Annotated in this window: 54 protein-coding genes and 6 tRNA genes; 19 read left to right on the top strand and 41 right to left on the bottom strand. The window is 57.3% G+C overall.

Going from position 1 to position 56,388, the window contains the following annotated elements; translation table 11 throughout:
- Positions 1-45: 45 nt before the first annotated feature.
- Genes AB5Z20_RS06615 through AB5Z20_RS06605 form a run of 3 tightly spaced genes read right to left on the bottom strand, consistent with a single transcriptional unit; the run spans position 46 to position 3,782 of the window.
- Positions 46-2,331 carry a radical SAM protein gene (locus AB5Z20_RS06615; protein ID WP_368156717.1) on the bottom strand — a complete coding sequence of 762 codons (2,286 nt, stop codon included), beginning with the start codon at positions 2,329-2,331 and terminating at the stop codon, positions 46-48.
- A 7-nt stretch (positions 2,332-2,338) separates the two neighbouring features.
- Positions 2,339-3,523, bottom strand: coding sequence for an MFS transporter (locus AB5Z20_RS06610; protein ID WP_215673814.1), 1,185 nt, complete (start codon positions 3,521-3,523; stop codon positions 2,339-2,341).
- Entirely contained in the window at positions 3,501-3,782 is a 282-nt protein-coding gene (locus AB5Z20_RS06605) for a DUF2087 domain-containing protein (protein ID WP_196022588.1), read from the bottom strand. Before AB5Z20_RS06605 ends, AB5Z20_RS06610 begins: the two co-directional genes overlap by 23 nt.
- A 493-nt stretch (positions 3,783-4,275) precedes the next feature.
- Between AB5Z20_RS06605 and AB5Z20_RS06600 the strand changes: the two genes are divergently transcribed.
- Both AB5Z20_RS06600 and AB5Z20_RS06595 read left to right on the top strand, forming a co-directional pair.
- Complete coding sequence (locus AB5Z20_RS06600) at positions 4,276-5,229, top strand: hypothetical protein (RefSeq protein ID WP_368156716.1); 954 nt, start codon at positions 4,276-4,278, stop codon at positions 5,227-5,229.
- 138 nt (positions 5,230-5,367) lie between these two features.
- Positions 5,368-6,675 (top strand): hypothetical protein, encoded by a 1,308-nt coding sequence (locus AB5Z20_RS06595; RefSeq protein ID WP_368156715.1) that lies wholly within the window; start codon positions 5,368-5,370, stop codon positions 6,673-6,675.
- 46 nt (positions 6,676-6,721) lie between these two features.
- Here the strand turns inward: AB5Z20_RS06595 and AB5Z20_RS06590 are convergent, their stop codons facing one another.
- The 5 genes from AB5Z20_RS06590 to AB5Z20_RS06570 all read right to left on the bottom strand — a co-directional run bounded on the left by AB5Z20_RS06590 (position 6,722) and on the right by AB5Z20_RS06570 (position 11,348).
- The gene (locus AB5Z20_RS06590; RefSeq protein WP_250787632.1) at positions 6,722-7,069 is read right to left on the bottom strand and encodes a hypothetical protein; all 348 of its coding nucleotides are present in this window, start codon (positions 7,067-7,069) and stop codon (positions 6,722-6,724) included.
- 31 nt (positions 7,070-7,100) lie between these two features.
- The gene (locus tag AB5Z20_RS06585) at positions 7,101-8,228 is read right to left on the bottom strand and encodes a hypothetical protein (RefSeq protein WP_368156714.1); all 1,128 of its coding nucleotides are present in this window, start codon (positions 8,226-8,228) and stop codon (positions 7,101-7,103) included.
- A gap of 280 nt (positions 8,229-8,508) precedes the next feature.
- Positions 8,509-10,188 (bottom strand): energy-dependent translational throttle protein EttA, encoded by a 1,680-nt coding sequence (gene ettA / locus AB5Z20_RS06580; RefSeq protein ID WP_055251458.1) that lies wholly within the window; start codon positions 10,186-10,188, stop codon positions 8,509-8,511.
- A 184-nt stretch (positions 10,189-10,372) separates the two neighbouring features.
- Positions 10,373-11,077 (bottom strand): SdpI family protein, encoded by a 705-nt coding sequence (locus tag AB5Z20_RS06575; RefSeq protein WP_368156713.1) that lies wholly within the window; start codon positions 11,075-11,077, stop codon positions 10,373-10,375.
- The gene (locus tag AB5Z20_RS06570; RefSeq protein ID WP_022094448.1) at positions 11,070-11,348 is read right to left on the bottom strand and encodes an autorepressor SdpR family transcription factor; all 279 of its coding nucleotides are present in this window, start codon (positions 11,346-11,348) and stop codon (positions 11,070-11,072) included. The genes AB5Z20_RS06575 and AB5Z20_RS06570 overlap by 8 nt, the downstream gene beginning before the upstream one ends.
- 299 nt (positions 11,349-11,647) lie before the next feature.
- Here AB5Z20_RS06570 and AB5Z20_RS06565 point away from each other — a divergent pair, with 299 nt between their 5' ends.
- Together AB5Z20_RS06565 and AB5Z20_RS06560 are read left to right on the top strand one after the other, a co-directional pair.
- Positions 11,648-12,445 carry a tRNA threonylcarbamoyladenosine dehydratase gene (locus AB5Z20_RS06565; RefSeq protein ID WP_368156712.1) on the top strand — a complete coding sequence of 266 codons (798 nt, stop codon included), beginning with the start codon at positions 11,648-11,650 and terminating at the stop codon, positions 12,443-12,445.
- A gap of 14 nt (positions 12,446-12,459) precedes the next feature.
- Positions 12,460-13,242, top strand: coding sequence for a TatD family hydrolase (locus AB5Z20_RS06560; RefSeq protein WP_368156711.1), 783 nt, complete (start codon positions 12,460-12,462; stop codon positions 13,240-13,242).
- A gap of 278 nt (positions 13,243-13,520) precedes the next feature.
- Here the strand turns inward: AB5Z20_RS06560 and AB5Z20_RS06555 are convergent, their stop codons facing one another.
- From AB5Z20_RS06555 to AB5Z20_RS06545, 3 genes are all read right to left on the bottom strand, one after another.
- Complete coding sequence (locus AB5Z20_RS06555) at positions 13,521-14,384, bottom strand: PfkB family carbohydrate kinase (RefSeq protein ID WP_368156710.1); 864 nt, start codon at positions 14,382-14,384, stop codon at positions 13,521-13,523.
- A gap of 15 nt (positions 14,385-14,399) precedes the next feature.
- Positions 14,400-15,104 carry an HAD family hydrolase gene (locus AB5Z20_RS06550; RefSeq protein WP_368156709.1) on the bottom strand — a complete coding sequence of 235 codons (705 nt, stop codon included), beginning with the start codon at positions 15,102-15,104 and terminating at the stop codon, positions 14,400-14,402.
- 63 nt (positions 15,105-15,167) lie between these two features.
- The gene (locus AB5Z20_RS06545; protein ID WP_271760152.1) at positions 15,168-16,010 is read right to left on the bottom strand and encodes a Cof-type HAD-IIB family hydrolase; all 843 of its coding nucleotides are present in this window, start codon (positions 16,008-16,010) and stop codon (positions 15,168-15,170) included.
- 451 nt (positions 16,011-16,461) lie between these two features.
- Between AB5Z20_RS06545 and AB5Z20_RS06540 the strand changes: the two genes are divergently transcribed.
- The 3 genes from AB5Z20_RS06540 (at position 16,462) to AB5Z20_RS06530 (ending at position 19,486) form a co-directional block, all read left to right on the top strand.
- Entirely contained in the window at positions 16,462-17,508 is a 1,047-nt protein-coding gene (locus AB5Z20_RS06540; RefSeq protein ID WP_368156708.1) for a hypothetical protein, read from the top strand.
- A gap of 63 nt (positions 17,509-17,571) precedes the next feature.
- Positions 17,572-18,189 carry an ATP-dependent Clp protease proteolytic subunit gene (locus AB5Z20_RS06535; RefSeq protein ID WP_238022799.1) on the top strand — a complete coding sequence of 206 codons (618 nt, stop codon included), beginning with the start codon at positions 17,572-17,574 and terminating at the stop codon, positions 18,187-18,189.
- Positions 18,182-19,486 carry a VirD4-like conjugal transfer protein, CD1115 family gene (locus AB5Z20_RS06530; RefSeq protein ID WP_138112109.1) on the top strand — a complete coding sequence of 435 codons (1,305 nt, stop codon included), beginning with the start codon at positions 18,182-18,184 and terminating at the stop codon, positions 19,484-19,486. Before AB5Z20_RS06535 ends, AB5Z20_RS06530 begins: the two co-directional genes overlap by 8 nt.
- Before the next feature lie 141 nt (positions 19,487-19,627).
- Here AB5Z20_RS06530 and pgi read toward each other — a convergent pair whose 3' ends face one another.
- Both pgi and AB5Z20_RS06520 read right to left on the bottom strand, forming a co-directional pair.
- Positions 19,628-21,322, bottom strand: a complete 1,695-nt coding sequence (gene pgi, locus AB5Z20_RS06525; RefSeq protein WP_138112106.1) for a glucose-6-phosphate isomerase — start codon at positions 21,320-21,322, stop codon at positions 19,628-19,630.
- Between the two features lie 199 nt (positions 21,323-21,521).
- On the bottom strand, positions 21,522-22,046 hold the full coding sequence (locus AB5Z20_RS06520; protein WP_229066775.1) for an iron-containing alcohol dehydrogenase: 525 nt from the start codon (positions 22,044-22,046) through the stop codon (positions 21,522-21,524).
- A gap of 236 nt (positions 22,047-22,282) precedes the next feature.
- On the opposite strand from AB5Z20_RS06520, the gene AB5Z20_RS06515 reads away from it, so the two are divergent.
- Complete coding sequence (locus tag AB5Z20_RS06515) at positions 22,283-23,788, top strand: DinB/UmuC family translesion DNA polymerase (protein WP_128620111.1); 1,506 nt, start codon at positions 22,283-22,285, stop codon at positions 23,786-23,788.
- Complete coding sequence (locus AB5Z20_RS06510; RefSeq protein ID WP_233540402.1) at positions 23,781-24,206, top strand: hypothetical protein; 426 nt, start codon at positions 23,781-23,783, stop codon at positions 24,204-24,206. Before AB5Z20_RS06515 ends, AB5Z20_RS06510 begins: the two co-directional genes overlap by 8 nt.
- Positions 24,207-24,232: 26 nt before the next feature.
- On the opposite strand, the gene AB5Z20_RS06505 is transcribed toward AB5Z20_RS06510, so the two are convergent.
- Positions 24,233-24,616 carry a heavy-metal-associated domain-containing protein gene (locus AB5Z20_RS06505; RefSeq protein ID WP_138112100.1) on the bottom strand — a complete coding sequence of 128 codons (384 nt, stop codon included), beginning with the start codon at positions 24,614-24,616 and terminating at the stop codon, positions 24,233-24,235.
- 174 nt (positions 24,617-24,790) lie between these two features.
- Between AB5Z20_RS06505 and AB5Z20_RS06500 the strand changes: the two genes are divergently transcribed.
- Together AB5Z20_RS06500 and AB5Z20_RS06495 are read left to right on the top strand one after the other, a co-directional pair.
- A complete protein-coding gene (locus AB5Z20_RS06500; protein WP_175406011.1) occupies positions 24,791-25,495 on the top strand; it encodes a DUF3793 family protein in 705 nt (234 codons plus the stop codon).
- A 46-nt stretch (positions 25,496-25,541) separates the two neighbouring features.
- Complete coding sequence (locus tag AB5Z20_RS06495; protein ID WP_006234379.1) at positions 25,542-25,961, top strand: flavodoxin; 420 nt, start codon at positions 25,542-25,544, stop codon at positions 25,959-25,961.
- Positions 25,962-26,078: 117 nt separating this feature from the next.
- Here the strand turns inward: AB5Z20_RS06495 and AB5Z20_RS06490 are convergent, their stop codons facing one another.
- The 6 genes from AB5Z20_RS06490 to AB5Z20_RS06465 all read right to left on the bottom strand — a co-directional run bounded on the left by AB5Z20_RS06490 (position 26,079) and on the right by AB5Z20_RS06465 (position 32,666).
- A complete protein-coding gene (locus tag AB5Z20_RS06490) occupies positions 26,079-26,831 on the bottom strand; it encodes an amino acid ABC transporter ATP-binding protein (protein WP_006234381.1) in 753 nt (250 codons plus the stop codon).
- Positions 26,832-26,843: 12 nt separating this feature from the next.
- Entirely contained in the window at positions 26,844-28,205 is a 1,362-nt protein-coding gene (locus AB5Z20_RS06485) for an ABC transporter permease subunit (RefSeq protein WP_238057569.1), read from the bottom strand.
- A 118-nt stretch (positions 28,206-28,323) separates the two neighbouring features.
- The gene (locus AB5Z20_RS06480; protein WP_138112094.1) at positions 28,324-29,184 is read right to left on the bottom strand and encodes an ABC transporter substrate-binding protein; all 861 of its coding nucleotides are present in this window, start codon (positions 29,182-29,184) and stop codon (positions 28,324-28,326) included.
- A gap of 147 nt (positions 29,185-29,331) precedes the next feature.
- Positions 29,332-30,198 carry a deoxyribonuclease IV gene (locus tag AB5Z20_RS06475; protein WP_195568309.1) on the bottom strand — a complete coding sequence of 289 codons (867 nt, stop codon included), beginning with the start codon at positions 30,196-30,198 and terminating at the stop codon, positions 29,332-29,334.
- Positions 30,199-30,364: 166 nt separating this feature from the next.
- On the bottom strand, positions 30,365-31,384 hold the full coding sequence (locus AB5Z20_RS06470) for a Gfo/Idh/MocA family protein (protein WP_238057570.1): 1,020 nt from the start codon (positions 31,382-31,384) through the stop codon (positions 30,365-30,367).
- A 91-nt stretch (positions 31,385-31,475) separates the two neighbouring features.
- A complete protein-coding gene (locus AB5Z20_RS06465; RefSeq protein WP_138112086.1) occupies positions 31,476-32,666 on the bottom strand; it encodes an aldo/keto reductase in 1,191 nt (396 codons plus the stop codon).
- 326 nt (positions 32,667-32,992) lie between these two features.
- On the opposite strand from AB5Z20_RS06465, the gene AB5Z20_RS06460 reads away from it, so the two are divergent.
- Entirely contained in the window at positions 32,993-33,907 is a 915-nt protein-coding gene (locus tag AB5Z20_RS06460) for a ketopantoate reductase family protein (RefSeq protein WP_238057572.1), read from the top strand.
- Positions 33,908-34,016: 109 nt separating this feature from the next.
- On the opposite strand, the gene AB5Z20_RS06455 is transcribed toward AB5Z20_RS06460, so the two are convergent.
- The 3 genes from AB5Z20_RS06455 to AB5Z20_RS06445 all read right to left on the bottom strand — a co-directional run bounded on the left by AB5Z20_RS06455 (position 34,017) and on the right by AB5Z20_RS06445 (position 36,798).
- Positions 34,017-34,223: a hypothetical protein gene (locus AB5Z20_RS06455; RefSeq protein ID WP_138112080.1), complete on the bottom strand. Its 207-nt coding sequence runs from the start codon at positions 34,221-34,223 to the stop codon at positions 34,017-34,019.
- Positions 34,224-34,409: 186 nt separating this feature from the next.
- Entirely contained in the window at positions 34,410-35,174 is a 765-nt protein-coding gene (locus AB5Z20_RS06450) for a hypothetical protein (protein ID WP_195568303.1), read from the bottom strand.
- 313 nt (positions 35,175-35,487) lie between these two features.
- Positions 35,488-36,798, bottom strand: coding sequence for an O-acetylhomoserine aminocarboxypropyltransferase/cysteine synthase family protein (locus AB5Z20_RS06445; protein ID WP_117716543.1), 1,311 nt, complete (start codon positions 36,796-36,798; stop codon positions 35,488-35,490).
- A gap of 273 nt (positions 36,799-37,071) precedes the next feature.
- Between AB5Z20_RS06445 and AB5Z20_RS06440 the strand changes: the two genes are divergently transcribed.
- The 5 genes from AB5Z20_RS06440 to AB5Z20_RS06420 all read left to right on the top strand — a co-directional run bounded on the left by AB5Z20_RS06440 (position 37,072) and on the right by AB5Z20_RS06420 (position 40,594).
- The gene (locus AB5Z20_RS06440) at positions 37,072-37,974 is read left to right on the top strand and encodes a LysR family transcriptional regulator (protein WP_138112074.1); all 903 of its coding nucleotides are present in this window, start codon (positions 37,072-37,074) and stop codon (positions 37,972-37,974) included.
- A gap of 48 nt (positions 37,975-38,022) precedes the next feature.
- Positions 38,023-38,559 carry a ribonuclease HI gene (gene rnhA, locus AB5Z20_RS06435; protein WP_117776457.1) on the top strand — a complete coding sequence of 179 codons (537 nt, stop codon included), beginning with the start codon at positions 38,023-38,025 and terminating at the stop codon, positions 38,557-38,559.
- Positions 38,560-38,632: 73 nt separating this feature from the next.
- The gene (locus AB5Z20_RS06430) at positions 38,633-39,739 is read left to right on the top strand and encodes a Gfo/Idh/MocA family protein (protein WP_368156707.1); all 1,107 of its coding nucleotides are present in this window, start codon (positions 38,633-38,635) and stop codon (positions 39,737-39,739) included.
- Between the two features lie 2 nt (positions 39,740-39,741).
- Entirely contained in the window at positions 39,742-40,152 is a 411-nt protein-coding gene (locus AB5Z20_RS06425) for an acylphosphatase (protein ID WP_138112068.1), read from the top strand.
- Positions 40,153-40,213: 61 nt separating this feature from the next.
- The gene (locus AB5Z20_RS06420) at positions 40,214-40,594 is read left to right on the top strand and encodes a Fur family transcriptional regulator (RefSeq protein ID WP_175406010.1); all 381 of its coding nucleotides are present in this window, start codon (positions 40,214-40,216) and stop codon (positions 40,592-40,594) included.
- A 77-nt stretch (positions 40,595-40,671) separates the two neighbouring features.
- Here AB5Z20_RS06420 and AB5Z20_RS06415 read toward each other — a convergent pair whose 3' ends face one another.
- From AB5Z20_RS06415 to AB5Z20_RS06405, 3 genes are all read right to left on the bottom strand, one after another.
- Entirely contained in the window at positions 40,672-41,469 is a 798-nt protein-coding gene (locus AB5Z20_RS06415; protein WP_138112065.1) for an HAD-IIB family hydrolase, read from the bottom strand.
- A gap of 84 nt (positions 41,470-41,553) precedes the next feature.
- Positions 41,554-42,132, bottom strand: a complete 579-nt coding sequence (locus AB5Z20_RS06410; RefSeq protein ID WP_138112062.1) for an urease accessory protein UreE — start codon at positions 42,130-42,132, stop codon at positions 41,554-41,556.
- Positions 42,133-42,135: 3 nt separating this feature from the next.
- Positions 42,136-42,564: an FKBP-type peptidyl-prolyl cis-trans isomerase gene (locus AB5Z20_RS06405; protein WP_055286916.1), complete on the bottom strand. Its 429-nt coding sequence runs from the start codon at positions 42,562-42,564 to the stop codon at positions 42,136-42,138.
- Positions 42,565-42,684: 120 nt separating this feature from the next.
- Here AB5Z20_RS06405 and AB5Z20_RS06400 point away from each other — a divergent pair, with 120 nt between their 5' ends.
- Together AB5Z20_RS06400 and AB5Z20_RS06395 are read left to right on the top strand one after the other, a co-directional pair.
- Complete coding sequence (locus AB5Z20_RS06400) at positions 42,685-43,698, top strand: dipeptidase (RefSeq protein WP_138112059.1); 1,014 nt, start codon at positions 42,685-42,687, stop codon at positions 43,696-43,698.
- A gap of 74 nt (positions 43,699-43,772) precedes the next feature.
- Positions 43,773-44,549 (top strand): M48 family metallopeptidase, encoded by a 777-nt coding sequence (locus AB5Z20_RS06395; RefSeq protein WP_195568298.1) that lies wholly within the window; start codon positions 43,773-43,775, stop codon positions 44,547-44,549.
- A gap of 6 nt (positions 44,550-44,555) precedes the next feature.
- On the opposite strand, the gene folB is transcribed toward AB5Z20_RS06395, so the two are convergent.
- The 15 genes from folB to AB5Z20_RS06320 form a co-directional block, all read right to left on the bottom strand.
- The gene (gene folB, locus AB5Z20_RS06390; RefSeq protein ID WP_138112053.1) at positions 44,556-45,041 is read right to left on the bottom strand and encodes a dihydroneopterin aldolase; all 486 of its coding nucleotides are present in this window, start codon (positions 45,039-45,041) and stop codon (positions 44,556-44,558) included.
- A 43-nt stretch (positions 45,042-45,084) separates the two neighbouring features.
- Complete coding sequence (locus AB5Z20_RS06385) at positions 45,085-45,666, bottom strand: HD domain-containing protein (RefSeq protein WP_175406008.1); 582 nt, start codon at positions 45,664-45,666, stop codon at positions 45,085-45,087.
- A gap of 1 nt (position 45,667) precedes the next feature.
- Positions 45,668-46,225, bottom strand: a complete 558-nt coding sequence (folE, locus tag AB5Z20_RS06380; RefSeq protein WP_117766073.1) for a GTP cyclohydrolase I FolE — start codon at positions 46,223-46,225, stop codon at positions 45,668-45,670.
- A 67-nt stretch (positions 46,226-46,292) separates the two neighbouring features.
- Positions 46,293-46,874, bottom strand: coding sequence for an anaerobic ribonucleoside-triphosphate reductase activating protein (gene nrdG / locus AB5Z20_RS06375; RefSeq protein ID WP_138112050.1), 582 nt, complete (start codon positions 46,872-46,874; stop codon positions 46,293-46,295).
- A 426-nt stretch (positions 46,875-47,300) separates the two neighbouring features.
- Positions 47,301-49,523, bottom strand: coding sequence for an anaerobic ribonucleoside-triphosphate reductase (gene nrdD / locus AB5Z20_RS06370; RefSeq protein ID WP_195568296.1), 2,223 nt, complete (start codon positions 49,521-49,523; stop codon positions 47,301-47,303).
- A 612-nt stretch (positions 49,524-50,135) separates the two neighbouring features.
- Positions 50,136-50,210: transfer RNA gene (locus AB5Z20_RS06365), tRNA-Val, on the bottom strand.
- A gap of 3 nt (positions 50,211-50,213) precedes the next feature.
- A tRNA-Gly gene (locus AB5Z20_RS06360) sits at positions 50,214-50,289 on the bottom strand.
- A gap of 141 nt (positions 50,290-50,430) precedes the next feature.
- Entirely contained in the window at positions 50,431-52,164 is a 1,734-nt protein-coding gene (locus AB5Z20_RS06355; protein ID WP_368156706.1) for a glycoside hydrolase family 13 protein, read from the bottom strand.
- A gap of 180 nt (positions 52,165-52,344) precedes the next feature.
- Positions 52,345-52,420: transfer RNA gene (locus AB5Z20_RS06350), tRNA-Gly, on the bottom strand.
- A gap of 42 nt (positions 52,421-52,462) precedes the next feature.
- Positions 52,463-52,536: transfer RNA gene (locus tag AB5Z20_RS06345), tRNA-Cys, on the bottom strand.
- A gap of 34 nt (positions 52,537-52,570) precedes the next feature.
- Positions 52,571-52,646, bottom strand: a tRNA-Gly gene (locus tag AB5Z20_RS06340).
- A 105-nt stretch (positions 52,647-52,751) separates the two neighbouring features.
- Positions 52,752-53,498: an anti-sigma factor antagonist gene (locus AB5Z20_RS06335; protein ID WP_055286928.1), complete on the bottom strand. Its 747-nt coding sequence runs from the start codon at positions 53,496-53,498 to the stop codon at positions 52,752-52,754.
- A gap of 78 nt (positions 53,499-53,576) precedes the next feature.
- Positions 53,577-55,922, bottom strand: coding sequence for a SpoIIE family protein phosphatase (locus AB5Z20_RS06330; protein WP_320677800.1), 2,346 nt, complete (start codon positions 55,920-55,922; stop codon positions 53,577-53,579).
- A gap of 59 nt (positions 55,923-55,981) precedes the next feature.
- Positions 55,982-56,071: transfer RNA gene (locus AB5Z20_RS06325), tRNA-Leu, on the bottom strand.
- 96 nt (positions 56,072-56,167) lie between these two features.
- Positions 56,168-56,388 (bottom strand): hypothetical protein (locus AB5Z20_RS06320; protein ID WP_368156705.1); only part of this gene is annotated, 221 nt, incomplete at its 5' end.

Genomic DNA, 56,388 nt, shown 5'->3' with positions numbered 1-56,388 from the left:
GGGGCCGCGGGGGCGTTCGGCTAACTGCGGGAACGGCCTATTCGCTCAATATGTTCGGTTGAGATCGGAAATCAACCTTGCCGATAGTCCCTCTTTTTTCAAAATGTCGCGCACCTCGTTCTTAGTAATCGGCTTTTCAAACAACGAAAGCAAAGCGAACGAAAAATCATTAACCGCACACATTCTATGGGTGGCACAACTCAGCAGTACTCTTAACCCCTCTTTTGAGCGTCCGACTTCTTTCACAAACGAACTTTTAACCAATTGAAAACCATTATCGTGCATTACATAATCGGCATCGATATTTGTATTCAGCAATCCATAATGCAACAGTTCTTCTATCGCCCTTGTCAGCTCGAGGTCGCCCTGATCAAGGATAAGAGAAATGCTACAATCGGCCTCCAATAAACGGGCCAACTTAAGGTATACCAACTGGGAAACAGCATAGACATGATGGTATTCAGAATTATAGAAGTAGGCAAATGGCTCAACGAGCACGACAGAGGTCTTGGAATCCAGCCAGATTCGATCAGCTGGATTTAGACTAGTTAGCCGTCGCTTTACTTTGGTCAAATGTCCCTTATACCTGACAGCGTGAATAGAATCTAGGATCCAGGTCACCTCTGAAATATGAAGCCGCTGGGGCAAGTCAATTGTGTCGCTACCGTTTATGACCTCTTGCATATAAAAATCAATATGATGCTCATCAGATAAGGATTTTGCTTCATTTAAAGTTAAACCAGTGCCTGAAACATAATCCACTTCGAGGCGCAAATCCTCATATTGGGACTTCGGCATTACAGAGACACCATACTTATCGGGATGATTCCAAACATCCGACCCCATAACGAGACCAAAATTCGTAAATCCTCTCGTGGAATATGGAACACCACATACCTGTTTTGAATAATTCAAAACATTCTCTGTATAAGCTAAGGTGTTCAGAGCCTCTTCTTTAGTTTCGGTCGGAAAGCCAATCATAAAGAATAGATGAACAGGAATACCCGCATTGAGACAATCATGGATATTGCGATCAATCCAATCAACTCTCGTGTTCTTCTTCATTAGATCAAGAACTCTTTGGTTGTATGACTCGAGGCCAAACTGAATCTGCCTACATCCACTTTGGTATATCTTGTTGAAAACGTCTGTACTTAGGGTTGGAGAGAACCTCGTTTCTCCATGCCAGAAAAACGTTTTTCCCGATGCGTTTATTTCATCCGCGAGTTGCTCCATTCTTTTGCCTTCGAATGTTTCATCCACAAAAGAGAAAACTCTCGTGCCGTATTTTTCATTTAACCGACACATTATTTCAAATACTCTCGATATAGGCATCTTTCGGTAACAACCACCGGTAGCACCGGGAATGGTGCAGAAGGCGCAATGATTAAAACACTGCCTAGAGGAATAAACCGGCAATATTAACTCAGGCATGAAGTATTTAGAAAGGGCGAAGCCATCGAAATCGGGAACTGTATCGTTGATAAATGTTTGCTCAATCCGATGGTTTTTATATATCTTTCCACCTTTAGCATGGCAAAGGTTTGGAACACAGTCGAGATTGTCATCACCAGAGTCAAGAGCCTCAAGAAGACGTGCAAGCGGCTCTTCGCCGTCATACATCATTATCGAATCAATGTATTCAAAAAAGGGATGCCATTCTTTCATGCAGTCATCTGCTAAACGAGTAATGTAATTGCCGCCCAATGAGACGTGTTTAACAGATGGACATTCTTCTTTAATCAGTTTCGCTAACGTAACTGCAGAAATCAATTGGAAACAGCCGCTCACCGAAATCCCAATAAACTCGATTTTTTCCCTCTGAATACGCTTAAGAAAGGCAGTTTCATAGAAGGAAATAAACGGATTATGCAAGGTATCCGCAAGCGATTTCATTATTTCTGGTGTCGAATAATAATCATAGGGCAGATCTATGGAGTTGAACGTGTATTTAACTCCATATGAGACGTGATTTATGATATAGAGTGCATTTCTAAAAATGTTTTCAGCATATTGTCTTTCTTTTAGATTAAAGTATCTCTTCGATCTGAAAATATCTTTTGCCTCGTCAACATTAAGTGCTGACTTTTGTATCAACTCGATTGTTAATTGAACATTCGAACTAAACGAATCCTTTGATTCCCGATACCTTTTACAGCACTCTTCGACATGTCTAAAAGATAGGAGGTCATCGTAAAATTCCACGTTTAAGTCAACAATGTCAACTTTGTATTGTTCAACCTCTTGAAGATATGACTTCAAAACAGGCAAGGCAAGATACGGCCCCACTGGACTCCATCCTGGGGGAAATACTAAAAGCGTTTTAGGCATATCAACGTCACATCTTTCGCAAATAATTCAATTGAAACACAACTACCATCATAATTGAAAATACACCAAGTCCTGTAACGAGAATTGAGAACATCGCGATGCTCGTGAACAGCGAAACAAGGAGTGTTGAAATAACAACAGCAACCGATTGCAAAGACTCCCTAATTGAAAACAGGCTCATCGATTCAGATCCGTCTCTCGCCAAATCCTGCAGCGATGTTATGAGAAGCACATCTTGAATGGCGTTTCCGGCACCGACGATAAAAAGGAAAATAAACGATATCCCAGACGCATAGCGATAGCCAAACGCCAGATACGCACCGAGCGCAAGATACGTCACAAAACAATATGATTTAACGCAATCGGAACCACTGATTAAACGACCGTATATTGTATTTCCGAACAACAGTCCGATTGTAAGACTACTCTGAAGGAATCCGTATTGTATCGATGACGAGTCAAATTGCAATTGCGCTATAGCTGGCAAAAGAGAATTCAGAGATCCGAATGCCACGCCACTAGAAATATCGATTAATAGGAAACCAATTGCCAAGTGCTTCGCGTTAAGATCACTAAATGCAGTCCAGTTTTTTTCATTTTTGCTTATCCCCTCTTTATCATTAACCTCGATAACCGACGGAACATCTCGCAGCAACCAGAACGACGCGGCAAAAGAAAGCGCGTCTAATGCAAGAACAGCCTCCGCCCCAAATTGAGCGACAACAAAACCGCCGGCAACTGGCCCCAGAACCATCATCAAATTCTGCAGAAACCCAAACGAATTATTAATTACGTCGCGATTGATACTATTCGTATTGGCTCTTAACAACGAGTAAAAGCAGGGCATTTCAACCGTTCGGCAAAGCGATACCGCGCACGTAATAGCAAACATACTCCATTTACTATCAACAAAAATATAGCAAACGAATAATCCCGCGCGAATTAAGTCTGCCAATCTCATGGCCTGCAGTGTCCCGATACCCATCTTCTGAGGCAGCTGCGCGAGCGCAACTGAAAACAGAGCGGGGGCAAATCTGCAGCAGACCATCAAAGCAGTTGCAGAAACATCGTGAGTTACCTCGTAAATCAGCATTGGCAAAGCAATATTCGCACACCAATTGCCTATTTCGCTTATCCCTCTAGCAATATATAGGACCCGAACCGGACGGCTAGCTCTCAATACCGTGAACATCAGGATTAACCTCGTATTTCAGGCCTCGCTCATCCCTTAATAGGAATCCATAATCAACCAAGTACCGCCTCAACACGGCATAATCAGGATAGAGCTGTGACAGCACACGATTAACCTGAAGCTCCGTATAACTTGTATTTAATTCAAAGAAAGAGACGGCCCATAGCAGCATGATTCTTTTATAGCTTTCCTTTTTTGGAATTGAAACCAGCTCGCCATTCTTGAGAAATCGTTTTTTAAAGTCTATTAGCTCATCCATTCACATCCTCCATTTCATACGCATCTAATACTAAAAATGCATACGCTTTAGGTCATCGTATTCGGCTTCTTTATTCGAACTAAACTCGAACTAATCTAAATTATTTGCTCAAACACTCTTCGAAAGCTCGTTTTTCACTCTGAGTAAAATGCCCTTCCCAGTCAGTCCACGAACAGGAAGGCAACTCACAGCGAGCGGAGTCGAAGCCCTCTACCGTCGGTCGTTCAAAATGCACGATAACCTTTTCGATATCCCCATCTGTTATCAGGTCAGAATGAACGACCTCGGTACCGTCTTCGAATGTCATATACGGGTACATCACGTAAACCACCTCGCAATCGTTAATCCAGTTTAGCATCAAGCTATTGCACCAAAGACAGCAAGCCCCCTTGATGAGTTGATGGTATCTGTTAAATGTCACGTACGATTCACATCTGGTGGGTACCCTGATGGCTACACGAAACGAAGCAGATTTATACCGGGAGGACCCCGTATGACAACCAAGTACACCGACGCGCCGCGCACACGTGTCATGACGCCGGCATCGCTCAACAACGGCGTTCACGAAAACCATTCCATCGGCCAGACCATGGCCATCGCGCCCAAAAAGGGCCTGTTTGACGACATTTCCATTCCCCAGATCATCGCCGGCGCCGCAGCTGCCGCTACAAGCGTCGCGCTTGCCTCCAAGATCGGTATCGCCGGATCGGTGATCGGTGCCGCTGTGAGCTCGGTCATCACCGTTGTGTCCTCGCAGGTCTACCGCCACTTTATCTCTGCCAGCGCCGAAGCCCTCAAAGGTACGCACGCCACCGTCGACTACCCCGCCGGCGCCTATGAACCCGTTGAATTAAATGCCGAGGAGCACTTAGGCGGCGCCGCGACTACCCAGGAGATGCGCCAGATTGCAGGGCGCGCGACCACGGCGCGCGTCGCCCCCGACAGCCTGCGCGCCAAGGCGGCGGCAAAGCGCAGCCAGACGCAAAAGAAGGTCATCATCTTCTCGATCGCCATCGCCATCGTCGCGGTTATCGCCTGCACCGCTGCCATCCTTATCACCACCGCCGGTGAGGGTCTGGGCGAGCGTCCCGAGCCGATTCTGTCGTCACGCACGACCGAGCACGACGCGGACAGCACTGGTCAATCGCAAAGCCAGCAGGACGACTCGCAGGGCACCTCCGCATCCACCGACTCGTCCTCGAACACCCCCGATCAGTCGCAGGGCGCCGATTCTTCTGTGAACAACAACGGTACGCAATCCGGCACAACCGACTCAAGCCAAACGACTGACGGCTCTCAACCGAGCACGGGCGACCAGACGAGCGACACCACGTCGGGAACGGGCTCAGCAGACAGCAGCAACACCAGCAACTCGAACAGCTCGAGTGGAACCGCGTCCGGCACGGCATCTGACAGCTCGAGCCAAGGCACGGCATCGGGCAACTAAGCACGTTTGCCCCTCATAGATAATCGACCTGTATAACGGGCGCGAACCGGCAACGGTCGCGCCCGTTTGCCTTGGGCGCCGAGGTAGCAAGCCCCGCGCGATGGTAAGATGCTTTGGTGTGTAAAGAGGAGATTTGCCATGAGCAAGACAATAGTTAAGCCCACGCTATCGCTGGGCAACCACATCTATCTGTATCGTCTGCTGCGTGATGCGATTGGGTGCGGCAAGCAAACGTTTATGACGCAGGTCGAGGAGGCGCTCGCTGCTGGTGACATGGCCGCTTATGACCTGGGCTTCGAGTCCACGCGCGAGCTGCTCGAGGAGCTCGACGACTGCATAAGGCTGACCGTCTTTAAGGGCGGTCGCCTGTATGCCACGCTCATCGCCAACGAGGCCTGGGATGCCGCCCTTGCCAAGGGCGAGGACAAGCCCAAGGCTGCCAAGGGTGCCAAGCAGTCCTACAAAAAGAAAAAGCGCGGCGAGAAGGACCTCAAGGCCGTGCGCCCCAAGCACGTTAAGCGCGCCGAGCCCGAGCCCGTGGCCGAAGTCGCTCCGGAGCCCGAGCCCGAGGCAGAGATCGAAGTCGCTATTGAGGTAACGGCAGAAGCCGACACCGAAATCACCGCCACGACCGATCCCGAAGTCATATCCGAGCAGGAAGCCACTGCGGAGCTCAACGAAGCTCCCAAGTCGACAACCGAAGAAGCCGCTGACCAGCCCGAAACGCCTGCGTTCCAAAACAGCGATGTCTTTGGCGACGAGACCGAGGACGATCAGCCCGACGAGCCCGACGATCAAGGCGCTACCGAGTCGGCGCCGGAGCCCGAGACGCCGCAGCCCGCCATCTCGCTCACGGTCGTCTATGACCCCGAGAACGCAAACGCCGGCATCACCACCATGGCATCCACGCCCATCGAGGCAAAGTCGAGCGTCGAGAACGAGAACGCGACGCAGGTTGAGGTTGAAACTGCAGCTGCAGACGCGCCCGTCACCGTGAAGCCCGCAGATTCCACGATCAAGCCGGAAGCGACGCTGGAGCCCGCACCCGTCATCGAATCCGTGCCCGCCGCTGCTTGCGACCGAATTCCCGCACCGGCACCGGCTTCGGTACCCGCAGCGGCCCCAACCCCCGCACCTGCAGCGCCCGCCATCCCCGAGGACTTCCCCGTCGATTTCGCAACCGAAGTCTTCTGCCCCGGCCCGCTTCTGCACCAGCTGTCGACCTATCTCCCCTACGGCGCCGACACGCTCGGCATCGTCGGCGAGTACTACTGGATTGCCCGCGAGCGCGGTACCATCGAGGCCGCGCGAAACCGCGCAAGCTTCCCCCTGCGCTACACGCAGGCCGGCGAGCGCCACGAAGTCACTGTGCGCATCCGCCACAACACCACCGGTGGCCTCGGTGCCGCCTGGGTCATCGACAAGGTCAACGCCCCGGCCGAGTGACAAAACGGCCGTGGATAGCCATTTGACCATCCAGGGCCGTTTGAAATCAGACCTTTTGGCTGTCATCAGCACATATAGACACCAGAGAAGCAAGCTCCTCCTCAAGTTGCGGAGCAAAATACCTAAAAGAAACTTGTGCTCCAATCGGTATCGACTCAATCATATTCGCAGCATTATCTGAAACACGGTACGATGCAGTTTCACCTGTCTTCAAATCCTCTATTGAGCAGACAGCGTCTTCAGCATCAATCGACCTAAGCACGCCTTTTCCTTGTAACATCACATCGGCATGCCCGCCAGCTATTTCTAATGAACCTGAGTCTGTCGCAGTCACTTCTCCGGAACCTCCGCGCGATATCTCTTCCTTTGTTGAACAGCCCACCAATGAAGCCATCAGCACCAAAGACAGAGCTAGACGAATCGCCCTACTTCGAAAAAGTCGTTCCATAAGTCCACGCATAATAGCTCTGATCATACTTCAGGAAGGATAAAGATGAATTCCAGCCGTCCGCTATGCCAATCATCTGCCTTGTCTCTCCAGTTTTCTTACCAGTAAGTGTGGCGTAAGCCTCCGCTGTTACAGAATGGGCTGATCCGTTGTACAAACTCGCATGTATAACATTCGGTCTATTATAGTTAATCTCATTTTGAATGCTCGCGATAGCCGGAGAGGAGACAGTGCGGGCGATAAGAGTACTTCCTCTGCTTGCGCAGTAATTTGTAAACCCCGTTGCACAGGTTGATATCGGCGTTCCACCCAAAACAACGCCGGGAACAGTCTGTTCTTCATCGGAAAGAGCATGGGTATTGGTGTAATTCCATATCTGCATATATTGCGAAGGGTCGCTATATAAATTGGCAATGCCATACAGTTCCGCAACGTTCGAAAAAGCTGTCACCATACAAGCATAGTGGGCGGTAAGCCTCTTAATCTCGCTTTCATCATATGACATAAACTGAGAAATGGAACGAAATCCAGATACTGTGTAATCCTGCATTTGAGTTGCGTAAATTACAACATCGTTCCAGCTTGAAGGTTTATTCGATAAAACGACAGGCCGTCCTTCTATGGAAACAGCCGGGATTGTTCTTCCGCAATTTGTTGTTATTGAACCGTCCAAAGATTGCACGCCGAATTCGAATGGATTGATCATTACGACTGGGTTATTGAAAGAATAAGACTCGACACCAAGATCTCCTCCCCGATCCATAGGGCTGACTAAGCCGTCTCCAAAACGATATCCCGTAAGTATTTCATCATCTGAAGCATCTAAAACCAAATAGCCCGCGGCTCTATTGGATGTCACAACCGGAACAATGTAACCAAGCGGGGACCCATCAACATCTACAAAAGGAATAGGGTCAGAAGGCGTATACGAATAGCCGAGGAGTCCCTTTATATATTTATCGGCAAGCTCTTGCGCAATTTCAGAAGTAAATTGTATCTGCTCACCATCAATATTGCCCGTCGAAGCAAAAACCTCTTTCGGACGTGCGGCTAAGGCGACAATTGAAGACGCGACAAGTTGCAGAAAACGACGACGCGAAAGCATATGTTCTTCTTTCTAGAGAAGCGACTTATAAGGTACTCCTATTCTATAATCTTTTTTGTAACGTTACAGCACTGGTTATATTTCAATTCGATTTGCTTATGTCCTTGCAACCCAATGCGTCTTTACGTTTTAAACGGAATTAGAAAATCACTCATAGCAAAAACGGGCTTTAATCCCAAAGAGATGACTTTGATTATGAATCAAACCAGCAGCCAGGGCATAGCTGCAGTGCAATTGCTACAAGAAAGGCCGCCCTTGGTGGCGGCCTTTCTACTTGCTACTAGTCGCGCGTCAGCTTACGGTGGATACGATGCGGCTGGGCTGCGTCCTCGCCCAGGCGCTCGATGCGGTTGGCCTGATAGGCCTCGAAGTTGCCCTCGAACCAATACCAGTTGCCCGGATTCTCGTCGGTGCCCTCCCACGCCAGAATGTGCGTGGCGACGCGGTCCAGGAACATACGGTCGTGGCTAATGACCACCGAGCAGCCCGGGAACTCGAGCAGCGCCGCCTCGAGCGAGGACAGCGTCTCGACATCGAGATCGTTGGTGGGCTCGTCGAGGAGCAGCAAGTTGCCGCCCTGCTTGAGCGTGAGTGCCAGGTTCAGACGGTTGCGCTCGCCACCGGAGAGTACGCCGGCGCGCTTCTGCTGGTCCTGGCCCTTAAAGCCAAAGCTCGCCACGTACGCGCGGCTGGGGACCTCGGTCTCGCCGACCATCATGTGATCCAGGCCGTCCGAGACGACCTCCCATAGGTTCTTATCGGGGTCGATGCCGGAACGGTTCTGGTCGACGTAAGAAATCTTGACGGTCTCGCCCACCTCGAGCTCGCCCGAAGTCAGCGGCTCCAAACCCACAATCGTCTTGAACAGCGTGGTCTTACCGACGCCGTTGGGGCCGATGACGCCCACGATGCCGTTGCGCGGCAGGGTGAACGATAGGTCGTCGATGAGCACACGACCATCGAACTCCTTGTGCAGGTGATGAGCCTCGAGCACCTTGTTGCCCAGACGCGGGCCCACAGGGATACGGATGTCGGTCCAGTCGAGCTTCTGACTTGCGCGGGCCTCGGCCTCCATCTCCTCGTAGCGAGCCAGACGGGCCTTGTTCTTGGCCTGGCGGGCCTTGGGCGAGCTGCGCACCCACTCGAGCTCGGCCTCCATGCGCTTGGCGAGTTTGGCGTCGCGGTTGCCCTGCGCCTCGATACGCGCGGCCTTGGTCTCCAGATACGTGGAGTAATTGCCCTTGTAGGGATAAAGGTGACCACGGTCGACCTCGCAGATCCACTCGGCAACGTTATCCAGGAAGTAGCGATCGTGCGTGACGGCAAGCACCGCGCCCTGGTAGTTATGCAGGAAGTGCTCGAGCCACAGGATCGACTCAGCGTCTAGGTGGTTCGTGGGCTCGTCGAGCAGCAGCAGGTCGGGAGCCTCGAGCAGCAGCTTGCACAGGGCCACACGGCGGCGCTCGCCGCCGGAAAGTACGTTGACCGGCATGTCGGAATCGGGCAGCTGCAGGGCGTCCATGGCCTGGCCGAGCTTGGAATCGATATCCCAACCGTCGGCGGCGTCGATCTCGTCCTGGAGCTTGCCCATCTCGGCCATGAGGGCGTCCATGTCGCAATCCGGGTCGCACATCTCCTCGCCGATCTTGTTGAAGCGATCGACCTTGGCGATCATGTCGCCAAACGCCATGCGCACGTTCTCGATGACGGTCTTGTCGTCGTCGAGCGGCGGCTCCTGCTGCAGGATGCCCACGGTGTAGCCGGGGGTGAGCCTAGCATCGCCGTTGGAGACCTCCTCGATGCCGGCCATGATCTTGAGCAGGGTCGACTTGCCCATGCCGTTGGGACCCACGACGCCGATCTTGGCACCGGGGTAGAAGCTCAGGGTCACGTCGTCAAGGATCACCTTGTCGCCATGGGCCTTGCGAGCCTGATACATCTGGTAGATAAACTCCGCCATATGTCTGTTCTATCCTTTCTACCTGCTGTTTCCCTATTCTTGATTCGCTTTAGTGGAAACGAAATGAGGGAACCAGCTCTGAAACGTAACGAAAAAGGGGCATGGTTGCCCACACCCCCTAATACTACCTGGGAAAAGTCCCCCGGAACATACTATGAACTGCGTACGCTAGTTTTCCGCAACCTTAACGAGCGGCTCGCTGCGATTTGCGCCACAACAGATACGAGTAGACGTAGACGGCTCCAACCGAACCAAACGCCAGAACCGCAATCACCGCGGCGACGACTTCACTCGAAAGCACGCTGCCCGCCACGCCCATCACAATCAGGCCAATACCCAGCACCATAAAGCAGGCGCCGCCAAAACGCTGCGTACGGCGCCAGTTCTCGGGATCGGCAAGCGCCCAGGGTGTCTTGATACCGAGCGTATAGTTCTGCTTCACACGCGGCAAGTAGTTGCCTACGCCGATGAACAGCAAACCGACAACACCGGAAATCAGCACGTTAACCGAACCGACCGCCGGCACCACGCCCCAGACCGTAAGCTCTCCCAGCCAGCTTATGGCGCACATGAACAAGGTGAAGGCGATTACGAAGCCCTGGTAGAACTTGCCCGAGGTTCGATATGCCTCACCTTTGGGGTCGATGCGCGGCACCACGCAGAACATTGCGAGAAGCGCCAGCGGCAACGCGCCGAGCGCCGATGCCATCCAGCTAGGACCCCAACCGTCGACGGCGCCGCTCGCTCCCCAGTGCGTGGGAATCTGCGCAGGCAAGCTCGGCATCACCATGAGGTGCGCTACGACATTGGCGACGCACAGAGCGATCAGCGCAATCCACACACGCCGCGATACCCCCGTGGGGTGAATGCCCTTGTTTTCGTTATTCATCCTTATCACCTTCCGTGTTTGTAAAGCCCATAAACCAACCGATCAAGTCCTGCATGACGGTGGTGTTTAAGCTGTATACGATGTTTTGGCCATGGCGCTCGTCGGTCACCAACCCGGCGTTTTTGAGCGTCGCCAAGTGATGGCTCAGCGACGGCTTACTGATATCGAAATGCTCGGCAAGCTCCCCCGCCGTGCAATTGCCCTCGCGCAGCAACTCCAAAATGCGCCGTCGCGTTGGATCGGCAAGCGCCTTAAAACCCTCTCCCGGCATAGGACCTCCTCTCATCATCTCTCATGACGCGCACACTATACTCGATATTTAGATGTTTGTCTAACTATCTAATCTTGTACTCAAAAAAATAGCCGCCTCCGCGTAATGCGAAGACGGCCACTTCTCACGCTACAAACGTGTTTTAGAGTTGGCCAACCCGCTGCAACGGGTGCCATCTGCTTCAATCTTATGCGAACCCCGATCCCATTTCAACAAGCCCAAGGGCTCAAATGGAATCGCAATAATACCTATAATGGCGATAGCTAAAACACGATTCGCTTCCCCATCGGAGGATATCCATGACCGAAACCATAGCCGCTTCACCCATCGAGACACGCGACACCAAGCTCGAGATCATCATGGGCCGCGAGGCACTCGATAAGCTCGCCGATGCTACGGTGTTGGTGCTCGGCTGCGGAGGCGTGGGCTCCAACTGCTGCGAGGCACTCGCCCGCGGCGGCATTGGTCATTTCGTCATTCTGGACAAGGACATCGTCGCGCCCAGCAATATCAATCGCCAGGCTATCGCCTTTCACAGCACCATCGGCAAGCGCAAGGTCGATGTTATGGAAGCCATGATCCACGACATCAATCCCACCGCCACCGTTATCAAACGCACCGAATACCTGCTGAGCGACAACATCGACGAGTTCTTCGCGAGCGTTTTGGAGCAGACGGACGGCAAGCTCGACTACGTCGTCGACGCCATCGACACCATCTCGGCCAAGCTCACCATTGCCAAATATGCTCAGGACCACGACATTCGTTTGGTTAGCTCCATGGGCGGGGCCAACAAGCTCCATCCCGAGTGCCTCCGCTTTGCCGACATTTTCGATACGGTACGCGACCCCATGAGCCGCATCATGCGCAAAGAATGTAAGAAGCGCGGAATCAAGAGTCTGCACGTGCTGTTTAGCTGCGAGGAATCGGTTAAGACCCAACCCCGCGACCCGTCCAACATCCACGAGCGTACCGAGTTGGGTACCGCTAGTTTTATGCCGCCCATCATGGGTCAGATGATTGCCGGCGAGGTTATCCGCCAGATCAGTGGACGCGGCACCGAGCGTGTGCGCGCCGACGGCCAACGCCTGGACTAGCGGAGTGCGCCGAGATGGAGCCCCGGTTATTTGATGCACACTGCCATCTTGATTTGATGGCTCACCCGGACGCCGTTGCCGATGAGGCGACGGCACTGGGCTTGGGCCTATTTGATTGCGGCGTCGATCCACGTGACTTTTCGGCCGCAAACGAGCGCGCCCATCGCCAACCAAGCATCATCGCCGGCATTGGGCTTCACCCCTGGTGGCTTGCCGACGGTCGCTGCGGTCCTGCCGAAATCAATCTGCTTTGCGAAGTTGCAGCCCAAGAGCGCTACATCGGCGAGGTGGGACTCGACTTTTCTGCGCGCTTTGCCGGAAGCGAGCCGCTGCAAACACAGGCACTTGACCGGCTCTGCGAGGCTCTCGCGCAACATCCTCTTACCGGGCGTGTGATATCAATTCACGACGTTCGTTCGGCAGGAGCCGTACTGGACGTCCTCGAATCGCATGGACTACTCATCCCAAACCCCGACTCCCCCGCTATCATCTTCCACTGGTTTAGCGGTACTTCGGACGAACTCGTCCGCGCGCGTAATGCGGGCTGTTATTTTTCCGTGAACGAGCGGATGCTCGCCACCAAGCGCGGTCGCGAATACGCCCGACAGATCCCACTCGATCGTTTACTGCTCGAGACCGATGCGCCGGCGGAGGCAAACACCGAAACAAGCGCACAGTCGCTTATCAGATCGCTCACATGGACCTCAGAACGCATCGCCTCACTCAAAAACCGCGACGCAGAGTGCATCGAGTCGGCAGTTTTAGCAAATGCGCACTCTGTTTTTGACCTTCGCTAGCCCCGGTGGGCAAAAAATGCCAAATATGAGTACTGTTGCAAATCCAGTCACATTATTTTACGGCAAAATAGTGCCTTGATAATGTACAGCTATCCATTATCAAGGCACTTTAAGGTGGTTAAAGTCATTTTTAGCAGGTTTTAATCACTCGCAGACACCCAACTAGGCCCTCAATAGCTTAATTTCGCTGTTACTAAATTAGTGACAGTACTCATATTTAGCATTTTTTGTCCATGGAGTCCCGGGGGGCGACAATTCGACTCCCCGGGACTGCTCACCTATTCGGAAATCGGCACTCCATGGCCCCAGGAGCCTTCCATGCCGCATACGGTCGAAGCAAACCCCGCCGCAAAGTCGAGTGCACGCTCGATGGCCTCGGCACCATCCTCGCCACGCTTGACGGAATCGAGATAACACATCAGGAACGAAGTCAGGAATGAGTCGCCCGCACCCATGGTGTCCTTCATATCCGTTACCGGCTTAGCCAGTTGGCGGTAATAACGATCGCCATCATAGGCAATGCAGCCCTCAGCGCCAGCCGTTGCCGATACGAAACGCGGACCTAGGCTCCTCACCCATGCCAGACGCTCGCGAATCTCATCCTCACTCGCGGCGTCTGCCGCGCTAAAGAACGCGAAGTCAACGTAGGGAGCAATCTGCTCGTAGTACTCGTCGGTCGAATCATCCGAGAAGTCAAACGAAACGGTAATACCCGCTGCCTTCAGCTTAGGCAGCTCGCGCTCGGTAAAGCAATAGTTACCCGAATGAACCACATCAAACTGTTTCATATACGCCAGATCAAAACGATCGAGCACATAGCGCGCATCACCACGGATGCCACCATCGTTAGACCCCAGAAATACACGATCACCATCAACCACAGTAACGCGCGCCGCACCGTTCTCGCCGATGAGCTGCTTGCATTTGGCTAGTTCAACGTCCTCATCCTCAAGACTCGCAATCACATGCTCGGCAGCAGCGTCATTACCAAAGATGCCCATATACGCGGAGCGCGCGGCACCGCACTTCTTGGCATACACGGCAAAGTTCACCGCATTGCCACCCGGATACATAGTGTGAATATGCTCGTAACGGTCGACGACGTTGTCGCCAAACCCCAGTGCGCTCACGTTAAAAGCCATGACGCCACCTCTCTCTTATGCCAACGGTACTACCGTTGTAACAGCAGTACCGCCCAGGATCCACGCGAGTTCCAGCAGCTCCGGCAGCTGGTCGATAATCTTGTCCGCGGCATCTTGGCTAAATCCAAAGCGCTCCTCGCGCTTGGCAATGACTGTCAGGCCGGCTCGCTTGCCGGCAGTGATGCCAGGCACCGAATCCTCAACGCAGCAGCAGCGATTCGCGGGCAGCCCCAGGAGATCCAGCGCATGCAGGTAGATGTCGGGCTCGGGCTTGCTCTCCTTAAACTGCTCGCCGCTCACCACATACTCAAAGGCATCCGACAGCCCGCACGCATTGAGCACTTCCTCGATGCTAACCATGGGAGACGAGCTGGCAAGCGCCACGCGAACGCCACGGCGCGGCAGCTCTCGAATCGTATCCACGGCGCCTGGGTTAATCAAAGCCTGATAGTCGCGCGGACGCTTATGCGCCCACTCGTCCCAACGGGCCAACGCTTCCTCGCCAGTGAAATGCCCCTTACCGGCGCGCTCAAACCAATCGACCAGCATATGCAGGAAGAACTGATGCGAAGTACCGACCTGCCCGTTCAATTCCTCTTGAGTCAGGTTCAACCCAAGCTCCTTGGCAAAAGCTGCGGTCTCGCCCAGGTAGTAATACTCGGTATCGACAATCACGCCGTCCATGTCAAAGATAACGGCGTCGAACGGAAATGCGGACACGGCACCCTCCCTAACAAAAGGGCGCCTGTAAGCAGGCGCCCGAACCATGCATTATCGGCGATTCTAACCCAGCAGCTTATCCAGCGCCACCGCAATACCGTCTTCGTTGTTATTGGCGGTCACCATCTGGGCCACAGCTTTGACCTCGTCGACGGCGTTACCCATGGCAACACCGGTACCCGCCCACTCAATCATGGACTTGTCGTTCTGGCCGTCGCCAAACGATACGACCTCGCTGGCATCGATGCCGAGCTTGGGCAGGGCACCCTCGAGCGCACGGGCCTTGTCGATACCGGGCGCCGTAAACTCAAAGTACCAGTCGGCCGTAAACATACCAGAAAGCGTCTGAGTAAAGGGCGCGTACATCTCCTCGTGATGCGCTTGCAAATAGGCCGGGTCGCCCGCAGTGAGCAGCTTGTCCACGGGATAAGCATCAGCGACCTCATGCAGGCTCTCCACCTCGCGAATCTTAAGATCGCACGCGTCGCGCTCATACTTGACGATATTCTTCTGCGAGCCGTCAGGCAGCGTGATCATGCAATGATACGAGTCCTCGACATGCAGATCGCGACCGAGCGAAATCATAGGGATCACGTCAAAATTACGCAGGTGATCAATCAGGCGATGCAATTCGTCGGCAGACATAGCCTGATCGAACAGCACCTCGTCGGTCTGGGCATCGACGACGTGAGCGCCGTTAAAGGCCACCAGCAGACCGTCATGGTTTTGAAGGTCGAGCTCCTGCGCCAAGGCGTGCAGCCCCCATGCGGGACGGCCCGAAGCCAAAATGAGCTTAATGCCCGACTCCTGCGCCGCGAGCAGCTTCTCGCGCGTACGCGGGCTAATCACTTTCTGGTCGTTGGTGAGCGTACCGTCGATATCCATTGCGATGGCTTTGATTGCCATATATGCCTCCCTGTCATTGAACAACCTTGTCTGAGCCATCATACAGAACACCCACCGCGACTCTGTTTGCAACGGGCAAAAAGTCATATATTGTCTCAAACATGAACGGGACGCCATCTCGGGGCTCAGTCGTTCCAGCCCAAACGCCGAGCCACCACATGCAAAGCTGGCGACACCAATCGCGACCGTTCCACAAATCTCATTTCATCCCGTAGAAAAAAATTCAAAATTAGTTCTTGTCAAATCAGCAAAACGAACGTACTTTAAAGATGACCGCTCCGGTGGTCATCGTTTGATCGAGCATATTCAGTTTCAGTTTTCAGCGTGTAAGAGAAAGAAGATCGGCAAAGTACAACCCCAAACGCAATGACAACTTAATGAGGTAACTGCCACATGTGAGGCACCCAGGGCATTGCTGTCTCGATTTTGAGCACGATGCCTTCCGCCTTGCATGGGCCGTTCCATCCCGCCCCTGCAGCAACTGCCTCACGGGCTCATTGAAAACCGCATAGCACCCCAACGTCAGCACATCACCCACGGCAAGCACATCACTCACGACAACCAACACATCAACAAACAGCACGAACATCAACCGATTGGAGAAGCTATGACAAACCACCACGCTGAAGACGGCGATAAGAAAAGCATTCTGGATGCCCGCATTGAGCGAGCATATGCAAACGAATATGACGCCGCCTTTGCCGCCGCGACCATAAAGAACTACGCGTCGCTACCGCTCGCGACGATCTTGGCCGACCACCCTCAACTGCTGAAGCGCTGCACAAAGATCATGGGCGACCCCGACATTCGCAAGCTGACAGACCCCTATGCCCCAAAACGCGACAACGATTCGTACGTTCTTACCGTAGGCTGCCTAGCCCATATGCTTACGGCGCTCGACACGAAACTCAAGCTCGAATGGGAACCCGACGAGCGTCATGAACTCGAAAGTAAGCGGAACACCCTGCGCACCGCACTGTTCCTTCCGTTGGACGGCCTCAAGCGCTGCAACGTCGAGCTCAATACACAGGCGCGGCAAAAGCCCGGGACCACGGGGCAGAAAACTCCAAGACCCCATGCGGCCATCGTCGACCGCAACCGATATAACCGCATGACCGCGCATTTTTCTGCCGAGGGAGCAGCCATAAGGACGCTGATCGACCCGCTGTGCCTCCTGAGCATCAACGAGCTATTTGAGGGCTATCTCGCCCTTGTTCCCGCGACGGCACCCAAGTCGGTAGCAAAGATCATCGAGACCTGCAGACGCCAGTTTGAGCGCCATCGCAATGGCAGCGAGATGAACGCCAGCATCGCGCAGTACTACGCGGCTCATTACAAAAATGACGGATGTGCCCCTGTCGAGCATCAGCTGCGGCTCGCCTACACCACGCCCGCCGCAACGCTCTATCGCTTTGGAGCCCTTGGCGCTTGCGAGCCACACGAACAGGCAGCCTGCCCCACAACCGAGCTCGATCTCAGGCTCGGACGAACCCTGTAGCCCGCCAGCCCCTCCGCGGGCAACAATCCTATTCCACAACACAACCAACAGAAAGGAGTCCTCATGGACACCAATCATTCCCCCATCATCAGCCCCCTCACCATGCGTGAATCCGCCCGAGGTATCACGCTCACCAGCATTTACGATGAGATGCTCGCCCGTCGCGAGCTCTCCGTCATGGGAAACATCGAAACCCCGATGGCCCACGACCTATGCCAGCAGATCCGCCTGCTCGATGCCACCGACCCCAGCCGCCCCATCACCATATTTGTCGCCAGCGTCGGCGGAAGCGTGCGATCGGGTCTTGCGATCTATGACGCCATGCGCCTCGCATCGTGCCCCATCCGCACCGTCTGCCTGGAATTCGCCGCGTCCATGGGCGCCGTGATCTTTATGGGCGGTGACGATCGCCGTATGGCGCCCCATGCAGAGCTCATGATTCACGACCCGCTGATCCCCCAGGGGGCAGGCGGCTCGGCACTTGCGCTGCAGGAAACCAGCCGGCGTCTCATGCAGACCCGCAAGACCCTCACGCAAATCCTCTCGGACCGCAGCGGCCTCACGCCCAAGCGCATCCAGTCCCTCACTGCAAAAGACACCTACCTTTCGGCCGAGCGCGCCGTCGAGCTCGGCTTTGCCCACGAAATCCTCTCGACCACCAAGGAGGTCGCCCATGTCTAACCTCGCCAGCCGCCTCGCCGCATCTGAGTCCGCATCGTCCACCATCCTCGCCAAGGATCGAACGCTTTCCTGCGACACCCGCCAAACGGGACTCAACAACAACGCACTTGTGATCGGCCCCTCGGGAGCCGGCAAGACCCGAAACGTCCTCAAGCCCAACCTGCTGCAAATGAACGCAAGCTACATCGTGCTCGACACCAAAGGCACGCTCTGTCGCGAAGTGGGACCCGCGCTGGCAGCCCACGGCTACCGCGTGCAATGCCTCAACTTCGCCGACCTCAACACCGTCCCGGCCCTTGCGCTCGGCATCGAGCGCTGCGGCTACAACCCCCTGAGGCACATTCGCCGCAAGGCGGACGGCAGGCCCAACCAGCAGGACATCCTCTCGGTGGCAAAGGCCATCTGCCCCATCGAGGACAACAACCAGCCTTTTTGGGATCATGCGGCGGCAAACCTGCTGTCGTGTCTTATTGCCTACGTCACCGAACAGCTACCCGCCGACGAGCAGACGATCAGCTCGGTCATCAAGCTGATCGAGCACCTGCAGGACGGTGCCACGGCCCGATTGTTTGACGATCTGATCACGACCGACCCCCAAAGCTATGCCCTCTCGCTATGGCGGCGCTACGCCATTACGCAAAATGCCGAGCGCATGCACGCGAGCATCGTCGGCATCCTTGCCGAAAAGGTCATGTGTCTGGGATTCGACGGTGCGGCACAGCTCTATCGTGAGTGCCATCAGGTGGACTTCGCTTCCATGGGACACACCCCCTGCGCCCTGTTTGTAACCGTGAGCGATATTGACCGCAATCTCGATCCGCTGACCGGCCTCTTTATTACGCAGGCGTTTATGGGCCTCATTCGCGAAGCCGATAGGCAGCCCGACGGCAGCCTGCCCGTGCCCGTGCGCTTTATGCTCGATGACTTCGCAAATCTGCAGATCCCCAGGATCGACAACGTGCTCTCGATTATCCGAAGCCGCAACATCTGGGCAACGCTGCTGCTGCAGTCGACCAACCAGCTCGATGCGCTCTATGGCGAGGCACGCGCACGCTCCATCATGGGCAACTGCGACACGCATCTGGTGCTGGCGTTCCAGGATCCCGAGAGTGCCCGGGTGTTTTCCGACCGCGCTGACGCGCTGCCCAGCACGCTCATGGCGACGCCGATTGATCGCTCGTGGCTCTTTGTACGCGGTCGCACTCCCGAACAGGTCGAGCGCTTTAGGCTCGAAGACCATCCGCTCTACGGGGAGCTGCCCGAGGCGCAGCGAGGCCATGCGGAGGCCGAGATCTAGGCGCAGGGTTCTCGCAGCGCGCGGCGCCCCGGCGATGTTCCACAAAGGCCGTGCGCCCCGGGACCACGGCAAAGCAAAGGGGCCCGCATCCGATAGGATACGGGCCCCTGACTATAAGGCGCGATGCGTTAACAGCAGCGACTACTTGCGATGCGCGCGATAGAACTCGATGAGCGCCTGGGTCGAAGCGTCCTGCTCGGCCTTGGCGGCATCGTCGTGGAAGGCAGGGGTGATCTGCTTGGCAAGCTGCTTGCCCAACTCGACGCCCCACTGGTCGTAGGAATCGATGCCCCAGACCGTACCCTCGACAAACGTGATGTGCTCGTACAGGGCGATGAGCTCGCCGAGCGCGAACGGGGTCAGCGTGTCGCCGAAGATCGAGGTCGTCGGACGGTTACCCTCAAAGCAGCGGGCGGGGACAATCTGCTCGGGCGTGCCCTCGGCGCGGACCTCGTCGGCCGTCTTACCAAAGGCGAGCGCCTTGGTCTGGGCCAGGAAGTTGCCCAGGAACAGCTCATGCACGTCCTGGCCGCTATCGGTCGCAGGGTTGGCGGTATTGGCGAAGGCGATGAAATCGGCCGGAACCACCACGGTGCCCTGGTGCAGCAGCTGGTAGAAGGCATGCTGGCCGTTGGTGCCGGGCTCGCCCCAGAAGATCTCACCGGTGTCGGAGGTCACGGCGCTGCCGTCCCAACGGACATGCTTGCCGTTGGACTCCATGGTGAGCTGCTGCAGGTAGGCCGGGAAGCGGTGCAGGTACTGGCAGTACGGCAGCACGGCGTGGCTCTTGGAACCGAAGAAGTTGACGTACCAGACGTTGAGCAGGCCCATCAGCGCGACGGCATTGTTCTCGAGCGGGGTGTTGCAGAAGTACTCGTCGATGGCGTGGAAGCCCTCGAGGAACTGCTGGAAGCGCTCGGGGCCGAGCACGACGATCAGCGACAGGCCCACGGCGGAGTCAACGGAATAGCGGCCGCCAACCCAGTTCCAGAAACCGAAGGCGTTGGCGGGGTCGATACCGAAGGCTTCGACCTTCTCGAGTGCGGTGGAAACGGCGACGAAGTGCTTTGCCACGGCCTCGGCGTTCTGCTCATCGGAGCCGTCGATGGCGCCCTGAGCCTTGAGCTGCTCGAGCATCCAGGTCTTGACCTCGCGGGCGTTGGTGAGGGTCTCGAGCGTGGTGAAGGTCTTGGAGACGATGATCACGAGCGTGGTCTCGGGATCCAAGCCCTTGAGCTTCTCGGCCTGGTCGTTGGGGTCGATGTTGGAGATGTAGCGGCAGTCGATACCGGCGTCGGCATAGGGACGCAGAGCCTCGTAAGCCATGACCGGGCCCAAATCGGAGCCGCCGATGCCGATGGACACCAGGTGCTCGATCTTTTTGCCGGTAACACCCTTCCACTCACCGGAGCGCACGCGCTCGGCGAAGGCATACATGCGGTCCAGGACCTCGTGCACGTCGGCGACGACGTCCTGGCCGTCGACGATGAGCTGGCCCTTCTCGCTTGCCGGGCGGCGCAGCGCGGTGTGCAGGACGGCGCGGTCCTCGGTGGTGTTGATGTGCTCGCCGGAGAACATGGCGTCGCGGCGCTCCTCGAGCTTCACCTCGCGGGCAAGATCGCACAGCAGCTTGACGGTCTCATCGGTCACCAGGTTCTTCGAAAGATCGAAGTGCAGGTCACCGGCGTCAAAGCTCAGCTTGTTCACGCGGTCGGCGTCAGCAGCGAACCAGGCCTTGAGGTCGATACCATCGGCCTCAAGCTTCTCCTGATGAGCCTCGAGTGCCTTCCAAGCGGCAGTCGACGTAGCATCGATAGGTGCGGCAACAGTTGCCATAGAGTCCTCCTCAGCATACGGGCGCACGCCTCCATGCGCCCGGACATTCAGATGCCACTATTCTAGCGCAGGTCAAGACTACAATCAGCGAGCGTTGCCAATCGGCCCCCAAACGGTAACCGATTAAAAAGGGACAGGCTTATTTTGGCAGGTCAAACGCTTTACCAACCAAAAATAACCCGTCCTTTTATGGCAAATATTAGGCCGCGGCGCAGATGCTACCGAGCAACTCACGCAGAGGAGACCCGATGCCCTCCAGCAGTTCGGGCGCGATAATGGCAAAAACGGGAACCTCACCGGTGCCCACGACAGCAGGCGCCTTGCCCTCCGAGAGAATGCATCCATAAGGGACAAAACCGTCTTCGCCGGCATCGAGCGCCGCCATGCGACGGGCGAGTTCGCGTGCAAAGCCAGCAGTATCGGCATCGCCGATCGCCAGGACAAAGTCCACGCCTTCGTCGGTCGCCAGGGCCACGGCTTCGTCGATCAGTTCGTCTCCCCCGTCGCCCCCAACCGAGCCGCAGCGGAAAAGCACACGCTCGAGTAGGGCTCGATCAAGCGAGCCAAGTGCCGCCGAGACAAGCTCATCGCGCGTATGCTTGTCACCGCCCAACACGACCAGCGCCTTGGTGCCACCGTAGTGAGCGACCAATCGTCCGCACCAGCGAGCCACGTCTCCATCCACAACAAGGCGCGTCGGCATACCAAACCCGTAATTGACCATCTTTCCCACAACCCTTCCGTGCGTATAGGCGGTATCGATCGTTAGGCTCATGCTACGAAGCGAGCTTTTCCGAGCTGTTTCGCGCTCTTTAGAGCTGCGTTAAAACCCGATCCAACCGCACGACCATACCTACCAAAACAAACCAGTCCCTTTTTGACAGGTTTTGACGATGTCCGGATGAGCGGGTATTATCGAACAGGTATTCGATAAGAACATGTGTTTGATGGGAGGCTCGGATGGCGCACGAGCAGCACACCTATATCTGCATCGACCTCAAGACGTTTTATGCCAGCGTCGAGTGCGTCGACCGTGGGCTCGATCCGCTCACCACCAACCTGGTCGTTGCCGACGAATCGCGCGGACGCACGACCATCTGCCTTGCCATCACGCAGGCCATGAAGGACCTCGGGATACACAATCGCTGCCGTCTGTTCGAAATTCCCGATGGCATCGACTACATCACGGCCGTACCACGCATGCAGCATTACATGGAGGTGTCGGCGAAAATCTACGGTATCTATCTGGAATACGTCAGCCCCCAGGACGTGCACGTCTACTCCATCGATGAGTGCTTTATCGACGTGACGCCCTATCTGGACCTCTATCACACAGATGCGGAAGGGTTCGCCTGCACGCTGCGCGACGAGGTCCTCGCGCGCACCGGCATCACGGCGACGGTCGGCATCGGCCCCAACCTATTCCAGGCCAAGGTAGCGCTCGACATTACCGCCAAGCACGTACCCAGCCGCATCGGCATACTCGACGACGAGACCTTTCGCAAGGAGATCTGGCCCCATCGTCCCATCACCGATATCTGGGGCATCGGTCCCGGCGTGGCAGCCCGCCTCGAGAAATACGGCGTCTACGATCTGATGGGCGTCGCGGCGCTCGACGAAAACCTGCTTTACGACGAGCTCGGCGTCAATGCCGAATATCTCATCGACCATGCCTTCGGGCGCGAGCCGACAACCATCGCCGATATCCAAGCCTATCGCCCGCAAGCAACTTCGACCACCACAGGACAGGTGCTCTCGAAGGGTTATGCCTACGAACAGGCCTATACCGTCTTGCGCGAGATGGTCGACAACGCCGTTTTAGACTTGGTCGATAAGCACGTGGTCTGCGACAGCATCTCGCTCTTTGTGGGCTACGCGAGCGAACGCGCCGACATACGCCGCCTCGACGCCAGCGGTACAGCGCAGTATGTGGACGGATGCGGGCACCTGCGCTCGAGCACATCGAGTATCGAACCCACCGCAACCGCCGGCCCCGAGCTCGCGCCCCGTGCGCCCAAGCCCGTCCAGCGCGATGACGAACGGCGTCGCCTGGTGCGCGAAGCGCAGGCAATCGATGGCATCTTTGTGGGAGAGCATGGCGGCAAACCGCGCGGTGGCTATGCCGCACTCTTTGCGCACTCTAACGCCTCGCGAAAGCTGCCCGAGCGTACCAATTCGTTTAAGAAGATCATGGGCTATTTCGATGAGCTCTGGGCGCAGACTGTCGATCCCAAACGACCGGTCAAGCGCATCAACCTGGGATTTGGCAACCTCATGCCCGAGGAATTTGCCACCATCGATCTATTCAGCGATATCGAGGCCGATGAGCGCGAGCGCGACCTGGCGCGCGCCGTCCTGGCCGTGAAAGGCAAGTACGGCAAGAACGCGCTCGTCAAGGGATTAAGCTTTACCGCCGGCGCCACCGCGCGCGAACGCAACGAACAAGTTGGAGGACACCGTGCCTAAACCCAAACAACAGCCCGTGCGCCCGCCGACCGCCTTCGAGCGCCTGGCGGACCCCGAGGGCAGACGCCGCGCCGCCGACCCCAACCTCACTGCCAACGGTGCCGTGCGCGCCAACCGCGCCGCACAGTTTATGCCCTTTGCCGCCCTCACGGGATACTACGAACTCGTGCGCAAGCAGGAAATCACCGTCGAGCCAAAACGTGAGCTCACGGAAGAAAAAGCCCTCGTGCTTTCTAAAAAACTCGAGGGTCTCAAACGTGGCGACTTGGTTCGTGTCACCTATTACGATACATACGGCTATCGCAGCCGCACCGGCATCCTCGACGAGGCGCTCCCCGCCTTCAAGCTCCTCAAGCTCCGAGACATCGCCATCGACTTCGACGACATCCAAGACATCGAACTGCGCGGACGAGCCTAGCCAAGGAAGCGCATCCAGAGCGACGCTTACAGCGTCATGACGTAGTAGCCCGCGTCTTTCACGGCCGTCTCGAGGACATCACGATCCACCGGCTGCTTAGAGCGCACGCGTGCCGTGTGGTCCGCATACGTCACCGTTGCCCACACGCCATCCAGTGCATTGAGGGCATTGGCTACGTTCTGAGCGCAGCCGTCACAGCTCATGCCGCCGATGAGCAGCTCATCGCTATAGGGATAGTGTGACGCATCGGTATCCACCACAACAACCTTTTTGGCCTTCTTGCCGCTCGCACCATCGCTGCAACAACTCTTCCCGTGTGTCGAAGCGGCAATGCGACGCAGTCCAAAAAACATGCCGACGGCAATGACGGCCAGCACGATGAGATTCGCAGGGCTGAGCAAGTCACTCATGCGTTCCCCTTTCAAGTAGCCCTATCTAGATACCCCCATGGGGTGTCCCCATCTTAACCCAAAATCATGTCTGTTCGGTCAATTAGTTTCCCTCTTCAAACTTTTTGTTGACCATGGCTTACTTTCGTGTATAAGTTTTCCTAGGCTAACAACTGAGGACCCGAAAGGGGCATCGTGACTCGAACCATTGACATCCCAACATACCAAACGGCTGTCGTGCGCAACTGCTCCCCTACGCTCGCAGGTATCAAGCCGGCTTCGCTCTTTACCTATCCCGGCGTTTACGCCAACCAAAACGGAAAACCCAGCGCCACCCATATCGAAGAGCGACGCTCTCGCCTGCTCGCCGTCATAGCCCAATGCAACTGCGAGCTCCAGCCACTCGGGATCCATATGAGCGTTTTGGTCTGGCGCCCCTGCGGAGCGCTCATCTATGTGTACCGCCCTGCGGACCTCATGCGATACCTCTCCGACCCCCGTGCCACGACGGCGCTAGCCGCCGAAGGTTACGATGTCCACAACCTGCCCGCATCCCTGGTGCATCTCGCCGCTCGCATCACGCTGGCAAGCAGCAATGCCGCAGAAAGCGCCTATGACGGCAGCGTCTGCGCACTCGCGCGAAATAGGCACTGCGATACGGGGTGCATATGCGAGTTCCCCCACGAAATTGGCTATTTTTTGGGCTATCCCTACGAAGATGTCCATCAGTTTATCGTCCAGCACGGCGAAAACTATAAGGTCTTTGGCGCATGGAAGGTATACACAAACGTTGAGCAGGCGCTCACGACCTTCGATTCCTATCGCGCATGCACGCAATACCTTACCTACATCTATCAACAGGGCTGCACCCTGGGACAACTTGTCCAGGCAACCCGATAGAGCATACAAAACGCGGCCGCACGCCGCACAACCGAAAGGAAAACATATGAGCAAGATCGCCGTCGTCTACTGGAGCGGCACGGGCAACACCGAGGCCATGGCAAACCTCGTTGCCGAAGGTGCAACCGATGCCGGCGCCGAGGCAGAGGTCATCTCCTGCGCCGACTTCTCCGCAGACAAGGCCGCTGGCTATGACGCTATCGCCTTCGGCTGCCCCGCCATGGGTTCCGAGGAGCTTGAATATGATGAGTTCCAGCCCATGTGGGATGAGGTCAAGGAGACCCTCGGCGACAAGAAGGTCGTCCTCTTTGGCTCTTATTCGTGGGCCGAGGGCGAATGGATGGACAACTGGAAGGCGGACGCCGACGAGGAGGGCGTCAACGTCGTCGATTCCGTCATCTGCTACGACGCCCCCGATGATGAGAGCGAAGCGGCCTGCCGCGCCCTTGGAGCCGAGCTCGCCTAGCGGCAATGAGCTCCGCCCGCAACGCGCATTGCAACAAAACACATTCGCGTCGCAACAAAAACGGGAGCCGGATCACATCCGGCTCCCGTTTTCTGCTATGTCAGTCATATAAAGCGGCTACGAGATATTGCCCAAGAACGCCTTGGTGCGCTCGCTCTTGGGGTGGTCGAAGACCTCGCTCGGCGTACCCTCTTCCACAATGACGCCGCCGTCCATAAAGACGACGCGGTCGGCGACATCGCGGGCAAAGCCCATCTCGTGCGTCACGACGATCATGGTCATACCGTCGTGCGCCAGGTCGCGCATGACGCCCAGAACGTCGCGCACGAGCTCAGGGTCGAGCGCCGAGGTGGCCTCGTCAAAGAGCATCACGTGCGGGTTCATCGACAGGGCGCGGGCGATGGCCACGCGCTGCTGCTGGCCGCCCGAGAGCTGGCTCGGCATAAAGTCGATGCGCTCGGCCAGGCCGACCTTGGTCAGCTCCTCGACGGCGATCTTCTCGGCCTCTTCCTTGCTGCGCTTGAGCACCTTTTGCTGCGCAAGCATGACGTTCTTTTTGACCGACAGGTGCGGGAACAGGTTGAACTGCTGAAACACCATGCCCAGGTGCGTGCGCACTTTGTTGAGGTCGACGCCCTTGGCACACACATCCACGCCCTCGACGACAATCGAGCCGCTCGTGGGATGCTCCAGGCGATTGATGCAGCGAAGCATCGTCGACTTGCCCGAGCCTGAGGGGCCCAAGACCACAACGACCTCACCCTTGTGCACATCCAGATCGATATCGCGCAGGACCACGTTGTCCCCAAAGGCCTTCTGGAGGTTCTTGATGCTGACGACGACCTCGTTCGAGTTATTGGTTTCGCTCATGATAGGACCTCCTTACAGACCGGCGATGTGATCGGCGGGCGTCGCGACAACCTGTCCGGCGCTCTTGGCGGGACGCTTCTTCTTGGTCTCGGCCGTGCCCAAAAGCCTCGCCTCAAGACCGCTCACCAAGCGAGCGAGCGGCAGGGTGATGACCAGATAGAACAGGGCGGCAACCACGTACGGTGTAATGGAGCCCGTCGTGGCCACGATGGTACGGGCGTTCATGACGATCTCGACCACACCCACGGCGGCAAGCAGCGACGTATCCTTGTAAAGCAAGATAAACTCGCTGGTCAGCGTAGGCAAAACATTACGGAACGTCTGCGGAATCATGACATAGAGCAGCGTCTGGAACGCGTTCATGCCCAGCGAACGCGCAGCCTCGTTTTGGCCCTTGGGGATCGATTGAATACCGGCACGGAAGATCTCGCATAGGTACGCAGACGAGTTCATGGCCATGACGATAACGCCAAGCACGTAGTCATCAACCTTGACGCCGGCCAACGGCAGACCGAAGAACGCGATATAGATCTGCAGGAACGCCGGCGTACCGCGGATGATATTCACATAGATGCCGGCGAGGCAGCGCAGGATGCGCGACTTGGAGATGCGCATGAGCGACAGGGCAAAACCGAAGGGAATTGCCAGCGGAAACGCCACAAGCACGATCGAAAGCGACATAAGGAAGCCCTTAAAGACGATCGGCAGGCTTTGGACCAAAATGACCGGGTTCAAGAACAGGCGCAGGAACATATTGGAGTTCCAGGCCTCGACCCACGGCTGCTCCTTAAGATCGGCCAGGAAGTTATCGAAGGCCGTCACGCCCTTGATCTCCACCGACGGAATCTTGGAGATCTTCTTGGTCGAGCCATCGGCCAAAGTGTAGGTGCCGCTAAAGGCCTCATCGCCGCCCTCGACGGGGAAGGTCACGCCGTAAACCTCGACACGGAAAAAGCCGCCGGCAGGCGCCGTCTCGCCAAAGTCAATCTTGAGCGTCTGGCCATCAGCCTTGCACGTGGGTTTCATGGGCGTACGATCCATGAGGTCCTCGCCCGAGAGCATCGTCAATCGCGTGTCATCGGTACCAAACGTCGTGCCGTCGACAAACGTCAAAGAAAGACCGCTCAGCTCCTCGTCGGCATCGGCCTGGACCTCCCAGGTAATGCGCGTCTCGGTACCGCCGACCACAGCGCTGCCCGAACCGGTGTTGGGTCGGGCGGTAATCTTTGCGGTCTCAAGCGCCTGGGCGGTCGTGGGCGCATATGCCCCCACACACACCAGCGCAAGCGCCACGGCCATGACGCAGACTAGCTTTTGGAGCAAGGCGGGCAGTGGAAAACGCTGCTCCGCGGCCCCTTTGTTCAGTCGAGACAAGGTGGCTCCTATCGTAGAAGTTGCCGGCAAAACGAGACGGAAATACTCTCCGTCAAGAGAAGCGCAAAGGCCCTCTCCGCCAAAACGGAAAGGGCCCGTGAGCAATCAAGTAGCTATTTTACTTGATGTTGTACTTAGCCATGAGGGCGTCAACGGTACCGTCGTCGGTCAGGTCCTTGATGGCCTGGTTGATGTCGTCCTTGAGCTTGGTGTTGCCCTGGTTGATGGCGATGGCGTACTCCTCGCCGGTGCTAATCTGCTTAATGGTCTGGCAGGTGTTGAACTGCTCGGCGGTCAGCTGGCTGGCAACGGAGCGGTTGGTGACTACGGCGTCGCCCTTATCGGACTGCAGGGCGCTGAAGCACTCGGTGGCGTCCTTGTAGGGGACAATCTTGGCCTTGGGGAAGTTCTCCTGGGCAAAGGACTCGGCGGTCGAGCCAGACTGGACGATGATGGTAGCATCGGCGTTGTTGAGCTTCTCGCTGTAGTTGTCGGCCGTGATGTCGGCGTTATCGACCTTGGTCACGATAGCCTGATCGTCCATGTAGTAGGAATCGGAGAAAGTGACTTCTTTCTCGCGCTCGGGCGTGTCGGTGATAGCCGCGATGGAGACGTCATATTTGGCGCCCGAAGCGACGCCCGGAACCAGCGTGTCAAAGTCATTGTTGACATACTCGACATCCAGGCCCAGCTTGTCGCCGATAGCCTTGATGAGTTCAAGGTCAAAGCCCTGATAATCGCCGTTGTCATCCTTGTACTCAAACGGAGCGTACTCGGCAGAGGTGCCGACGGTCAGCGTACCGTCCTTGACGAGCGCGTACTCCTTGGAGCCGTCGACCTTCTCGACCTTAGCGTCGTCAGAGCTGCTGGAACCGGCATTAGAACCAGAGGTGGCGTTGGACGAGCCGCAGCCCGTCAGAGCGAGGGCGAGCGCCATAGCACCCGTGGCGGCAAATGCGCCAAGCTTCTTCAGCTTCATAATCAGTCTCCTTCCAATGACCCCACGTGATTCAGAGGTCTGCAAAAACTGAGGGTTATTATGCACCCGCTTGGAAGAATCTGCAATTAGAAAACTGATTGAAACAAACCCATAACGTGAATGGAGCGTCCCACTTTATGGCAGCCATTACTGCTGCAATGACCTTAACAGTTTGATTTCAGCCGCATAACCTGCAAGTTCGTTCGGTGTCTCCAAAATGAATGGCAATGCGCGCAAGCGACCATTCGATACAATATTCTGCATAACCTGCATACCGCCACCAAATTCCTCGCTGCCAAGGTATCCCTTGCCGATGCACTCGTGACGATCTTTATGGGCGCCACAAGGGTTCTTCGAATCGTTGATGTGTACGGCATGCAGACGATCGATACCCACCACGCGGTCGAATTCGTCGAGTACGCCGTCCAGATCATGGATGATGTCGTAGCCAGCATCGCTCACATGGCAGGTGTCCAAACAAACGCCCAGCTTATCGGACAGCTCTGGGCACTTGGCGGCAACGCCCTCGATAATGCACGCCAGTTCTTCAAAGCTACGGCCCACCTCGGTGCCCTTGCCGGCCATGGTCTCGAGCAATACCGTCGTCTGCTGTCCCTCGAACATCACCTGGCACAGCGTATCAACAATCATCTGAATGCCGACGTCTGCCCCCTGTCCTACATGCGCACCGGGATGAAAATTGTAGTAGTTGCCGGGCAGTGCTTCCATGCGCCGTAGGTCCTCTGCCATGGCCTCCAGGGCAAACTCACGCGCCCGCTCTTTGGCTGAGCAGGGGTTATAGGTATACGGGGCATGAGCCACGAGCGGGCCAAAGTCGTTTTGCGCCATAAGCTCGCGCAGAGCCGCCACGTCATCCATGTCAAGGTCTTTTGCCTTGCCACCGCGCGGGTTGCGCGTAAAGAACGCAAAGGTATTGGCACCAATGGACAACGCCGTCTCCCCCATTGCCCGATAGCCCTTCGTCGTCGAAAGATGGCATCCGATTGTCAGCATCTCCAGCTCCCCCTCATCAGTTGCGGTGAAATACGGTCTATTGGTGCCCTATTTTGGCGCAAACAGACCGTATTCCACCGCAAGTTATAAAAGGGGCATCAGAGATGTGGGCCGCCAGGCACCACGGGCGCCGGCGTCATGATCCCCTACGTGTCAGCGCCAAGTCCTAGAGGGCTAGACGAATCGCATCGATGATGTGTGCACAGCGCTGCGTGGCGGCAAGGGGCATGACGGGACTCTCGAGTTTCCCCGCCTGAATGAGCCGCGTCGCATGCTGGATTTCGCCGTAGAAATCATCGATCTCAAACGGGGCATTTATTTCTAGCGTTCGACCGTCGGAATACTTCACATGGGCGAGCTCGGGGCGATGGAGACGCTCGATTTCCAACGAGCCTCGCTCACAGGCAATCGTTAAGCGGCTTTCATATGTTGCTTTGCCGTCGCACACCATATGAATGGGTATACCGCCGACGCTCATACGGATCTCGTCGGCCCAATCGACGCGGCCGCCCGATACGTCACGCCAGCGAACTTCACGGGACGAAACCTCGCACGCGCCCGCGAGCAAATCCTCAAACCAACCGACCGCATAACAGCCCATGTCATATAGACAGCCGCCCTGCAACGGATCAAGCAGATAGCCCGAAGGAGACTCGCCGTAATCGAGCTTTTGCACGCTTTCAATCGAGACAATACGGCCAAGCTCACCCGACGCAAGCAAGTCTTTCACGCGAGTGTGCATCGGGCAAAACCGATTCTTCATCGCCTCCATAAACAGCACGCCGCGCTCGCGAGAGGTGGAGGCAATCGAGAGAGCCTCTTCCTCACTCAAAACGGCCGGCTTTTCGCACAGCACGGCCTTTCCGGCGCACAGCGCGCGACAGGCCCAACGCGTATGCATGCCATGCGGAAGAGCCAAGTAGATTGCGTCGACATCGGGGTCGGCAATCAGCGCGTCATAAGCCGCATCGCCGTTATCGTCGACCGAGACATGGCCATGCGCAGCATCGATCGAAAACGCTCGGCAAAATTCCTCGACATGTGCAGGAGTGCGGCCGGCCGCAGCCACCAGCCGTGCCCCATCGACCTTCTTGAGAGACGATGCAAATCGATGAGAAATGTGCCCAGCGCCCAAAATGCCCCAACGAACCTCACGCGAATCATTACGTAAACCTCGGTCACCCACGATAGCCTCCCATCAGTTGCGGCGAAATAGTTCCTGCTACCGCCCTATTCTGCCGCAAACAGGAACTATTCCATCACAAGATATAAAAGGGTCATGAGGAGCGTGTTTTGCCGAAGACTTTAAGCATGGCCGTTACGGGGCCCGGCTGGAAGCGTCGGCGCACGTCATCGAGACGCTCGGGGATATCGATATGCTGCGGGCAGTGACGCGCGCATTTGCCGCACTTGACGCAATTGCTCACCAGCTTGGGCTCGCTCGTGCGCACCGCACTCGCCGTAAAGTATTGCGACAGCCCCGTAAACCAGCTGTGCGCATAGCTCGCGTTGTAGGCGGCAAAGCAGCCGGGAATGTTGATACCCTTGGGACATGGCATGCAGTAGCCGCATCCCGTGCAGGGCACGCGATTCGATTTTTCAAACTCATCCAGCACGTGCGCGATCGTGTCGAGCTGGTTGGCAGTCATCGAATTCGGCAACGCGAGGTCTGCCAGTGACGAATTCTCGTCCACCTGCGCGGTATCGGTCATACCAGAAAGCAGCATCGTCACCTGAGGATGATTCCACACCCACGAAAGACCCCAGGCGGCAGGAGTGCGCAAATGCGGGTCACGGGCACTATCGAGCACAGCGCGGGCCCGTGGCGGCAGCTTGCCCGCTAAACGCCCGCCCAGCAGCGGCTCCATCACAAACACCGCGAGCCCGCGCTCCGCAGCCGCCATGAGTCCTGCCGTTCCCGCTTGGTAACGCTCGCCGGCATAGTTGTACTGTATCTGGCAAAAATCCCAGTCATATGCGTCAAGCATCGTCAGGAAATCCACCGCGCTGCCGTGGTACGAAAAACCAATCTGGCGAATACGCCCCGCCGCCTTTTGACACGCGATCCAGTCCTCAATGCCCAACGCCACCACACGTTCCCACTGGGTGGGCGAGGTAATGTTATGCATGAGGTAATAGTCGATATGGTCGGTCCGCAGGCGCCGCAGTTGCTCATCGAAGAACCGGTCGAAATCCTCCGCGCACTTGCACGAAGCATGCGGCAACTTGGTCGCCAGCAACACCCGGTCACGCAGCCCCAAGCGCTCAAGCGAGGCGCCCACGCACGCCTCGTTACCGGGATAGAGATACGCGGTGTCCAGATAATTAATCCCCTGCTCCACCGCACGGGAAATGATGGCATCGGCTGTCTTCGCATCCGGACGTCCCGGCGCACCGGGAAACCTCATGCAGCCCAGACCCAACGCCGAGATACGGTTGCCGCTTTTGGGGTCAACGCGATATTGCACGGCCCCTCCCTTCGCCATCAGCGCCCCGGCAAGGCGAAACACAATGGTCACGCAGCCGAAACATCGTGGAATCGCAATCGAGAACGTATCGTAACGCAGTAGAAATCGAGCTGTCACGGCACCGCTTTAACATCAGCAAAAAGCCCGATGAAAGGGGCCGGGCATGACCACGCGCATGTCTTTGCGGTCTGCCCCGCGGCATAAGCGCACAGCGCAATAGTTTCTTTTTCATAACAGCCGCCCCGCGCACCCATCAATCACCCCGGCAGCATACAATCCATCAGGCGCCCCGCACGCGGGCGCCTTTTTGTGAGGAGATGATTCACATGCAGATCAACAAGGTCGCCTTTATCGGCAAGGGCGGCGTCGGCCTGCTCTACGGCAGCATGATTGCCAAGGCCCTCGGCAATGACGCCGTCGAATACGTTATGGATGACGCCCGTTTTGAGCGTCACGCGGGCGATGCGCTCACCGTCAACGGAAAGCCTTGCGATCTCACGTCCGTCCGCGCCAGCGAGGCAGCGCCCGCCGATCTGGTCATCCTGACGGTCAAGACCACCGGTCTCGACCAAGCACTCAAGACTATGGAGCGTGTCGTGGGACCCAACACGCTCATCGCCTCGCTGTGCAACGGCATTACGAGCGAGCAAAAGATTGCCGAGCGCTTTGGCTGGGAGCACACCGTCCTGGGTATCTGCCAAGGCATGGACGCCGTGTTCCTCAGCGGAGAGCTCACCTTTACCAATGCGGGCGAGATTCGCTTTGGCGCGGCAGCGGGCACCAAGCCCGCAACCGTTACCGCCATCGACGAGCTCTATACGCGCTGCGGCATCGCCCATACCGTCGAGAGCGACATTGCGCACCGCATGTGGGCCAAACTCATGCTCAACGACGGCATCAACCAGACCTGCATGGCCTACGGCGGGACCTACGGAAGCGCCACGGAGCCGGGCTCCGAGCAGCGCCGCTGTTTTGTCTCCGCCATGCGCGAGACGCTTGCGGTTGCCAACGCCGAGGGCGTTGAGCTGACCGAGGCAGACCTGACGCAAATGGTGCACCTCATCGAGGGAATCGACCCCGCCGGTATGCCCTCGATGGCGCAGGACCGCATCGCACAACGAAAAACCGAAGTCGAGGAGTTCGCGGGCACCATTTGCCGCCTGGCCGCCAAACACGATATCCAAGTGCCGCAAAACGATTGGCTCTACCAGAGGATTCGCGAAATAGAAAGCAGCTGGTAGTGCTCGGCATACTGTAGCCAGCAGATCCAATGGCAAAGCCGCCGCAAGGGGCACTCCCCTCGCGGCGGCTTCCTTTTTCATCTTTGGTCAAAAATCAGCTTCACAACGGTTAGAGCTGCGACTCCGACGCCTGGTCCTCATCGTCGCGACAAAGGACTACACCTGCACTTCCCAGCAGCGCGGCCGCGATCAGCGCGCCGACCACGATAGGAGCAGCCCCGCATGTCCCCTGCATGCCCGCGACGAGCGCGGCCGTGGGACCAAGGCAGCCAAGCATCAACGCGACGGCGGCAACGGCGATATCTCGAGCATTCACAAGACCACTTCCTCCAAGAGAAAGACCTTATTTCTCATGAACTAGTGTGCCCCGCGCCCATATGCGCGACGTACCGTCACGGTAAGGGCTCTGTTAGCTCAGGCGCATACATAGAACGGACGTCTTTACGTTGCCCTAAAGCTCGGTAAAGACACCCGTCCGCCAAATATCCGTGATGCAGAAAAATTACCAACCGGTGTAGTAGTCGGTGGTTCCGGCAGCGCAGCCGGAGTCATAGACCTTGCAATCACCCTTGGAGCCCGTAAAGGTCGAGCCCTGGGCCATATCGCCCGCGGCAACAACGTAATAGCCGTCGGAATCGCGCCAGAAGCCCTCAGAATCCTGAGTCCATTCGCCCGTGCGATAGTGATAAAGCACATTGCTGCTGTAATAGGTCTCGCGGCGCCCGTTGTAGTTATTGACACCCGCAGAGCGCGTCAGGCCCGATCCGTTCGTGCAGGACGCGGCAGACGCGTAGGACGGAGTGTAACCGGCGTTGTAGTACGAAGCCTCGGCAGCCTCCGCCTCGGCGGCAGCCTCGAGCGCTTCGCGCTTGGCATCCTCAAGCGCAGTGCGCAGCTCATCGAGCTCGGTCGACTTGGCGTCGACCTCCCCCATCGTCAACAGGCTACCCGCGCCGTCGATACAGCCCTGCAGCACAGCGCGCTCGTCATCGGTGGCATAGTCGCCATACATATTCATGATGATCTGAGCGCGCATCTCCAGGGAATCGCGCTTGGCCTCCATCGAGGCGTTCCACTCCTGCATGGAACCATAACCATCGCCGCGATAGTCAACGGGCTGTACCAGCGTCGTCTCGGACGGCGTAGATCCAACCGTATCGGACAATGTTGCGGCATGGGCATCAGTTGCACCGGCGCCCGCCAAAAGTGCCACGGTCAGAGCGGCGGAAAGGGCGGCGGCTTTCGGTTTTCGTGAATCGATCCTCATGTAGCTGGAAACCTCCGTAGTGCGTTTTTGCTGCGTTTGAGCTGCGTGTGATTCGATCGCGCTGCATAGTACCCCGAGCAAATCGCGACCTGCGGTTTTACTCAAAAGGCGCACGTCAATTGCGTAAAACTCACATCCTCTCAACAGGAGTTTTCCACAACTCGAATGCATAAAGCGTGTCAAAAACCCTGTTTTTTGCGCCCTTTCTATGCAAAAAAGGCGCCTGTGCAACTATTGTTCGCACAGGCGCCTTGAGCAGGCATTTTATGCAGTTATACCTATCGAGTCGCAAGGGGTCCTTGCACAAGTCGCTTTACTCGTCCAGCGCGGCGAAGGCCTGCTTCAGGTCCCAAATGATATCCTCGGCGTTCTCGGTACCGATGGAAAGACGGATCGTTGAGGGCGTGATGTTCTGCTCGGCGAGCTCCTCGGCAGACAGCTGGGAGTGCGTGGTGGTAGCCGGGTGCACGACGAGCGACTTGACGTCGGCCACGTTGGCGAGCAGCGAGAACACCTGCAGATGATCAATGAACTTCCAAGCTGCCTCCTGGCCACCCTTAATCTCAAAGGTAAAGATCGAGGCACCGCCACGGGGGAAGTACTTCTGATAGAGCTCGTGATCGGGGTGCTCAGGCAGGCTCGGGTGATTCACCTTGGCAACATGGCTGTCACCAGCCAGGAACTCAACGACCTTCTTGGTGTTCTCGACATGACGGTCAACGCGCAGCGACAGAGTCTCGGTGCCCTGGAGCAGAACCCAGGCGTTGAACGGGCTGATGCAGGCGCCCTCGTCACGCAGCAGGATGGCGCGGACATAGGTTGCGAAGGCGGCGGGACCGGCAGCCTCGGCAAACGAGACGCCATGGTAGGAGGGGTTGGGCTCGGCGATCTGCGCATACTTGCCGCTCGCCTTCCAATCGAAGTTACCGCCGTCGACGATCACACCGCCCAGCGAGGTGCCGTGGCCGCCGATGAACTTGGTTGCGGAGTGGACGACGATGTTGGCACCATGCTCCAGCGGACGGAACAGATACGGGGTGCCGAAGGTGTTGTCGACGACAACCGGTAAACCGTGCTTCTTGGCGATCTCGGAGATGGCGTCGATATTGGGGATGTCGGAGTTGGGGTTGCCGAGCGTCTCGAGATAGATGACCGTGGTGTTGTCCTTGATGGCCCCCTCGACCTCTTCCAGGTTATGGGCATCGACGAAGGTGGTCTCGACGCCAAACTGGGAGAGCGTATGCTCCAGCAAGTTGTAGGAGCCACCGTAGATAGTCTTCTGGGCAACCACATGGTCACCGGCCTGGGCAAGGGCCTGCAGGGTATAGGTGATGGCAGCAGCACCGGAGGCGACGGCTAGACCTGCCACGCCACCCTCGAGCGCGGCGATACGATCCTCGAAGACGCCCTGGGTGGAGTTGGTCAGACGGCCGTAGATGTTTCCGGCGTCGGCAAGACCAAAGCGGTCGGCGGCGTGCTGGGAGTTGCGGAACACATAGCTCGTGGTCTGGTAGATAGGCACGGCACGGGAGTCGGATGCAGGATCGGCACTCTCCTGGCCAACGTGCAGCTGCAGGGTATCGAAACCAAAGGTGTGCTCGGGGTTGTTGATGAACTGGCTCATGATGATCTCCTTGATCGAACAAAAGTAAATAAAAAGAGAGAAGTAAGTCGCTGTCTCCTGATCACGCCGACGGGCGCAAACAGGAGCCCGGCATTCGTCTTGGTAAGCAATTCATATGCAGGCCTCCTTTCGCATCCCGGTTCCGTGGTTGGCTTAATTACCTACCGCCTTTGTGTGTTTTGAATAGTACGAGCATTGTTTCCGTCGGTCAATCACTTAAAAGCGCTAACTTGTTATCTGTTTTATAGATAACTATCGAAAGGACGGGCGCCGATGACCCTCCAGCAGCTTCGCTTTTTGATCGCCGTGGCAGAGTCCGGTTCGATCAACGCCGCAGCCCAGCGCCTCTATACCGCACAGTCCAATATCTCCAACGCCGTCAAAAGCCTGGAACAGGAACTTCATATCGAAATCTTTACGCGCTCTAGCCGCGGTGTTGCACTCACCAACGACGGCACCGAGCTTTTGGGTTATGCACGCCAGGTCGTAGAGCAGGCCGACATGCTTGAAGCCCGCTACGAGGACGGCGGTACCCCGCAAGCCCGCCTCGCCATTTCCGCCCAGCACTACGCCTTTTCGGTCGAGGCCTTTGTCAACGTAGTCGAGCGCTGCCGCGACAGCAAGTTCGAGTTCATCATGCGCGAGACCACCACATCGCAGATCATCGATGACGTCCGCGCGTTTCGCAGCGACATCGGCATCCTCTATCTGGACGACTTTAACGTCCGCGTTCTGCAGAAGGCTTTTGCCGATGCGCGCGCGAGCTTCCATCCCCTATTCGACGCGACGGTCCACGTCTTCGTTAGCGAGCGCCACCCGCTTGCCCGCCGCCCGCAGCTGTCCCTTGCCGACCTCACACCATATACGCGCTACAGCTTTGAGCAAGGTACCTCGAACTCCTTCTATTACGCCGAGGAACCTTTTAGCTATATCCCTTGCGACCGCAACATACGAATCTCGGACCGCGGAACACTTACCAACTTACTTATCACGTCGAACGGCTACACCCTGTCGACCGGTGCCCTCTCCAATGAAATGCAATGGGGTATGGCATCGATCCCGTTAGCAGACGCCCCAACGATGCACGTAGGCTATATCATGCACGACGAGCGCAAGCCCTCTCCCCTCTTGCAGCAATACCTCGACGAGCTCAACCGCATCATCCATGCCAACTAACTGTCGGAAGACGGGGTAGAAATCGTAGATTGCTAGCCCCCGGCGGGCATGGCGCTACAATGGTCACTCACACGAAACGTACCCAACGAAAGGAAGCCCGTGAAGGTCATCATCTATACCGACGGCTCGGCCCGATCAAATCCGGGACGCGGCGGCTACGGCGCCGTACTCAAATACACCAACCCCGCCGGCAAGACCTTCACCTCCGAGCTTTCACGCGGCTACGCCAAGACCACCAACAACCGCATGGAACTCATGGCGGTCATCGTGGCGCTCGAGGCGCTCAACCGCCCCTGCGAGGTCGAGGTCCATTCCGATTCGCAGTACGTCGTCAACGCTTTCAATAAACACTGGATCGACGGCTGGAAAAAGCGCGGGTGGAAAACTGCCAACAAGCAGCCCGTTAAGAACCGTGACCTGTGGGAGCGCCTGCTTGCCGCAAAGAGCAAGCATAAGGTGGAGTTCATCTGGGTTAAGGGCCACGCCGGCCACGAGCTCAACGAGCGCTGCGATGAGCTCGCCACCACGGCGGCCGACGGCAGCAACCTCGATATCGACACCGGCTTTAACGAGAGCGACCTGTAATAGCGTTTTCGCGCAGCTTTATATCCCCACGCGCTACACTCATCCTGTAGACCAAACAACGCAAGGGGGACGTATGCTGCGCATCGCGACCATCGGCACATCCATGATCACCGACGACTTTATCCAAGTCGTCAACGCCAACGACCAAGCCGCGTTTGTGGGCACGCTCTCGCGCGATGCCGAGCGCGGCGCCGCCTTTACCGCCGAACACGGCGGCGAGCGTAACTTCACCGCACTTGACGAGCTTGCGTCCGCCGTCGACGTCGACGCCGTCTATATCGGCAGCCCTAACGCACTTCACCACGAGCAGGCCCTTGCCTGCATCGCCGGTGGCAAGCATGTCATCGTCGAGAAACCCTTCTGCGCCACCGAAGCGCAGGCGCTGGAAGTCTTCCGCGCTGCCGAGGTAGCAGGTGTCGTGGCCCTCGAGGCCATGCGCCCGCTCCATGACCCCGCTTTCCACGCCGTCGAGGACGCCCTGGGCGAGATTGCGCCCATTCGTCGCGCCTCACTGCGCTTTGGCAAGTATTCTTCGCGCTACAACGAGGTTCTCGCGGGGCGCGCCACCAATATCTTCGACTGCCACATGGCCTCGGGCTCCCTCATGGACATTGGCGTCTACACCGTCGAGCCCATGGTCGAGATTTTCGGCATGCCCTCCGGCCTTACGAGCATGACTACTCTGCTCGACCCCACCACGCGACAGCTCACGCACGGCCCCATCGACGGCTGCGGTTCCATCCTCGCCAGCTACGGCGGTGGCCGCATCTCCGTCGAGCTCGCGCACTCCAAAATTACGAATGACCTGCTGCCCTCGCAGATCGAAGGCGAGCGTGGCACTATCCAGATCGACCATCTGTCCACGCCCCGCAACGTCCGCATCGACTATCGCGGCGATGTCGTACGCGGCTCAGCGACCGAGGCACCGCGCGAACAGGGCGACAACGGCCGCGTGCTCGACCTGCCCAAATCGAGCAACACTATGGAATACGAACTCACAGACTTTATCACCGCCATCGATGGCATCGATAACGTTAAGGAAGAGATTTGGGAGACCCCGGCGGGACGCCACGAGCTTGGCCACTACCGCGATGTCACGCTCGTCTCACTACGCATCATGGATGCCGTGCGTCAGCAGGCCGGCATAACCTTCCCGGCCGACGCAGGCAAGCAGGCATAGCGATGGGCCTCTTCGATACGTTCTTCTCCAGCGTCACCGGCGGCAGTCGAGAGCCTCAAAAACCGTCAAACGTCGAGCTCGAGCTGCGCCGCAGGCTTACCGTGCTTGCAAGCGACGAGGCCACTCAAGACACTCCCCTGCGTTATTTCCTGCGCTGGGCGGGGCAAGTCCAAGGCGTTGGTTTTCGCTTTACCAACACCAACCTCGCACAGGCACGCGCACTCACCGGCTGGGTGCGTAACATGGAAGACGGCTCAGTCGAGATGGAGATACAGGGAGCTCCGGCAGACATCCTATCTCATCTCGAGGCGCTTCATGCCTCCTACGAGCGCATGGGAACGCGTTTTCGCCTTGTAGATGCCCAGGTCCGAGCCCCACTTGCCAATGAAGACGGTTTCAGTCCTCATTATTAGTATTGTGTGCTAAATACGGTATCATTTACCTACGACCGTTGATAGAAAAGAGGCGAGGCGCATGGCGGTGCAAAGAAGGAATACCAAGCAGCGAAAGCTGGTTCTTGACGCCGTGCGCCAAAGCTATAACCATCCCACCGCCGACGAAATCTACAACGTCGTGCGCGCGCAGGATGACAAAATCAGCCGCGGTACGGTCTACCGCAACCTCAATCTCTTGGCTGACGCCGGCGAGATCCTCTCCATCAAGACGCCGGGCGGCAGCCGCTTCGATCGCACGACCGAGCCGCACGCACATATCATCTGCACCTCATGCAGCCGCGTCATCGACGTACCGCTCCCCTTCGATGCCCAGCTCGACGCCAAAGCGTCCGAGCAAATCGGCTGGCACGTCACGTCGCACTACACCATCTTCGAGGGTCTCTGCCCCGACTGCCGGTAGATGTTTGGAACATGCCTTAAAATCCACCTTTCCGCACTTTGCAGCAAAAAGTAGATTCCTAGACATGTCCCAAATGTCTACTCAGCAAGTAGACGACGCAGCTCTTCTTCGACCGTGCGCACGTAGCGGACGCGGTCGTTAATGCCACGCATAGAGGGATTGCAGCTCTCCATCAGATAGGGATGGCCCACGACGTTGAGCATGTCGCGATCGTTCTCATTGTCGCCAAACGCCATCATCTCATCGGGCGAAATACCCAGGGCACGACCGTAATCGGCAAGCGCGGAGCCCTTGCCCGAACCGAAACCGATAAAGTCCGTCCATTCGGTTCCCGACGTCATCACGTCAACACGGTCGCTAAAGAGGCGCTCGAAATACTCCAGGGCCGCCGGCTGATCCACCTCGGGCGTCTGGAAGGCAATCTTAATGACGTCCTCGTCGATGTCCTCGGGGCGGTCGACCACCGCCACATCGCAGTGGACCTCATAGCGCAAATGGTCGACGAACGCATCGTTGCCGCTCATGGTGTAGAGGTGTCCCTCACACGAAAGGGTCACGTCGGCATGGGGATACGCAACCACGGCATTCGCGATATCCATAGCAAGGCTACGCTCCATGGAGCGCTTGACAACGGCACGCCCCTCGCTCATCACCAGGGCTCCGTTCTCGCATACATAGGCGAGCTCATCGGCCACCGGGGTAAACAGATAGCGCAAGCTCGCATATTGACGACCGCTCGCCGGCATAAACACGATACCGCGACGATGCAGTTCATCGATGAGCTCAAAGGCCTCGGAACGCGGCTCGCGCTCCCCCGGATGCAGCAACGTGCCGTCCAAATCGCATGCAATCAGCTTGATTCCCTCAAGACCCATATGCTTTCCCCCCAAAGCACCTCATCAACAGTAAGACGGACTTTGAATAGCTGCCTCTCAAAGTCCGTCTTACTCATACGCACGTTAACCGCGCGCCTTTTTTACGATCGTAAAGTCGGGAGCCATACTCACAACGGCATCCGCCGCACTCGACGCAAAGCGCCGGTCCGCATCGAGTTCACGGGTAACCACCGAGAGCCAAACGCCCTCGACGCCCCGGAGCATGCGGCCCAAAACAGGCTGCACCGGCGTATACATGCGCACGGTATACTCGTCCGAATCGCCTCGGAAAAGCGGCGCGTGCATATTGCCGATCTCCCAGCACGCATGCGCGAGCGCAATCGGGTCCATGCGGTCGACTTCGACCAAATAAACCTCGGCACTGCGCAGGCGCACGACAACCGCCACGGGCACCATGCCCGAACGGTCGATGACAAGCACATCGCCGTCGACAAGACGACCGCCGTCGGCAGCATCCAGCCGAACATCGACCGTGCGCCCCAGCTCCGTCACACCCACAAACGCGCGCGTGTCAGCCTGGTCCCAATCGAGCAGTAGCTCGTCAACTTCAAAGACGCCGCCCAAATTCCGGCGGAGCAGGAGTTCATAGGACGGATCGTTGAGATTTCCCAAGCATGTCGTCGAAACCAAGCGCTCGGGCATACTCTAACCCTCGACCTCGACGAGCTCGATATCAAAGTTGAGGTCCTTGCCGGCCAGCTCGTGGTTGGCGTCGAGCGTCACGGCCTCGGGCGTAACGTCGATGACCACGGCGGGGACGGGCATACCGCTCGGCGTGGACAGGAAAAGCTTCATGCCCTTCTCGATCTGCTCGATGTTGGGAACCTGTTCGGCCGGGAAGGTAATAACCATCTCGGGATTGTGCTCGCCGTAGGCATCGGCAGCCGGGATGTGCACGGTCTTCTTCTCGCCCACCTGCATGTCGACAACAGCGGCGTCGAAGCCCTTGATCATCTGACCGGCGCCGCAGGTGAACTCCAGCGGCTCGCCGCGATCGTAGGAGCTATCGAACTGCGTGCCGTCGTCGAGCGTGCCGCGATAATGAGTCTTGACCTTCTTGCCCTGGTTGGACATGGAAACCTCCGTGATAAGGGCGGCGCACAACGTGGGCCGCCATGAACATATGGCGCTAACTATACCCTAGTCATACAATTCAAAGACAGTTTGCAAAGAAACGCTGCAACCGGAGGAACCATGGCATATCCCGTATTTGACCTACACTGCGACACCGCCGACCGCATCGGCTGGGCCACGCTCGATCTCGACCTGCGCTTTACCGCCGGCACCGACGGCTATTTCCCCGGCGACGAGACGCATCCGCAAGATTTCGACCTCATCGAGGGTAACGCCTGCGCCATCTCGCTCGCAAAGATCGGCAACACGCCGTGGGCACAGTGCTTCGCCACGTTTGTCCCCGACGAGATTCCCACCGCCCACGCCGCGCGCTTCCAGGCGCAGATCATGGCGCATATGAGCGGCCAGGCAATGCTCAACCACGACCGTATGGTCAACGTGCGCAGCGCCGCAGACATTCGCCCCGCGCTCAAGGACGGCAAGGTCGCTTGCATCCACACCATCGAAAACGCCACGTTCTTTGCCGAGGACCCCGCGCTGATCGAAGTGCTCAAGAGCTTGGGCGTGCTCATGTCGTCACTCAGCTGGAACGCGCAGGGACCGCTCGCGAGCGGCCACGACACCCACGCCGGCCTCACCGCCGCCGGCATCGAGGCGCTTACGCAGATGGAGCACGCCGGCATGGTGCTCGACGTCTCCCACCTCAACGATGAGTGCTTTGACGAGGTTGTCGCCCACGCCACGCGCCCCTTCGTCGCCAGCCACTCCAACTCCCGCGCGGTTTGCGACGTCAAGCGCAACCTCACCGACGACCAGTTCCGCACCATTCGCGACATGGGCGGTATCGTCGGCCTCAACTACTGCAGCGAGTTCCTTTCCAACGACGCAACCGACAAGACCGCCGCAGACGTCACCTTCGACCAGCTGGCGGCACATATCGAGCACTGGCTCGACCTGGGCGGCGAGGACGTCATCGCGCTCGGCGGCGACTGGGACGGCGCCGCGGTGCCCGCTTTCCTCTCCGACGCCAGCAAGATGCCCGAGTTCCAGAACATGCTCTCCAAGCACTTTGGCAAGACCGTGATGCAAAAGCTCTGCAGCGACAACGCGCTTGCCTTCTTTGAGCGTTATTAATTTCACATCCATGGCGCGGGCCGGCATGCCGAACGGTCGGCATGCCGGCCCGTCCCCAATCTGAAGGACCGCTTTTGACGCAGCAGTTTACGATTTCCGTATCCCGACCGGATGGGACGCCCATCCCCGTCGTCGTTACCAAAAAGCGCGTCAAGAACTTCAACCTACGCGTCTCATCGAGCGGTGAGGTCCACGCCAGCGCGCCGCTCGGCGCCAGCCGCGAGCGTATCGAAGCGTTTGTGAAGCGCAACAGCGCCTGGATTATCAGCCGACTTGCCCAGCGCGAGCAACGTCAGACGACGGCACAGGAGTCGCTCAGCCCCCACTCGATCATTGCACTTTGGGGCAAGCCCATCACGGTACAGGATGCACTCGACCACAACTTTGAGCCACCCGCACCGCGGCCCAAGCAGGCTACCTTCGCAAGTTTTATGGGTACCGACGAGCCAGACGAACGTCCGCAGGCCAAGTGGAACGCGACCCTCGACGGCTTAACGCCCAGTGAGATCCAAGCCCATATTGACCAGCTCTATACGTCCGAGGTCACATCGGCACTGCGCGATATTGTGCACGCATACGAAATCGCAATGGGTGTCGCCGTTTCCCGCGTTTCCGTACGCAGCATGAAAACGCGTTGGGGCTCCTGCACGCCCAAATCCGGCGCCGTTCGCATCGCACGAGAACTTGCCGCCTACCCCGTCGAATGCCTCGACATGGTTGTCGCCCACGAGCTCGTCCACTTGCTCGAGCCAAGCCACAATCAGCGGTTTCACGCGCTGCTCGACACGTACTGCCCCAACAACAGAGCTCTGTCGCAGCGGCTCAAAAAACCGCCCGCCAACGAGCTCTAGAGTCGGTTAGCGCACGCGCTCGATCTCGACACCGCAGCTTGCCAGGGGAAGACCGACGGGCGCCCAAGGCTTATCGAGCTTAACACGCACGCCAAGCAGCAGGGGGTAACGACGTAGCAGCATCGAGGCCACACCCTCGGCTGCAGCCTCGATGAGCTTAAACGTATGCTCGCGCAGATAGCCATCGACATCGTGGCACACCGAGCCATAGTCAATCGAGGCGTCCAGGTTATCGTGCTCCCCCGCTGCACGCAGGTCGGCATAGAGCACCAAGGACACGATGAACTTCTGGCCCAGCGCGTTCTCCTCGGGATACACGCCGTGGTTGGCAAAGACTTCGAGACCTTCAACGGTGATGCGGTCGGCATGGCGCAGATCGTCATAGCTCACGTGGGGTACCGCCGTTGCGGTGGATATTTCGCCCCTTCCACGGCGGGCGAGCTCGGCACCTTCAGTCTTGGTTGCATTCTCGGGCAGTTTCTTATTGCTCATCGCGATCGTCTCCTTCGTTTAGAACCCCGACCGCGCAAACTAACTACACGCGAATCGACAGGTTCTTTTTATCATCGCTCCAGTTGCAAGCATTGCGCGCGGGGCATGCAAAGCAGGCGCGCGACGCTTTATCGGCCGCATAGAGCAGACGCTCAAGCGGTTGGCTGTTCACGCGCAGCTTTCGATGGCCCAGAATGGCCGTCTTAATGGCTGCGGCATCGGCCGGCTCAAACGCCACATCATCGGGCATGCCGCCGAGAATCGCATCAGCGACGCGTTCGCTTGCAACATCATGGGATATACCCGATTCATACTGTTCATCTTTGCCGATATCGTGAAGAAGTGCCGTGGCGTAGATGACCTCGCGGTCAAATTCGAGCTGTTCCTCGAGATTCTTGATCCACATAATGCGAGCGACATCGAGCAGATGGTCAATACCGTGGCGGCAGAAGATGCGCCCCGATTCCAACTGCGCAATGTTGCCCAGGTGCCGCCGAAACAGCCCGTTGGCACAAATGTAATCAATGCGAGGCATGGCATCAAAGGGGGCCAGGCCCGAAGCCATGAAGCCGCGACGCGGCGTCCCCTCATCGGTCTTCGATGTAAAGTCGTTGACGACCCTCATGCTAACGGCCCAGCATCCTAAAGAACCGCTCCTCGAGCGCGGGATCGGTCTCAAAGACGCCGCGGCGAGCGAGCGTCACGGTCTTGGTGCCAGGCTTTTGCACGCCGCGCATGGTCATGCACATATGCTCAGCCTCCATGAGCACAATCGCTCCCTGGGGAGCGAGATACTCCATGAGGGCATCGGCAACCTGTGCGCACAGCTGCTCCTGCAGCTGCAGACGACGGGCGTAGACCTCAACCGTGCGGGCAAGCTTAGAGAGCCCTGCGACACGGCCGTTGGGGATATAACCAATGGCGGCCTTGCCATAAAACGGCAGCAGATGATGTTCGCACAGCGAGTAGAACGTGATGTCGCGCTCGATAACCAAGTCGTTCGAAGCGACGGCAAAAGTTTTGGACAGATGCTCCTCGGCACTCTGGTCCATACCGCCGGCAATCTCGCCATACATACGGGCGACGCGTGCCGGAGTCTCCAGCAGGCCCTCACGAGTTGGGTCCTCGCCTATACCTTCAAGCAGCAGCTTAATGGCAGTCTCGACTTTTTCCTGATCGACCATCTGGGCCTCACTTTTTTCGATTTCGCGTTCGCGCTATGGTACCACGCCCTCCGGCATCGGCCGCAAGCTACATAGTATGGGTCGAATAGACCGGATCGTCCCGCCAAAGCTCCACAGCATCGCAAAGCGAAACGCCCTCACGTGCAGCACGAGCGCGCGTGGCGTTCATGTCGATCACGCGCTGATTACTCGAGCCCCTAAAGCGCAACGAGATATCGTACAGGTCCTGAACAAACGGACCGTCCACCAGCATGTCGAGGCAGGCAAGGATACGGTCCGTCACCTCGGTATGGTGACGACCGCCCGGCATAAGCTCCTCGAGTACGTCGCCAGTAAAGCACCAAATGGTCTTTCCCGACCCCGCAGGATAGGCCGCACGCACGCGTTCAATAAAGTCAACAAGCCCCGCCTGATTCTCGGGCTCCATGGGCTCGCCGCCCAAAATCGTCAAGCCATCGATAAAGGGATGATCGAGACTCTCGATAATTTTGTCCTCGACGGCGCGATCGAACGGCTCGCCCGCAGCAAAGTCCCACGCGACAGAGTTAAAGCAGTTCTTGCACCCACGACGGCACCCACTCACAAACAGAGAAGTACGAACGCCTTCCCCATCAGCAATGTCGAAATACTTAATGTTCGCGTAGTTCATAGGTAACTCTCCCGGGAGGCCGGGACATATCATCCCGTCCTCAAACATTCTCGGCCTTCGGCCTGCGAAACTGTGGGCGGGACGATATGTCCCGGCCTCATGCAAAGGGTAACTCAATGAACGAAGCGAACATCGAGCATAGGGTTCGAGGTCCAATAAAAACTATGTTGCAGCTCAACCGTCATCACAAGCAAAGCGTTGTTGCAAGTCAACTCATTTCCGCTAAGAACTTCGAGGAGTGAGCAGACCGCATGCTGCATCTCAGCTACATCACCTTGGCTGCCCCGTAGCGAGGCCCCGGACCTTTACTCGATATGAGTTCCGCACGAACAGGAGGCGCCAGTGGCGCCTCCGTCGTGAGCCAGGACTGTCCGAAATAGCGAGTAAAGATCCGGGGCCTCGCTACGGGGCAGCCTGGGATAGTTATTAGAGATGCAGCACGCGGTCGCGGATCTCCTCGGTTCGACCCTGGTTCCAGAACTGGGTACCGATGTAACCACACGTACGGCGGGCGACGTTCATCTTCTCCTGATCGCGGTTGCCGCAGTTGGGGCACTCCCACACCAGCTTGCCGTCATCCTCGACAATCTTGATCTCGCCGTCGTAGCCGCACACCTGACAGTAGTCACTCTTGGTGTTGAGCTCGGCGTACATGATGTTGTCGTAGATGTACTGCATCACGCGAATGACAGCCTTGAGGTTGTCCTGCATGTTGGGAACCTCGACGTAGGAGATAGCGCCGCCCGGCGAAAGCTGCTGGAACATACCCTCGAACTTAAGCTTGTCGAAGGCATCGATCTCCTCGGACACGTGGACGTGATAGCTGTTAGTGATGTAGCCCTTGTCCGTCACGCCCGGGATAATGCCAAAACGACGCTGCAGGCACTTGGCGAACTTGTAGGTCGTCGACTCCAACGGCGTGCCGTACAGCGAGAAATCGATGTCGCTCGCAGCCTTCCACTCCGCGCACTTGTCGTTCATGTGCTGCATGACGGCCATGGCAAACGGCGTGCCCTCCTTCTCGGTGTGGCTGTGACCCGTCATGTACTTGACGCACTCATACAGACCGGCGTAACCCAGGCTGATGGTGGAATAGCCGCCCACGAGCAGTTTGTCGATCGTCTCACCCTTCTTAAGGCGCGCCAGGGCGCCGTACTGCCAAAGGATCGGCGCGGCATCCGAAAGCGTGCCCATCAGGCGCTCATGGCGGCACAGCAGGGCCCGGTGGCACAGCTCAAGGCGCTCATCGAAGATCTTCCAGAACTTGTCCATATCCTGGTGCGAGCTCAACGCGACATCGGGCAGGTTAATGGTTACAACACCCTGGTTAAAGCGACCATAGTACTTAGGCTTGGTCGGGTCATAGTTCAGCGCGTTGGCAACATTGTTAAAGCCGTTGCCCGAGCGATCGGGCGTCAGGAAACTGCGGCAACCCATGCAGGTGTAGCAATCGCCGTTGCCGGCGCTCTCGCCCTTCGACAGCTTGAGCTCGCGCATCTTCTTCTCGGAGATGTAGTCGGGCACCATGCGCTTGGCGGTGCACTTGGCAGCCAGCTGGGTCAGGTAGAAGTACGGGGAATTCTCGTGAACGTTATCGTCCTCGAGTACATAGATAAGCTTGGGGAATGCCGGGGTAATCCACACGCCGGCCTCGTTCTTAACGCCCTCGTAGCGCTGGCGAAGCGTCTCCTCCACAATCATGGCAAGGTCGTGCTTCTCCTGAGGCGTACGGGCCTCGTTAAGATACATAAAGACCGTCACGAACGGCGCCTGGCCATTCGTGGTCATAAGGGTCACGACCTGATACTGAATCGTCTGGACGCCGCGACGGATCTCATCGCGCAGGCGATCCTCAACGACCTCGCGAACCTTCTCGGCAGATGCCGAGACACCGAGCTCCTCAAGCTCGCGAGCGACCTCGCCGCGAATCTTCTGACGGCTCACCTCAACAAAGGGGGCAAGATGGGTCAGCGAGATGGACTGGCCGCCGTACTGGGAAGAAGCAACCTGGGCGATGATCTGCGTCGCGATGTTGCAAGCGGTCGAGAAGCTGTGCGGCTTCTCGATCAGCGTGCCCGAGATAACAGTGCCGTTCTGGAGCATGTCCTCCAGGTTCACCAGATCGCAGTTGTGCATGTGCTGGGCAAAGTAATCCGAATCGTGGAAGTGGATCAGGCCCTCATTATGGGCATCCACGATCTCCTGGGGCAGCAGCACGCGCTGAGTCAGGTCCTTGGAGATCTCGCCGGCCATGTAGTCGCGCTGAACGGAGTTGACGGTCGGGTTCTTGTTGGAGTTCTCCTGCTTGACCTCTTCGTTATTGCACTCAATCAACGACAGGATCTTGTCATCGGTCGTGTTCTTCTGGCGCTTCAGGCTCTGAACATAACGATAGATGATGTAGTGGCGGGCAACCTCGTAGCAGTCGAGACGCATGATCTCGTCCTCGACCAAATCCTGGATCTCCTCGACCGAAACGGTGTGTCCGGCATTCTCACATGCCTCGGCAACGTTTTGTGCCGCATAAACCACCTGACGGTCGGTTAGACGAGAGCTCTCCTCGACCTCCAAGTTTGCGGCGCGGATGGCATTGACGATCTTATCGATGTCAAAGACAACCTCGGTGCCGCTGCGCTTGATGATCTTCATCCTCTTGCCTCTTTCGCCTCGTAGTCTCATTGCGCTTCAGAGCCAAACGATGCCCGGCAGAGCTTGCCCCTGTCTTGCGGCGCCGTCGCGCAATCTGTGTTCTCGATAAACCATAGGCCCTCATGCGGACAATCCTCGCGGCCGATCAAGCGGCTCAAAGGCGTGTCCAAATGGGGCGAATAAGGTCTTCGTTCTCTGTCCGCCATCTATCATACGACAAAGAGGCATCTATATCCTGTATTCTTTTTTTAGGTCAAACACAACATATAGTGTTTCAGCAGGTCAAAGCAATTAGTCATTTTGCAGACGCATTAAAAATGAGGGGCATTTGACAAGTCGGTAAAACGTTACCAACACGGCTACCTGCATGGCAGTTATAAAACCCCCTTAGTCAAGCCGCTGACAAATCCTACCAAAACCAAGCCGCTCACGCCAAAAGAATCCAAAAGATTATGCTTGACCAACATGTTGCGGTCACGGTCGGCCAGAACGTATGCAATCTGCCGGCACCTCTACGGGGACCTTGGATCAATATTTGGTGGCATACTTGACGGCGTGCTTGGTAGCAAAACAAAACAGCCCAGAGGACATAGCCTCTGAGCTGCGAACATTTGGTGGGCGTTAGAAGATTTGAACTTCTGACCTCTTCCGTGTCAGGGAAGCGCTCTCCCCCTGAGCTAAACGCCCAAATGGAGCGGACAACGGGGCTCGAACCCGCGACCCCAACCTTGGCAAGGTTGTGCTCTACCAACTGAGCCATGTCCGCTTACGAGGATTAATCTTACGTGATGCCCGCATCCTATGCAAGAACTTTTTTTAAAAAGTTTTGCAACGCCCTCGCGAACCTCGCGAAGACATCAGCCACCACGGAAGGCGCGGGCAAACGCAATCTCGCCGCAAGAGACCCCTACATCTCACCGAGCATGATCCAGGCAGAGCTGTCCTGCGCGAGCCTGCCGTCTGCAAGCGGTGATGAGGTGAGCAGGACCCTGCCCGCCGGCAGCTCCACGGGTGCTGCACCGAAGTTCGTCACACACGCCCAGCCGTTATCGCGGCGATAGGCGATGACGCCGCCCTCAGCGCCCTCGGCACCATCCGCAAGACCGGTGCGCCCGTCAAGATCGAGCCACGCAAGATCGTTGGCGCACCCGCGCAGCTTGCGCCGCAGCCAGAGGGCGTCACGATAGAGCGCAAGCATCGATGTCGGGTCCACTTCTTCCCTATCGGCAGCATAATCGGAAAACCATGCAGGCTGCGGCAGATGGGGCGCCGCATCGGCGTCTGCCGGCGAAAACCCAAACGATCCGCCATGCGCGGGATCGTCCGCCGCCACCCACGGCAGGGGCACACGACAGCCGTCGCGCCCCTTCTCACGCTTCGGTCCGTGCGTATTGGTCGCAGTAGGGTCTTCGAGTGCAGCCCACGGGATATCAGCCACCTCAAAAAGGCCGAGCTCCTCACCCTGATACACGTATGCCGAGCCCGGAAGCGCCAGTTCAAGCAAAAGGGCCGCCCGCGCGCGGCGCTCGCCGAGTTCACGGTCCTCGTCATAAGACGACCCGTCGCGTAAGAGCCAGTCGAGCGCAATCTGATGGTAGCGCGTCGCCTTGATTTGCGGCAGGGCATAGCGTGTCGCCACGCGCTGCACGTCGTGGTTGGAGAGTACCCAGGTCGAGGCGGAATCGGATTCGACGGCTGCCTTCAAGCCCTTCTCGATTGCAGTGTGCATGTCATCATAGGTCCAAGTGGCCTTGGCAAACTCAAAGTTGAATGTCTGGCCAAGCTCGCTGGGACGCGCGTAGAGATACTGGCGCTCGGGCAGCACCCACGCCTCGGCAACGGCACTGCGCGGCGGATTATAGCGGTCGAACACGCGGCGCCACTCGCGATAGATCTCGTGGACCTCATTGCGGTCCCACAGCGGATGGGTGCCGTCGTCAACCATGTCATCGCCCTCGGCGAGATGCCACCGGTCGAGGTCATCGCGGTCGAGATCCTTGGCGAGACCCTGCGCCACATCAATGCGAAAGCCGTCGACGCCTCGATCGCTCCAAAACGCCAGGACGTCGCAAAAGAGCGCGTGAACCTCAGGGCATGACCAGTCAAAGTCCGGCTGCTCGGGCGTAAACATGTGCAGATACCACTGACCGTCCGCAACACGCGTCCATGCGGGGCCGCCAAAGTTGGCATTCCAATTGGTGGGAGGCAGCTCGCCATGCTCGCCGCGACCATCGCGGAAGATATAACGGGCGCGTTCGGGCGATCCGGGGCCGGCGGCAAGAGCGGCTTTGAACCAGGGGTGCTGGTTGGATGAATGGTTGGGCACGATGTCGACGATGACCTTGATGCCGCGCGCGTGAGCCGCAGCGATCATGTCATCGAAGTCGTCAAGCGAGCCGAGACGTGGGTCGACATCGCAGTAGTCCGCCACATCATAGCCGCCATCGACAAGAGGCGAAGGGTAAAACGGGCTCAGCCAGATGGCCTCGATACCCAGCCGCTCAAGATAGTCCATCTGCTGGGTAATGCCCGCGATATCGCCCAGACCCGAACCAGTCGAATCCTTAAACGAGCGCGGGTAGATCTGATAGATCGCGGCATCGGACATCCATGAGCGCGAAGAAGACTTTTCTGTAGCCATGGGGCGTATCTCCCTTGCAACGAGGTTATGCGAGATGCCCACGATGATACGCCCAAAGCGGACATTCGCGGCAAACAACGCCACAGCCACGACCCAAAACGCTCGCCCCCTCTCGGGTTCGAGCCTAGGAGATAGGTACAAAAAAAAGCCCGGCTACCGTAGTAGTCGGGCTGTTGCGTTTGGAGCGGACAACGGGGCTCGAACCCGCGACCCCAACCTTGGCAAGGTTGTGCTCTACCAACTGAGCCATGTCCGCATATGTAAAACAAAACGGGCGCCGGAGCGCCCGGATGTTGCCTGGAGGCGAAGCCCGGATTCGAACCGGGGGTAAAGGCTTTGCAGGCCTCTGCCTTACCACTTGGCCACTTCGCCGAAAAAGGACCGCCTAAACGGTCCGGAAATGCAATGGAGCGGACAACGGGGCTCGAACCCGCGACCCCAACCTTGGCAAGGTTGTGCTCTACCAACTGAGCCATGTCCGCTTGCGGGTTATTAATTTACGCGAGTTGTCCAAAAGACGCAAGTACTTTTTTCAAAAAACTTGTCTGCCGCATGTTCTTAGTAGCTAAACGCGCTAAAGCGATTGGCTAGGCACACGATTCCAGCGCTCCGCTAAACAGCTTCACCATCTGCACGCGCGTGCCGGCGCCGTCCGTACGACGAGCAACCTCCACGTTATCGACGAGCATACGCATAAGCTTGATGCCACGGCCGCGTTCCTCGGATGCGACCGGTTCGCTCGTTTCATCGATAGAATAGCCGGCACCTCGATCAAGCACCTCAACCACAACGCGATCGCCATAGGCCTGAACCGTCAGGACGCACCCGATACCGCCCGCATGGTCATAGGCATTACCCAGCGCCTCCCCCGACGCCAATGCGACATCGTAGCGCTCGTCACGGCGCAACGGAAGCGATTCAAGGAGTTCGGCGATGCGATGTCGGTAGTATGGAAGATTCTCGATACCCTGACGGACCTCGACGCTCTTACTCCAGCGAGGCAGCTCCCCCACCGGAATGGCGGGAATAGACTCCCGTGCCGGCCCCGCGACATGAAGGATATCGACAAGACGAGCAATCTCCAAAAAGCGAACAACTTCACCTGATGCATTGACGAGCGAAAGCAGGCCTTCTCGCCTCATGAGCTCACGAGCGCGCGTAAGCAGGAATGCCAAGCCCGTCGAATCGATAAAGCTAACAGCCTGACAGTTGATGACAACACGACGCACGCCGCGGCCAATCAAAGCATCCAACCGCCGACGCAGCGCAGGCACCGTGGCGATGTCGATATCGCCTGGTGGCGTCAAAACCGCTATGTCATTCCACTCATTCATACGACCATGGTTCCCCAAAAAAGCCCACTCGATGCATTCGTTTCCCCAACCATGCGGATTCAGCCCGCTCAGCGTCGTCTATGAACGACCCCGTAAAAACTCAAGGGACACCAATGCAATGTCATCGTCCAGCGCCGATTCGGTAAATCGGTCAAGCTCGCCCAAGACCTTGCCGCAAATGCCCGACACGCCCTCCCCCGAAACAGAAAGCAGAAGATCGCGCAAGCGCTGCTCGCCAAAGAACGCTCCGGTGCGGTCGCGGGCCTCAATCGTTCCATCCGTATACATGAAGAGCATGTCGCCAGGAGCGAACGTAAACACGCCTGTCTCGTACACCATGCTCTCAAAGGCACCGATTACACCCGATTGACATCCAAGCAGCTCGACCTCTCCCCCACGTGCCTCGCCGCCACCCAGCGGCATCGACTCTGGCCTAATGACCATGGTCGGAGGATGGCCCGCCGAACAATACGTTGCGCGTCCGGCCTTAAGGTCAATCTTGGCGATAAAGGCCGTCACGAACGTCTCGACCCTCGAAAAGCCCATGAGCATGCTGTTAAGGGAGCGTGCCATGCGGGCCGGTCCAGCGCCCTCCCAAGCATATGCCGTCAGGGCCGTCTTGACGAGCGCGGACATCGATGCGGCCTCAATGCCTTTGCCAGACACATCACCCAGAATCATGACGGCGCAGTCGTCGGGAAGACGGATGAGCGTATAGAAATCGCCGCCGACCAACGCCGAGTTCGTGGCCGACAGGTACACCGAATCGGTTGCGATACCCGGAACATCCCCCAGGGAATTTCTCATGCCAATCTGAAGGGTCTGAGCGATATGGCGCTCCTCGCGCTTTTGAGATTCCCCTTCGTAGATCAGTTCAAAGTCATGCGCCAAGTGCACCAAGTAGTCATATTCAAGGTCATCAATCGGCTCTTGGCTACCATCACGAAGCAGCAGCGCGCGCGTCGTCGGGCTCTTCGCAACAGAAGCAGGAACAATCGCGTCGTTACTGTGCTTGCCATCACCCTCAGAGCGCGGGCGCCCCGCCTCGATGCCGGAGTCGACGTAGAGACCCTGACAAGGCAGACCATGCGCCCTAAGCCAGCCTCCCATAGGCATCGATTCGTCAACGCGAGTTATACGGACGTGTTTAAGGTCCTCGGCACTCGCACCTCCCAAAACAGATGCCTCAAAGCCATCAGGGCCAGCCCCCAGACGTGCCGCTGGCGCCGTCGTGGAAAAGAAAAGCTTCTCGGGATCGTCCGGCAAGGCAACGCGACTGCCGCCTTCAAAATCTATGACGTAGGAATCCAGACTGGCGTCATACTCAACAGGGCAAAAATGGCAGTTAAGCATATTGCAGATCTCGGACGATACCGCCTGGGTAGCCGCGGCGGAATCGTCTAGAAAGGTAAACAACTCATCACGCAAGACATTGAGCGAGCGGCCAAGCTCGGCCGTGCGACGGGAGCGAAGGCTCGATGCCATGCCGACCAGCTGGATAGATAGGTAATCGCAAATGACCTCAAGCACATTAACGTCATAGGCGAGCGGTGCCTGAGGGCGTTTCCAACCAACTTCCAGCACGCCAAGGATCTGCGTACCGTAAAAAACGGGAAGACAGATCTCGCTGCGGTACGGAGGCATATCCTGCATGCGCAACAGGTGCTTAGAACGATTGTCCAAGTCCATGAACATACCGGAGGCGGCCTTATCACCCTCAAGGTCCTGTTGAATCGATAAGCGACAGGCACGCGACTCACGAAGAACATACGTCGGAATGCCAGCGCCATACGGCAAAAACTCAGGCAGGTAGCTGTCGTACAGCTCCTTGGAAACACCGCGAAGTTTAAAACCGCCGCTCTCAGAAAAATAGATAGCGGCACCCGAAGCATCGAGCGTTCCTACAAGCTGGTTCAAAACGGTATCAAGTAGGCTGGGCAGCTCATCGGAGCCCACGGTACTCATAATGACCGAGAGCGTGCCAGAGAGGCGCTTGTTCGTCACTCTAAGCTCCGAAAGCGCACGCTTGAGCTGACGGTCGTGCGAAAACTGTTCTTCGATGCTATGGAGCGCCACCAGGACACGTGGCGCGCGGCGCCCAAAGATGCGTGGAGGCGTTACGGAGCCTGCACGAACCAAGACGGGGATAAAGGAGCCGTCACTCAGCTTGAGCATCAGTTCGTTCTCAGAGCCATCAGTTTCAAATGGCAGACGATGTTCCGTCGCACGTTCAAAAGCGGACGAGTACAGGACGTCTTTAACATCTCCACCGATGACGTCGGCGCGTTCCTCGCACATCAAACCAAGTAAGCGATTATTCACATGCAGAATGGTTCCGTCGAGCTCGCAGATGATGACAGCATCGCTCGTGATCTCGACTAGCTGGGCAACGTCTGCCCACTCGTTGCGTTCAAGCGTTTCCATCGTGGACCCCACCGTCTATCGGTAACAAAAAAGCCTCCGAAGAGGCTTCTCAAATGCGATGGTGTCGGAGGCGGGACTTGAACCCGCATGACCAAAAAGCGGTCACTAGCACCTCAAGCTAGCGCGTCTGCCAATTCCGCCACTCCGACATGCTATGTTGTTGATTCACGGTTCGTTTTGTTGGACCCGCGCGTTCAACGAGGAAGATAATAACCTATGATTCGAGAACTGTGCAAGCACTTTTTTCAAAAAAGTTTACGAATTTGTAAATGCGCTGGTAGATCTATATGTTCGGCCCCGAATCGGTGTTGCCTCCCGGCGCATTCCGCAGGGGGAGCGATATTTTGCAGCACGAAGTGCGCAACAAAATATCGCTCATGCCCGAGGACGCGCCGGGAGGCAACACCGATTCGGGGCCGAACATATAGATCTACCAGCGCATTTACAAATTCGTAAACTTTTTTGA

Source organism: Collinsella aerofaciens (genome assembly GCF_040910245.1).
Lineage (GTDB): Bacteria > Actinomycetota > Coriobacteriia > Coriobacteriales > Coriobacteriaceae > Collinsella.
The sequence above is the reverse complement of the archived record's forward strand: the minus strand, read 5'-3'. Positions and strand labels throughout refer to the sequence as shown.

What these genes read in the sequence shown, in the direction of transcription:
- AB5Z20_RS06615 (WP_368156717.1), bottom strand. Translation starts at nt 2,331, where the DNA reads ATGCCTAAAACGCTTTTAGTATTTCCCCCAGGATGGAGTCCAGTGGGG.
- AB5Z20_RS06610 (WP_215673814.1), bottom strand. Translation starts at nt 3,523, where the DNA reads ATGTTCACGGTATTGAGAGCTAGCCGTCCGGTTCGGGTCCTATATATT.
- AB5Z20_RS06605 (WP_196022588.1), bottom strand. Translation starts at nt 3,782, where the DNA reads ATGGATGAGCTAATAGACTTTAAAAAACGATTTCTCAAGAATGGCGAG.
- AB5Z20_RS06600 (WP_368156716.1), top strand. Translation starts at nt 4,276, where the DNA reads ATGACAACCAAGTACACCGACGCGCCGCGCACACGTGTCATGACGCCG.
- AB5Z20_RS06595 (WP_368156715.1), top strand. Translation starts at nt 5,368, where the DNA reads ATGAGCAAGACAATAGTTAAGCCCACGCTATCGCTGGGCAACCACATC.
- AB5Z20_RS06590 (WP_250787632.1), bottom strand. Translation starts at nt 7,069, where the DNA reads ATGGCTTCATTGGTGGGCTGTTCAACAAAGGAAGAGATATCGCGCGGA.
- AB5Z20_RS06585 (WP_368156714.1), bottom strand. Translation starts at nt 8,228, where the DNA reads ATGCTTTCGCGTCGTCGTTTTCTGCAACTTGTCGCGTCTTCAATTGTC.
- ettA (WP_055251458.1), bottom strand. Translation starts at nt 10,188, where the DNA reads ATGGCGGAGTTTATCTACCAGATGTATCAGGCTCGCAAGGCCCATGGC.
- AB5Z20_RS06575 (WP_368156713.1), bottom strand. Translation starts at nt 11,077, where the DNA reads ATGAATAACGAAAACAAGGGCATTCACCCCACGGGGGTATCGCGGCGT.
- AB5Z20_RS06570 (WP_022094448.1), bottom strand. Translation starts at nt 11,348, where the DNA reads ATGCCGGGAGAGGGTTTTAAGGCGCTTGCCGATCCAACGCGACGGCGC.
- AB5Z20_RS06565 (WP_368156712.1), top strand. Translation starts at nt 11,648, where the DNA reads ATGACCGAAACCATAGCCGCTTCACCCATCGAGACACGCGACACCAAG.
- AB5Z20_RS06560 (WP_368156711.1), top strand. Translation starts at nt 12,460, where the DNA reads ATGGAGCCCCGGTTATTTGATGCACACTGCCATCTTGATTTGATGGCT.
- AB5Z20_RS06555 (WP_368156710.1), bottom strand. Translation starts at nt 14,384, where the DNA reads ATGGCTTTTAACGTGAGCGCACTGGGGTTTGGCGACAACGTCGTCGAC.
- AB5Z20_RS06545 (WP_271760152.1), bottom strand. Translation starts at nt 16,010, where the DNA reads ATGGCAATCAAAGCCATCGCAATGGATATCGACGGTACGCTCACCAAC.
- AB5Z20_RS06540 (WP_368156708.1), top strand. Translation starts at nt 16,462, where the DNA reads ATGGGCCGTTCCATCCCGCCCCTGCAGCAACTGCCTCACGGGCTCATT.
- AB5Z20_RS06535 (WP_238022799.1), top strand. Translation starts at nt 17,572, where the DNA reads ATGGACACCAATCATTCCCCCATCATCAGCCCCCTCACCATGCGTGAA.
- AB5Z20_RS06530 (WP_138112109.1), top strand. Translation starts at nt 18,182, where the DNA reads ATGTCTAACCTCGCCAGCCGCCTCGCCGCATCTGAGTCCGCATCGTCC.
- pgi (WP_138112106.1), bottom strand. Translation starts at nt 21,322, where the DNA reads ATGGCAACTGTTGCCGCACCTATCGATGCTACGTCGACTGCCGCTTGG.
- AB5Z20_RS06520 (WP_229066775.1), bottom strand. Translation starts at nt 22,046, where the DNA reads ATGGTCAATTACGGGTTTGGTATGCCGACGCGCCTTGTTGTGGATGGA.
- AB5Z20_RS06515 (WP_128620111.1), top strand. Translation starts at nt 22,283, where the DNA reads ATGGCGCACGAGCAGCACACCTATATCTGCATCGACCTCAAGACGTTT.
- AB5Z20_RS06505 (WP_138112100.1), bottom strand. Translation starts at nt 24,616, where the DNA reads ATGAGTGACTTGCTCAGCCCTGCGAATCTCATCGTGCTGGCCGTCATT.
- AB5Z20_RS06495 (WP_006234379.1), top strand. Translation starts at nt 25,542, where the DNA reads ATGAGCAAGATCGCCGTCGTCTACTGGAGCGGCACGGGCAACACCGAG.
- AB5Z20_RS06490 (WP_006234381.1), bottom strand. Translation starts at nt 26,831, where the DNA reads ATGAGCGAAACCAATAACTCGAACGAGGTCGTCGTCAGCATCAAGAAC.
- AB5Z20_RS06480 (WP_138112094.1), bottom strand. Translation starts at nt 29,184, where the DNA reads ATGAAGCTGAAGAAGCTTGGCGCATTTGCCGCCACGGGTGCTATGGCG.
- AB5Z20_RS06475 (WP_195568309.1), bottom strand. Translation starts at nt 30,198, where the DNA reads ATGCTGACAATCGGATGCCATCTTTCGACGACGAAGGGCTATCGGGCA.
- AB5Z20_RS06460 (WP_238057572.1), top strand. Translation starts at nt 32,993, where the DNA reads ATGCAGATCAACAAGGTCGCCTTTATCGGCAAGGGCGGCGTCGGCCTG.
- AB5Z20_RS06450 (WP_195568303.1), bottom strand. Translation starts at nt 35,174, where the DNA reads ATGAGGATCGATTCACGAAAACCGAAAGCCGCCGCCCTTTCCGCCGCT.
- AB5Z20_RS06445 (WP_117716543.1), bottom strand. Translation starts at nt 36,798, where the DNA reads ATGAGCCAGTTCATCAACAACCCCGAGCACACCTTTGGTTTCGATACC.
- AB5Z20_RS06440 (WP_138112074.1), top strand. Translation starts at nt 37,072, where the DNA reads ATGACCCTCCAGCAGCTTCGCTTTTTGATCGCCGTGGCAGAGTCCGGT.
- rnhA (WP_117776457.1), top strand. Translation starts at nt 38,023, where the DNA reads ATGGCGCTACAATGGTCACTCACACGAAACGTACCCAACGAAAGGAAG.
- AB5Z20_RS06430 (WP_368156707.1), top strand. Translation starts at nt 38,633, where the DNA reads ATGCTGCGCATCGCGACCATCGGCACATCCATGATCACCGACGACTTT.
- AB5Z20_RS06425 (WP_138112068.1), top strand. Translation starts at nt 39,742, where the DNA reads ATGGGCCTCTTCGATACGTTCTTCTCCAGCGTCACCGGCGGCAGTCGA.
- AB5Z20_RS06420 (WP_175406010.1), top strand. Translation starts at nt 40,214, where the DNA reads ATGGCGGTGCAAAGAAGGAATACCAAGCAGCGAAAGCTGGTTCTTGAC.
- AB5Z20_RS06415 (WP_138112065.1), bottom strand. Translation starts at nt 41,469, where the DNA reads ATGGGTCTTGAGGGAATCAAGCTGATTGCATGCGATTTGGACGGCACG.
- AB5Z20_RS06410 (WP_138112062.1), bottom strand. Translation starts at nt 42,132, where the DNA reads ATGCCCGAGCGCTTGGTTTCGACGACATGCTTGGGAAATCTCAACGAT.
- AB5Z20_RS06405 (WP_055286916.1), bottom strand. Translation starts at nt 42,564, where the DNA reads ATGTCCAACCAGGGCAAGAAGGTCAAGACTCATTATCGCGGCACGCTC.
- AB5Z20_RS06400 (WP_138112059.1), top strand. Translation starts at nt 42,685, where the DNA reads ATGGCATATCCCGTATTTGACCTACACTGCGACACCGCCGACCGCATC.
- folB (WP_138112053.1), bottom strand. Translation starts at nt 45,041, where the DNA reads ATGAGCAATAAGAAACTGCCCGAGAATGCAACCAAGACTGAAGGTGCC.
- AB5Z20_RS06385 (WP_175406008.1), bottom strand. Translation starts at nt 45,666, where the DNA reads ATGAGGGTCGTCAACGACTTTACATCGAAGACCGATGAGGGGACGCCG.
- folE (WP_117766073.1), bottom strand. Translation starts at nt 46,225, where the DNA reads ATGGTCGATCAGGAAAAAGTCGAGACTGCCATTAAGCTGCTGCTTGAA.
- nrdG (WP_138112050.1), bottom strand. Translation starts at nt 46,874, where the DNA reads ATGAACTACGCGAACATTAAGTATTTCGACATTGCTGATGGGGAAGGC.
- nrdD (WP_195568296.1), bottom strand. Translation starts at nt 49,523, where the DNA reads ATGAAGATCATCAAGCGCAGCGGCACCGAGGTTGTCTTTGACATCGAT.
- AB5Z20_RS06355 (WP_368156706.1), bottom strand. Translation starts at nt 52,164, where the DNA reads ATGGCTACAGAAAAGTCTTCTTCGCGCTCATGGATGTCCGATGCCGCG.
- AB5Z20_RS06335 (WP_055286928.1), bottom strand. Translation starts at nt 53,498, where the DNA reads ATGAATGAGTGGAATGACATAGCGGTTTTGACGCCACCAGGCGATATC.
- AB5Z20_RS06330 (WP_320677800.1), bottom strand. Translation starts at nt 55,922, where the DNA reads ATGGAAACGCTTGAACGCAACGAGTGGGCAGACGTTGCCCAGCTAGTC.